Below are 57,671 nucleotides of genomic sequence, written 5' to 3'. Positions count from 1 at the left end.
GCAGCCAGGTAGATGTTGTTCGCGTCATATTTCAGACCACCGGTGTAGGTCTCTGCGCGATCGCCTTCACCGTAGTAGCCCGCAGCGTTCTGGTCAGCAGTACGTTTAGAACTGGTGACTGCCGTACCGATAGCGAAGCCTTCGCCCAGATCATAGGTCAGAGAGCCGCCGTAGCCATCACCGTTCTGACGCAGTGCCTCACGACCGTTGTTGGTCTGGCCTTCGCCGCTTGCGCTGCCGTTTTTACCCTGGTACTGCAACGCGAAGTTCAGACCATCAACCAGACCGAAGAAGTCCTGGTTACGGTAGGTCGCGAAGCCGTTACCACGCTGCTGCATGAAGTTGTCAGAACCGTAGGTATCGCCGCCGAATTCCGGCAGAACGTCGGTCCAGGAAGTTACATCGTAAACAACGCCGTAGTTACGACCATAGTCGAATGAACCCGCATCAGCGAATTTCAGACCTGCGAACGCCACACGCGTCCATGAGTTGTTTTCGTTCTCACCAGAGTTACCCTGGATCTGGTATTCCCACTGGCCGTAACCGGTCAGCTGGTCGTTAACCTGAGTTTCGCCTTTGAAGCCCAGACGCATGTAGGTCTGGTCGCCGTCTGCACTGTCGTCATCAGAGAAATAGTGCAGGCCATCCACTTTACCGTACAGATCTAATTTGTTGCCGTCTTTGTTATAAATTTCAGCCGCATTTGCTGCGCCTGCCACCAGCAGAGCTGGTACCAGGAGGGACAGTACTTTAACTTTCATTTTATTAACCCTCTGTTATATGCCTTATTATTTACCACTGCTTACTGGTCAACCCTCTTAACCAGTCGGCAAGTTCATTCTCCTCAAAAATGCAGAATAATCCAACAGGAATATGATACGAAAACTTTGAAGATGTTTCACTTTGCCATCAAGATGTTTCAATTTGTAAATTTGGAGGAACTTTTACAGAGCATTAATAGTTTAAAAATATAGCACGGATAATCAAAACAAAAATATATCGCATTAAATTCAGCAAATTGCCGTAAAAAACAGTACAGCACTGAATGACAAAAAAATTCCCTTCAACACCACTAAAATAACCCTCGCTATCATCATTAACTTTATTTATTACCGTCATTCAGTTCTGAATGTCTGTTTATCCCTAATTGAACCGGATGCTTCGCATTCGGTTTTTTTTTTACCTTTCTTTACGTCAACCTACATTTAATGTGCTACCGCTGGGTAATGATAACGACTATTAACTAAATCCCGAATACGGCTTGCACTTAATTGTTTTTATGCTATCGAAATTAATTTCTTGTTTATTCGTGCTATTTTTCTGCCGGTGCGACGGCGTATTTATACATTTCACGGGGTTTTGTACACCTTTCACCCGGGGACGTTGAAGCCGGTTACCCGGATAAAAAGTCAAGGTTATACCGATAACGACGCTGGAAATTCAGTTATTACCCTTTATACTGCCCTATCCCATTACCGCGCGGCCATTACGGGTTAAACACATCGATGAGTCAGACTGAAACTACCGCCCCGAGCAAATTCTCCCTTCTACCGGGCAGCATCACCCGTTTCTTTCTTCTGTTGATCGTTGTGCTGTTAGTCACAATGGGAGTGATGATCCAGAGCGCCGTTAACACCTGGCTTAAAGATAAAAGCTATCAAATCGTCGATATCACCCATGCGGTGCATAAGCGCATTGATACGTGGCGCTATGCGACCTGGCAAATCTACGACAATATCGCTGCCGCGCCCGCCACCTCATCAGGCGAAGGGTTGCAGGAAACGCGCCTTAAGCAGGATGTGTATTACCTTGAAAAACCGCAGCGCAAGACGGAAGCCCTGATTTTCGGCTCGCACGACAGCGCAACGCTTGAGATGACGCAGCGGATCTCCTCCTATCTGGACACCCTGTGGGGCGCCGAGACCGTACCGTGGTCAATGTATTACCTGAACGGTCAGGACAACAGCATGATCCTGATCTCAACCCTGCCGCTTAAGGATCTCTCGTCGGGCTTTAAAGAGACCACCGTTGGCAGTATTGTCGATTCCCGTCGGGCAGAAATGCTGCAACAGGCCAACGCGCTGGACGAGCGCGAAAGTTTCTCGTCATTACGCCGTCTTGCCTGGCAGAATGGTCACTACTTTACGCTGCGAACCACCTTTAACCAGCCGGGCCATCTGGCGACCGTGGTTGCCTTCGACCTGCCGATTAACGATCTCATCCCACCGGATATGCCGCTGGACAGCTTCCGTCTGGAGCCAGACAATAGCACCCAAAATATGCGCTCGCCGTCGGATAAAGAAGGCGCGGACAGCGTAGCGATCTCATTTAATGGCTCAAAGATTGAGATTGCCTCATCGCTCAACTCAACCGGTATGCGTCTGGTGTGGCAGGTGCCTTTTGGCACCCTGATGCTTGATACTCTGCAAAACATTCTGCTGCCGCTGCTGCTGAATATCGGCCTGCTGGCGCTGGCGCTGTTTGGTTACAGCACCTTCCGTTTCCAGTCGGGCCGCCAGAGCGACTCGACGTCGGTATCAGCCGGGACCAGCAACGAACTGCGCATTCTTCGTGCCCTGAATGAAGAGATTATTTCCGTGCTGCCGCTTGGGGTGCTCGTTCACGATCAGGAGGCAAACCGCACGGTAATGAGCAATAAAATTGCCGATCACCTTCTGCCGCATCTTAACCTGCAAAATATTACGGCCATGGCGGACCAGCATCAGGGTGTCATCCAGGCCACCATTAATAATGAACTGTATGAGATCCGTCAGTTCCGCAGTCAGGTCGCGTCGCGCACGCAAATCTTCATCATTCGCGATCAGGATCGCGAAGTGCTGGTGAATAAAAAGCTCAAGCAGGCGCAAAGGCTGTACGAGAAAAACCAGCATGGCCGCGCCGCGTTTATGCAAAATATTGGCGATGCCTTTAAACAGCCGTTGAAGTCACTCGCCACGCAGATTGCTGATCTGAGCACGCCAGAAAGCCGACAGCTAAGCAGCCAGGCCGATTCACTGGTTCGTCTGGTGGACGAAATCCAGCTTGCGAACATGCTGGAGAATGACATCTGGAAGGGCACCCCTACGCTCTTCTCCATCCAGGACCTGATTGATGAGGTGGTGCCGGAAGTCCTGCCGGTGATCAAGCGCAAGGGACTCCAGCTGCTGATCAACAACCATTTACCGGCCAACGACGAACGTCATGGCGATCGCGATGCCCTGCGTCGCATCCTGATGATGTTGATTCAGTATGCCGTCACCACGACGCAGATCGGCAAGATCACCCTTGAAGTCAGCACCGATGAGTCCACCGACGATCGTCTGACGTTCCGCATCCTGGATACGGGCGAAGGCGTGACCGTGAGCGAAATTGATAACCTGCACTTCCCGTTCCTGAACGATACCCAGCGCGACCACTACGGTAAGGCGAATGCCCTCACCTTCTGGCTTTGCGATCAGCTGGCGCGTAAGCTGGGCGGTCATCTGAACATTAAGGCGCGCGAATCCCTCGGCACCCGCTACTCTTTACACGTTAAAATGGCGGCGAATCCACAGGAAGAGGATGAAGAGCGTCTGCTGGACGATGTGGTGGTGATGGTGGATGTGACCTCCAGTGAGATCCGAAATATCGTCGTACGTCAGCTGGAAAACTGGGGTGCGTCCTGCATTACCCCGGACGAAAGGCTCGCGAGTCAAGAATTTGATCTATTTTTAACTGATAATCCGTCTAATCTTACTGCCTCAGGCTTGCTTTTAAGCGATGATGAGCCAGGCGTGCGGAAAATCGGCCCTGGGCAGCTGCGCGTCAACTTTAATATGAGCAATGCAATGCAGGAAGCTGTATTACAACTGATTGAAGAGAATCTGGCGCAGGAAGAGATCCTGGAGTCACCGTTAGGCGGCGATGAAAATGCCGAACTCCATGCCAGCGGATATTATTCGCTCTTCGTTGATACAGTACCAGATGATGTTAAGCGGTTGTATACTGAGTCCGCTGCGCAGGATTTTGCAGCGCTGGCACAGACAGCACACCGGCTTAAAGGGGTGTTTGCCATGCTTAATCTGGTTCCCGGCAAGCAGTTATGTGAAACGCTGGAACATCTAATTCGTGAGAAAGATGCCTCTGGCATTGAAAAATACATCAGCGACATTGACGCTTACGTCAAGAGCTTGCTGTAGCAAGGTAGCCTTATACATGAACAATATGAACGTAATTATTGCCGATGACCATCCGATTGTACTGTTCGGTATTCGCAAATCACTTGAACAGATCGAGTGGGTGAATGTAGTCGGTGAATTTGAAGATTCCACAGCCCTCATTAACAACCTGCCTAAACTTGATGCGCACGTGCTCATTACCGATCTCTCCATGCCTGGAGATAAATACGGTGATGGGATCACGCTCATCAAATACATTAAACGCCACTTCCCGGACATTTCGATCATTGTTCTGACCATGAACAATAACCCGGCGATCCTGAGCGCCGTTCTGGATCTCGATATTGAAGGGATTGTGCTGAAACAAGGCGCACCTACCGATCTGCCAAAAGCGCTGGCGGCGCTACAGAAAGGGAAGAAATTCACTCCTGAGAGCGTCTCACGCCTGCTTGAAAAAATCAGCGCGGGTGGTTATGGCGACAAGCGTCTCTCGCCTAAAGAGAGTGAAGTTCTGCGTCTGTTCGCTGAAGGTTTCCTGGTCACTGAAATCGCCAAGAAGCTGAACCGCAGTATTAAAACCATCAGTAGCCAGAAAAAATCCGCGATGATGAAGCTGGGTGTGGATAACGATATCGCCCTGCTGAACTATCTCTCTTCCGTGACGCTGAGCGCAACGGACAAAGACTGATCCTCGCTGTCTATGCCGGGTGGCGCTCGCGCTTACCCGGCCTACAAACCCCGCAGGCCCGCGCAAGCGCAGCGCCGCCGGGCACATAAAAAAGGCCCTTTCGGGCCTTTTTTATTGTCTCGCTTTTCGTACCCGCTCCGCATAGACGGATAGCGTCTGCTTCAGTACATCCAGCGTGACCGGCTTCGACAGGCAGCTGTCCATTCCCGACTCCAGACAGCGCTGCTTCTCCTCCGCCAGCGCGTTGGCTGTCACCCCCACCACCGGCAGCGTCAGCCCCAGCTGCCGGATACGCTGCGTCAGACGGTAGCCGTCCATGTTAGGCATGTTCACATCGCTGAGCACAATATCAATATGGTTCTTACTTAAGACATTCAGGGCATCCACGCCATCATTGGCCGTTTTACACTGATAGCCCAGAGAGCCAAGCTGGTCTGCGAGCAGACGACGGTTAATCGGATGATCGTCGACGACCAGAATCATCATATCGTCATTCACCGACGCCAGCTCATCAGGGGAAGCCAGCACGGTGGCGCCGTCGCTGTCTTCAAGCTGCACGCTGTAAATGCGCGCCAGCAAGCCCAACAGCTCGTGCGGTGTCGCCACGCTGTGCACCCATACCCCAGGCGAACGCTCAAGCGGAATACCGATATGACGGCGGCAGAACATCACCACGCCGCGCCCCGCCCACGCCTGTTCCGGCTCAACGTCGGTGATCAGCATGTCATCCGCGCCCGGCGTCTGGCCTTCGTAGCGCGAAACCCGCACGCCGCTGCTGGTCAGCATTGAGGTCAGGAAATCATGTAAGGAGGCGTTGTGCACCGCCAGCCAGCAGTGCTTATCGCTCAGGCCGTCGACCGTGGTTTTCGCCGGATAATGCGCCGAATAGAGCGGAATACGAATGGTGAACTGGCTGCCCATACCCGGCTCAGTATCGACAGAGATATCCCCGTCCATCATGCTGATAAGCTTCTCGCAAATAGCCAGACCAAGCCCGGTCCCCTGGAAATTACGCTGGACGCCGGTTCCCACCTGGAAGAACGGATCGAACAGGCGAACAACTTCTTTCGCCGGAATCCCCACCCCCGTGTCGCGCACGCGAATGGTCAGGTACTCCCCTGCCCGACAGACGTGCAGCACAATACAGCCGATATCGGTGAATTTGATGGCGTTGCTCAGCAGGTTTGAGATGACCTGTTGCAGACGCATCGGATCGCCATGCAGCGTCAGGGGCACATCCGGCTCGATAAAGCAGTACAGCCCAAGCTGTTTACGCACCACCAGCGGCAGATAGTTAGCGCAGATATGGTTCATCACCTCGCGCGGGGAGAACTCGCGCGGCTCTATTTTCAACTGCTCGGATTCAATTTTAGAGAAGTCGAGAATATCGCTGATGATTTTCAGCAGCAGGCTGGACGAGTTGTTCATGGCCGTCACCAGCCGGTCGACCCCTTTCGGCAGCTCTTTGGTCTGGAGCAGATCGAGGTTACCGATAATACCGTACAGCGGCGTACGCAGCTCATGACTGACGGTCGCGAGGAACATCGATTTCGACTGACTGGCCTGCTCCGCCGCCTGCGCCATATCCTGCAACGACTCTTCCATTTTCACGCGCGCAGAGACGTCCACCAGCACGCAAATCGCCACGTTTTCATTACGGTAGCGCGAATGGACAAAGCTGATTTGCAGGTTGGTGTGGGTGCTGGTCAGCACATCCACAAAGTTAACCTGTTGCCCACAGATGATCTGCGTTAACCGCTGACGGTCTTCATGCGTTAGCATGTTCAGGTAGTTATGGGCAAGCTCGTTACTGAGGATATTTGTCCCGTCCTGAGTACGCAGGATGCAGATCCCCACCGGTGCCGAGGCGACAATTTTACGGTTAAACTGCTCGTGCTCCTCCAGACGCTGAGCATCCGCCTCCGCCGGAATAAAGATCCGCCGCTCATACATTCTCGCCAGCATAAACAGCGCGACACCTACCGCGATGTTCAACAAAATGGCGTTAAGGATCAGGATGCGAATGCGCTCCAGCACCTTATCCACCGGCAGCGAGTAGACAATGCTCAGCGACGATGGCGGTAAACTTTTCTTGAGCACCAGCTCGCGGAACCCGGAGGTATAGCCAAACCATGACCGCTCCTGCATCCAGCTGGGTTCCACCTTCAGGCGGTTTTCAGGCCCGGTAAGGGAGATGAGCGGATGGCCGTTTTCATCCAGAATGGTCACGCCCATCGGCAGACTGCCCGGCGTGAAGAAGTTTTCCATGCGGATGGTTTGTTCAATCCCCAGCAGCGCTTGCAGGCGGTTTCCGAGGTAAACCGGAGTCAGGGCATAGAAATAGCCGACCCCCATGCGCGGCCCCTGGCTTATCCAGAAGATGTTGTTCCCGCGCTCTTCCTGAGGCGCATTGCGGTATTTCACTATGCGCTCATGCAGGCTTTTCAACGCGTCTTCACGTTCGACGGGCATATCCCGCAGGCCGAAATCTGCCATGCAGAGATTTTCGTTGCTAATCAGGTAGACACGGTTCAGATCGTAAGCGGCCGAGAAGTTATCGCGCCAGTAGCGCATAAACCATGACAGGGACTCCAGTGAACCACGCCAGGCTTTGCCCATGGCGGAACAATCGGAATCCGGGAAGAGCGGTTCGAAATCAGGCACTTCGGTTTTTTCATCCCGACCGCGGATGGCAAGAATGCCGTTCTCCGCCGTCAGTCGATTCTCAGCAATATACTTAAGCTCTTTCATCACGTCAGACGTACGCTGGATATAGCGCTGAGCCTGATCCGAGCTCAAATTAAACTCCTGGCGGATCTCCGCTTCTTTCTGGTGTAACGCGTTAACGATGTAAAACACCGAGAGCAGTGCCACCAGCAACCATAGCAGTAGCGCAAGCGCCCGAAACAGATAGCGGGAGACTTTTAACGTGGTACGAAAGGAGACGAGGTATTTCAAAGGGGCGAGGCTCCGCCGTCGGGGTCAAAAAGAATGTGGTTAAGGTAGCGGTAAACGCGGCTTGTCGCAACGTTCACTTGTCTGCTTGCGCAAAACAAAAGGGCCGGAAACCGGCCCTTTAAGCGTCAGGAGACGTTACTCGTCAGCGTCATCCGCTGCTTCATCATCGATGTCCGCTTCCGGGGCGATTTCATCATCCCCTTCCGCGACGCTGCCGTCGATAGAGTCGAGCTCTTCGTCATCCACCGGCTCAGCAACGCGTTGCAGACCGACGACGTTTTCATCTTCCGCAGTGCGGATGAGGATAACGCCCTGGGTGTTACGACCTACCACGCTGATCTCTGACACGCGGGTACGCACCAGCGTACCGGCATCGGTGATCATCATGATCTGGTCCGCGTCGTCCACCTGCACCGCGCCAACAACGGAACCGTTGCGCTCGGTCACTTTGATGGAGATAACGCCCTGCGTGCCGCGAGACTTGGTCGGGTATTCGCTTTCCGCCGTACGTTTACCGTAGCCGTTCTGGGTGACGGTCAGGATTGCGCCTTCGCCACGAGGAACGATCAGGGAAACAACGGAGTCTTCACCCGCCAGCTTGATACCACGCACGCCGGTCGCCGTACGACCCATTGCGCGCACGGCGTTCTCTTTAAAGCGCACCACTTTACCGGCGGCAGAGAAGAGCATCACTTCATCAGAACCGGACGTCAGATCCACGCCGATCAGTTCGTCGCCTTCGTTCAGGTTCACCGCGATAATCCCGGCAGAACGTGGACGGCTGAACTCGGTCAGTGCGGTTTTCTTCACGGTACCGCTCGCGGTCGCCATAAAGACGTTCACGCCCTCTTCGTACTCGCGTACTGGCAGAATGGCGGTGATACGTTCGTTCGCTTCCAGCGGCAGCAGGTTGACGATTGGACGTCCACGCGCGCCACGGCTTGCTTCCGGCAGCTGATAGACTTTCATCCAGTACAGACGGCCCCGGCTGGAGAAGCAGAGGATCGTGTCATGGGTGTTCGCCACCAGCAGACGATCAATGAAGTCTTCTTCTTTAATACGCGCCGCAGATTTGCCTTTACCGCCCCGACGCTGAGCTTCGTAGTCGGTCAACGGCTGATACTTCACGTAGCCCTGGTGAGACAGCGTCACTACCACGTCTTCGCGGTTGATCAGATCTTCAATGTTGATATCAGAGCTGTTGGCCGTGATTTCGGTGCGACGCTCGTCGCCGAACTGATCGCGAACCAGCTCCAGCTCTTCACGGATCACTTCCATCAGGCGCTCTGCGCTACCCAGGATATGCAGCAGCTCGGCAATCTGCTCCAGCAGCTCTTTGTACTCGTCGAGCAGTTTTTCATGCTCAAGGCCGGTCAGTTTCTGCAAACGCAGATCCAGAATCGCCTGGGCCTGCTGTTCAGTCAGGTAGTACTTACCGTCACGCACGCCGAATTCCGGCTCCAGCCACTCAGGACGCGCAGCGTCATCGCCGGCACGTTCCAGCATCGCCGCCACGTTGCCCAGATCCCATGAACGCGCAACCAGCGACGCCTTCGCTTCTGCTGGCGTCGGCGCACGGCGGATCAGCTCGATGATCGGGTCGATGTTCGCCAGCGCAACGGCCAGTGCTTCAAGGATATGGGCACGGTCGCGCGCTTTGCGCAGTTCGAAGATGGTACGGCGAGTCACCACTTCACGGCGGTGACGCACGAACGCGCTCAGGATCTCTTTCAGGTTCATGATCTTCGGCTGGCCATGGTGCAGCGCAACCATGTTGATACCGAAGGAGACCTGAAGCTGAGTCTGGGAGTAAAGGTTGTTCAACACAACTTCACCCACCGCGTCGCGCTTGATTTCAATCACGATGCGCATACCGTCTTTGTCAGACTCGTCACGCAGCGCGCTGATGCCTTCAACGCGTTTTTCTTTTACCAGCTCGGCGATTTTTTCAATCAGTCGCGCTTTGTTCACCTGATACGGGATCTCGTGAACAATAATGGTTTCACGGCCGGTTTTGGCGTCCGCTTCCACTTCGGCGCGGGCACGGATGTAAATCTTGCCGCGACCGGTACGGTACGCTTCTTCAATACCGCGACGGCCATTGATGATTGCCGCCGTCGGGAAGTCCGGGCCCGGGATGTGTTCCATCAGCCCTTCAATGCTGATGTCTTCATCGTCAATGTAGGCCAGGCAGCCGTTGATCACTTCCGTGATATTGTGCGGCGGAATGTTGGTTGCCATACCGACGGCGATACCGGACGAACCGTTCACCAGCAGGTTTGGGATCTTCGTTGGCATGACGTCAGGAATTTTTTCCGTGCCGTCGTAGTTATCAACGAAATCAACCGTCTCTTTTTCCAGGTCAGCCATCAGCTCATGGGCAATCTTCGCCAGACGGATTTCCGTATAACGCATTGCCGCGGCGGAGTCGCCGTCGATAGAACCAAAGTTACCCTGACCATCTACCAGCATGTAACGCAGCGAGAAGGGCTGCGCCATACGGACAATGGTGTCGTACACCGCTAAATCACCATGAGGATGGTATTTACCGATTACGTCACCAACGACACGGGCAGATTTTTTGTAGGCTTTATTCCAGTCATTGCCCAATACGTTCATGGCGTATAGTACGCGACGGTGTACCGGCTTCAGGCCATCGCGGACGTCCGGCAGCGCACGGCCAACAATGACCGACATCGCATAGTCCAGATAGGAGCTTTTCAGCTCTTCCTCGATGTTAACCGGTGTAATTTCTCTCGCAAGGTCGCTCATCTAACCGCTATCCCTCTACTGTATCCCGGATTCAAAGGTCGCAAATTATAACACAGCCGCGGTGATACAGGTAAACCTATACGCTTTATTCACAGGGATTGCCTGATATACTCATTTGTCTTGCTAAATAAGGAGTAAAAGCGCCCATGAATGCCGAAAAATCCCCGGTGGCTCACAACGTTGACCACGAAGAGATTGCCAAATTTGAAGCGGTGGCGTCCCGCTGGTGGGATCTCGAAGGTGAGTTCAAACCTCTGCATCGCATTAACCCGCTGCGTCTGGGCTATATCGCGGAGCGTTCCGGCGGTCTGTTCGGTAAGAAAGTGCTCGACGTCGGCTGCGGCGGCGGCATCCTGGCGGAAAGTATGGCGCGTGAAGGGGCCACCGTCACCGGTCTGGACATGGGCTTCGAACCTCTACAGGTTGCGCGTCTTCATGCGCTGGAGTCCGGCATACAGGTAGAATACGTTCAGGAAACCGTGGAAGAGCACGCGGCAAAACATGCGCACCAGTATGACGTGGTGACCTGCATGGAGATGCTGGAGCACGTTCCCGATCCGCAGTCGGTCGTCAGCGCCTGTGCAAACCTGGTGAAACCGGGTGGACAGGTCTTCTTCTCGACCATCAACCGCAACGGCAAAGCCTGGCTGATGGCCGTGGTAGGCGCGGAATATGTGCTGCGCATGGTGCCGAAAGGGACGCACGACGTGAAGAAGTTCATCAAGCCTGCCGAACTGCTGGGCTGGGTTGACCAGACATGGCTTAAGGAGCAGCACATGACGGGCCTGCACTACAACCCGTTGACCGATAAATTCAAACTTGCCCCAGGTGTGGATGTTAACTATATGTTGCACACAACCGCCAAAAACGACTAACGTCATTCGTTATTCTTATAAAGATTGCGCGACATCATGTTGCGCAATTCTGACCTCCCGTTGAAGAAATCAGCACTCGATCAAATTTTGAATTTTTTTTCTTAATTATTGACATCTCTTCCAGGCCTTACGGCACGAGGACTTAGCCTTTTTTACCCTTTCACAACCTCAATTTAACGTCAAAATCAACCCTTGTACTGAAAAGAATCCTTACTAGAATACTCACCATATAGCGTTCTTCTTATCGCAAAACCCCTATATGTAGTATTTATCCACAGAGTTAGTCACAAGACGGGTCTGTGGATAAGCGGGGGATATTTTTTATTTCACGGACAGGTAAAAACCCACATGAATCAGAGTCTGCTGGTGACAAAGCGCGACGGTACCACCGAGCGTATCAATCTGGACAAAATCCATCGAGTTCTCGACTGGGCAGCAGAAGGACTGAACAACGTATCTATCTCCCAGGTTGAACTGCGTTCTCACATTCAGTTCTACGACGGCATCAAAACGTCTGATATCCACGAAACCATTATCAAAGCAGCGGCAGATCTGATCTCCCGCGACGCACCGGATTATCAGTACCTCGCTGCGCGTCTGGCGATTTTCCACCTGCGTAAAAAAGCCTACGGTCAGTTCGAGCCGCCGAAGCTTTACGATCACGTAGTGAAAATGGTTGAGCTGGGCAAATACGACACGCATCTGCTGGAAGACTATACGGAAGAAGAGTTCGAGCAGATGAACGGGTTTATCGATCACTGGCGCGACATGAACTTCTCCTACGCGGCGGTGAAGCAGCTCGAAGGCAAATACCTGGTTCAGAACCGTGTAACCGGTGAGATCTACGAAAGCGCCCAGTTCCTCTATATTCTGGTGGCCGCCTGCCTGTTCTCTAATTATCCACGCGAAACCCGTCTGGACTACGTGAAGCGTTTCTACGATGCGGTCTCTACGTTCAAGATTTCTCTGCCTACGCCAATCATGTCTGGCGTGCGCACCCCTACCCGTCAGTTCAGCTCCTGCGTTCTGATCGAGTGCGGTGACAGCCTGGATTCCATCAACGCGACTTCCAGCGCCATCGTGAAATACGTTTCCCAGCGTGCCGGTATCGGCATCAACGCCGGTCGTATCCGTGCGCTTGGCAGCCCGATCCGCGGCGGTGAAGCGTTCCACACCGGCTGTATCCCGTTCTACAAGCACTTCCAGACGGCAGTAAAATCCTGCTCTCAGGGCGGCGTGCGCGGTGGCGCTGCGACCCTGTTCTACCCGATGTGGCACCTGGAAGTGGAAAGCCTGCTGGTTCTGAAGAACAACCGCGGCGTGGAAGGCAACCGCGTGCGTCACATGGACTACGGCGTGCAGATCAACAAGCTGATGTACACCCGCCTGCTGAAAGGGGAAGACATCACCCTGTTCAGCCCGTCCGACGTCCCGGGCCTGTATGACGCGTTCTTCGCCGATCAGGATGAGTTCGAGCGTCTGTACACCAAATATGAAAAAGACGACAGCATCCGTAAGCAGCGCGTGAAGGCGGTCGATCTGTTCTCCCTGATGATGCAGGAACGTGCTTCTACCGGCCGTATCTACATCCAGAACGTTGACCACTGCAACACCCACAGCCCGTTCGATCCGGTGGTTGCGCCAGTGCGCCAGTCCAACCTGTGCCTGGAGATCGCCCTGCCGACCAAACCGCTGGACGATGTGAACGACGAAAACGGCGAAATCGCGCTGTGTACGCTCTCTGCGTTCAACCTGGGTGCGATTAAGAGCCTGGACGAGCTGGAAGAGCTGGCGGTGCTGGCTGTTCGTGCCCTCGACGCCCTGCTGGACTACCAGGATTACCCAATCCCGGCGGCAAAACGCGGCGCAATGGGTCGTCGCACTTTAGGTATCGGCGTAATCAACTTCGCCTACTGGCTGGCGAAAAACGGCAAGCGTTACTCTGACGGCAGCGCCAACAATCTGACGCACCAGACGTTCGAAGCGATCCAGTACTACCTGATGAAAGCCTCTAACGAGCTGGCGAAAGAGCAAGGCGCGTGCCCGTGGTTCAACGAAACCACTTACGCGAAAGGCATTCTGCCGATCGACACCTATAAAAAAGACCTGGATGCGATCGTCAGCGAGCCGCTGCACCTCGACTGGGAAGGCCTGCGCGAGTCCATTAAAACTCACGGCCTGCGTAACTCCACGCTCTCTGCCCTGATGCCGTCCGAGACCTCTTCGCAGATCTCCAACGCCACTAACGGTATTGAGCCACCGCGCGGGCACGTCAGCATTAAAGCGTCGAAAGACGGCGTGCTGCGTCAGGTGGTACCGGATTACGAAACGCTGGGTGACAACTACGAGCTGCTGTGGGAAATGCCAAACAACGACGGCTACCTCCAACTGGTGGGTATCATGCAGAAGTTTATCGACCAGTCGATCTCTGCCAATACCAACTACGACCCGACGCGCTTCCCGTCCGGCAAGGTACCGATGCAGCAGCTGTTGAAGGACCTGCTGACAGCCTACAAATTTGGCGTGAAAACGCTGTACTATCACAACACCCGTGATGGTGCGGAAGACGCCCAGGACGACCTGGCGCCGTCAATTCAGGACGATGGCTGCGAAAGCGGCGCATGTAAGATCTAATAAATTCCCTCACCCTAACCCTCTCCCACAGGGAGAGGGAACTCTTTCCCCCTCTCCCTGTGGGAGAGGGCCGGGGTGAGGGGAAATAACACCACAGGACTCACCGCAATGGCATATACCACCTTTTCACATACGAAAAACGACCAGCTCAAAGAGCCGATGTTCTTCGGCCAGCCGGTCAACGTGGCACGCTACGATCAGCAAAAATATGACATCTTCGAAAAGCTGATTGAAAAGCAACTCTCCTTCTTCTGGCGTCCGGAAGAAGTTGACGTTTCCCGCGACCGTATCGATTTCCAGGCGCTGCCGGAACACGAAAAGCACATCTTCCTCAGCAACCTGAAGTACCAGACGCTGCTGGACTCCATTCAGGGACGTAGTCCGAACGTGGCGCTGCTGCCGCTAATCTCGATTCCTGAGCTGGAAACCTGGGTAGAAACCTGGGCGTTCTCCGAGACGATCCACTCCCGCTCTTACACCCACATCATCCGCAACATTGTGAACGATCCGGCGGTGGTGTTTGACGATATCGTCACCAACGAACAGATCCAGAAGCGCGCCGAAGGCATTGCGCACTACTACGACGAGCTGATCGAGATGACCAGCTACTGGCATCTGCTGGGCGAAGGCACGCATAACGTGAACGGCAAAACCGTTACCGTAAACCTGCGGGCCCTGAAAAAGCAGCTCTATCTGTGCCTGATGAGCGTCAACGCGCTGGAAGCAATCCGCTTCTACGTGAGCTTCGCCTGCTCCTTCGCGTTTGCCGAGCGCAAGCTGATGGAAGGTAACGCCAAAATTATCCGTCTGATCGCCCGTGACGAAGCCCTGCACCTGACCGGCACCCAGCATATGCTAAACCTGCTGCGCAGCGGTGCGGACGACCCGGAGATGGCGGAAATCGCCGAAGAGTGCAAACAGGAGTGCTACGACCTGTTCTTGCAGGCCGCCCAGCAGGAGAAAGAGTGGGCAGACTACCTGTTCCGCGACGGCTCCATGATTGGCCTGAACAAAGACATTCTGTGCCAGTACGTGGAGTACATCACTAACATCCGCATGCAGGCTGTGGGTCTCGATCTGCCATTCCAGACGCGCTCTAACCCAATTCCGTGGATCAATACCTGGCTGGTGTCCGATAACGTGCAGGTTGCGCCGCAGGAAGTGGAAGTGAGTTCTTATCTGGTCGGTCAGATTGACTCTGAAGTCAACACCGACGACCTGAGCGACTTCCAGCTCTGATGAGCCGCGTAACGCTGAGCCTTTCTGGTACAGAGGTGTTGTGCCAGGAAGAGCATCCTTCTCTGCTGGTGGCGCTTGAAGCGCATCAGGTTGAGGTAGAGTACCAGTGTCGTGAAGGCTATTGCGGTTCCTGCCGCTGCCGTCTGGTCGCAGGCCAGGTGGACTGGCTGACCGAACCGCTGGCCTTTATCAGTGAAGGGGAAATTTTGCCCTGCTGCTGCCGGGCAAAAGGCGATATAGAGATCGAGATGTGATTATGTCGGGTGGCGCTTCGCTTACCCGACCTACAAAACCGCAGTTCGTAGGCCGGGTAAGGCGCAGCCGCCACCCGGCAATTTCAGCGTTTATCCTTCAAAAAGCTCACCGCTTTATCCGGGAAATCCGTAAACAACCCGTCCACATCCGCCTGGTTATACAGCACGTCGTAAAGCTGATTCACGTCCGTCGCATACTCCGGCAGCTGGTCTGCGCGTACGGTATACGGATGCACCTGCATCTTGCTCGCATGCGCCTCTTTCACCATCGCCGTCAGCTTCACGTGACCCGGCGTTGAGCCTTCCGCCACCAGCATGTGGTAATCCGGCCCGATGCCGTCGGCGTACTGCGCAATCTGCTTCATCGCGCCCGGCTTAAACATCCAGTCGTAGCTGTAGTTCACCCACTTCCCGTCCGGCTGTTTTTCCTGAGTTTCATTCCAGTCGGTATAGGCAATCAGCTGCACCAGATTGAGATCCATCCCCATCTTCGGCTCCAGCTCAGTTTTGATGCGCTTCAGTTCCGCGGCATCGAAACATTGCAGGAAAACCTTATCCTGCTTGCTGGTGTAGCCGTACTTTTTCAGTACCTCCAGCGTCTTCGCGGCAATGTCCTTCCCTTCCTGATGGTGGAACCACGGCGCTTTGATTTCCGGGTAGATACCGATATTTTTTCCTGTCGAGTGGTTCACCCCCTGAACAAACTCGATCTCCTCTTCGAAGGTGTGAATACGGAAGTCAGACTTGCCCATCGGGAAACGTCCTGGATAGACCTGTACCTTCTTACCGTTTTCAATCTCGAAGCCCTCGGTAAACTTCAGCGAGCGGATCTCCGCCAGCGTGAAGTCGATAGCGTAGTAGCGACCATCTTTACGGGCGCGATCCGGGAAACGCTCTGCCACGTCCGTGACGCGGTCAAGATAGTGGTCATGCAGAACGACCAGCTGGTCGTCCTTCGTCATCACCAGATCCTGCTCCAGATAATCCGCGCCCTGGGCATAGGCCATCGCTTTTGCCGGCAGCGTATGCTCCGGCAGATAACCGCTGGCGCCACGGTGGGCGATCACGATCTTATCTGCCGCCAGCGCGGAGCCTGTCATCAGGCCCGCCAGCAGCAGGCCGGTTGCTAACTGAGTTAATTTCATCGCAATGCTCCTTATTGACGACGCGCCAGTACTTCGGCGTGGTGACGTTTTTCACCAATCATCACAACAACCAGCAGCAGTACCGCCAGCACGCTTCCGCCGATCATCACCATAAAGCCGCCGTCCCAGCCGAAGAAGTCAACGGTATAGCCCACAATGGCGCTCGCCGCGACCGAACCGCCGAGATAGCCGAACAGACCGGTAAAGCCCGCAGCCGTGCCTGCCGCTTTCTTCGGTGCCAGCTCCAGCGCGTGCAGGCCGATCAGCATAACCGGACCATAAATCAGGAAGCCGATGACGATCATACAGGCCATATCCACACCCGGATTACCCGGCGGGTTAAGCCAGTAAACGACCGTCGCGATGGTCACCAGCGTCATAAAGAACACGCCCGTTGCCCCACGGTTGCCCTTAAACACTTTGTCCGACATCCAGCCGCAGATCAGCGTGCCGGGAATGCCCGCGTATTCATACAGGAAATAGGCCCAGGAAGATTTATCCAGCGCGAAATGCTTCACCTCTTTCAGGTAAGTCGGGGACCAGTCGAGGATGCCGTAACGCAGCAGGTAGACAAACACGTTCGCCACCGCGATGTACCACAGCAGCTTGTTCGGCAGCACGTACTTCATGAAGATCTGCTTTGCCGTCAGCTCTTCTTCGTGCTTCTCGCTGTAATCATCCGGGTAGTCGTTTTTATACTCTTCGATCGGCGGCAGGCCGCAGGACTGTGGGGTGTCGCGCATCAGAGCGAAGGCGATAATCGCCACCAGAATGGCGCCAAAGGCTGGCATATAGAGCGCGGCATGCCAGTCGTTGAACCAGGCCATCCCCAGCAGGAACAGCAGCGGCGGAAGCCCGCCCCCGACGTTATGCGCACAGTTCCAGACCGATACAATTCCACCACGCTCTTTCTGTGACCACCAGTGAACCATGGTGCGTCCGCATGGCGGCCATCCCATCCCCTGGAACCAGCCGCAGAGGAACAGCAGCACGAACATGATGGCAATGCTTGAGGTCGCCCACGGCACAAAGCCCATGAACAGCATCACCGCTGCCGCGAGGATCAGACCGGCGGGCAGGAACACGCGCGGATTCGAACGATCCGACACCGACCCCATAATGAACTTTGAAAAACCGTACGCGATGGAGATCCCCGACAGCGCAAATCCCAGATCGCCGCGAGAGAAGCCCTGCTCCACCAGGTACGGCATGGCGAGCGCAAAGTTTTTACGTACCAGATAGTACGCCGCATACCCGAAGAAGATCCCGAGGAAAATTTGCCAACGCAGACGGCGGTAGAGAGGATCAATCTCTGCCTCTGGCAGTCGCGCCCGATGTGGCGCAGGTTTAAAGATACTGAGCATAACAGCCTCCGTGGCCTTTCAAAAATGACCGGGCATCTCGCGCCCGGCTACAGAGGCGGCGATGTTAAGAAATCACGGTGAATGTTACTGTGAATCAACGCACAGATTGTTACAGAAATATGACAGAATGCGCAAAAAAGCGCATGAAATCACGTTTCACTTTCGAATTTCGCGCGTTTGTGTTCGAAATCAAACAAACCACACGATCAATGTGGCTAAATGCAAAAAAACGAACATAGAGGAAAGGCAATGACAATTCACGATCCACGCTTCAGCGATGTGATTATCATTGGCGGTGGCGCGACGGGTGCCGGCATCGCACGCGACTGCGCCCTGCGGGGATTGAGCGTCACGCTTCTGGAACGCCACGATATCGCCACCGGCGCGACGGGACGTAACCACGGTCTGTTGCACAGCGGCGCCCGCTATGCGGTCACTGACGCTGAGTCAGCGCGCGAGTGTATCGCTGAAAACCAGATCCTCAGGCGCATCGCCCGCCACTGCGTTGAACCGACCAACGGTCTTTTTATCACCCTTCCAGAAGACGACCTCGGCTTTCAGCAAACCTTTATCACCGCCTGCACGGCGGCAGGCATTCAGGCCGAGGCGATCGATCCTGCGCAGGCGCGCCGTCTTGAACCCTCGGTAAACCCGGCGTTACTGGGCGCGGTAAAAGTACCGGACGGAACCGTTGATCCTTTCCGCCTGACCGCCGCCAATATGCTCGACGCGCGGGAACATGGCGCCCAGATCCTGACCGGGCATCACGTCACCGGGCTTATTCGCGAAGGGAATACCGTGCGCGGAGTGCGCGTGTTTGATGCGCAGTACAACGAACACCGCGAGCTGTATGCCGCCGTCGTGGTCAACGCGGCGGGGATCTGGGGCCAGCGCATCGCGGAATACGCGGACCTGTCGGTGCGCATGTTCCCGGCGAAAGGCTCGCTGCTGATCCTCGACCACCGCATCAATAACCATGTCATCAACCGCTGCCGTAAACCGTCTGACGCCGATATCCTCGTGCCGGGGGACACCATTTCGTTAATCGGCACGACCTCAATGCATGTGGACTACAGCGAAATTGATTACAACCGCGTCACCGCTGAAGAGGTGGATATCCTGCTGCGCGAAGGGGAAAAGCTGGCCCCGGTGATGGCGCAGACGCGTATTCTGCGTGCCTACGCGGGCGTGCGTCCCCTCGTCGCCAGCGATAACGATCCGAGCGGGCGTAACGTCAGCCGCGGCATCGTGCTGCTCGATCACGCCGAACGCGACGGCATGGACGGGTTTATCACCATTACCGGCGGCAAGCTGATGACCTACCGGCTGATGGCCCAATGGGCCACCGATGCCGTCTGCCGTAAGCTCGGCAACACCGCGCCGTGCGTGACGGCGGAACAGGCCCTGCCCGGCTCGCAGCAATCGACAGAAAAAACGCTGCACAAAATCATTTCACTCCCTGCCCCGCTTCGCGGTTCGGCTATTTACCGCCACGGCGACCGCACCCCGACCTGGCTCGGTGAAGGGCGACTCAGCCGCAGCCTGGTGTGCGAATGCGAAGCCGTGACCGCAGGCGAGGTGCAGTATGCCGTGGAAAACCTGACGGTGAACAACCTGCTCGATTTACGCCGCCGCACGCGCGTCGGGATGGGCACCTGTCAGGGCGAGCTGTGCGCCTGCCGTGCCGCCGGGCTGCTGCAACGTTTTCACGCCACCACGTCAACCCAGTCGCTTGCCCAACTCAGCGATTTTTTAAACGAGCGCTGGAAAGGCATTCAGCCCGTCGCCTGGGGCGATGCCCTGCGCGAAAGCGAATTTACCCGCTGGGTCTATCAGGGGCTTTGCGGTCTGGAGAAGGAGCACAACCATGAAATTTGATACCGTGATTGTGGGTGGGGGGCTGGCGGGCCTGCTGTGCGGCCTCAAACTGACGCAGCGGGGTCTGCGCTGCGCCATTGTCACTCGCGGTCAGAGTGCTCTGCACTTCTCCTCCGGCTCGCTGGATTTACTGGGCGCGCTATCGTTCGCCGATCTGCCGCCTGAACATCCCTACCGCCTGACGGGCGCAGAGAATATGGCCCGCTTTGCCTGCGAAACCGAACACCTGCTCACCACCTGCGGTGCACGCATGCAGGGTGACGCCGAGCAAAACCATCAGCGCGTCACGCCACTCGGCACCCTGCGCGCCGCCTGGCTTAGCCCGGAAGAGGTGCCTGTCGCTCCCATCGCTGCCGAGCGCGTGCGGGTGGTGGGGATCAGCGGCTTCCTCGATTTCCAGCCACATCTGGCCGCCGCGTCTCTCAGACAGCAGGGTGTTCAGGTGGATACGGCGGAGATTGTTCTCCCCGAACTCGACGTGCTGCGCGAAAACCCCAGCGAGTTTCGTGCGGTGAACATTGCCCGCCTGCTGGATAATGAAAGTTACTGGCCGCAGCTGTACGCGGCGCTTCAACCGCTCGGCGAGACCTGCGACGCCCTGTTTATGCCCGCCTGTTTTGGCTTAACGGACAACCGGCTCTGGCGCTGGCTCTCGGCGCGCCTGCCCTGTACGCTCGGTTTACTGCCGACGCTCCCCCCTTCCGTGCCCGGCATTCGTCTGCACACCCAGCTTCAGCGTCAGTTTGTTGCCCAGGGTGGCGTCTGGATGGCAGGCGACGAGGTGAAAAAAATCACCCTGGCTGAGGGCGCGGTAAGCGAAATCTGGACCCGCAACCACGGCGACATCCCGCTTCGCGCACGCTTTACGGTGCTGGCAAGCGGCAGTTTCTTCAGTAACGGTCTGCTGAGCAGCCGGGATGGCGTGCGTGAGGCAATACTCGGGCTGGATGTCCGGCAAAGCGCTTCCCGCGCGGACTGGTATCAAAGCGATTTCTTCACCCCGCAGCCCTGGCAGCAGTTCGGCGTGATCGTCGACAGCCAACTGCGCCCGCGGCTGGGCGGGGAACCGGTTGAAAATCTTTACGCCATCGGCTCGGTTCTGGGCGGGTACGATCCCGTGGCGCAGGGCTGCGGTGGCGGCGTCTGCGCCGTCACCGCGCTGCATGTCGCGGAGCAGATTATCCAGCGCAGGGAGAGAGCACAATGAACGACACCCGATTTGAAAGCTGTATCAAATGCACGGTCTGCACCACGGTTTGCCCGGTCAGCGGCGTCGATCCGCGCTATCCCGGCCCGAAACAGGCCGGTCCCGACGGGGAGCGTCTGCGCCTGAAGGATGGCGCGCTCTACGACGAGGCGCTGAAATACTGCATCAACTGCAAACGCTGCGAAGTTGCCTGCCCGTCGGACGTGAAAATAGGCGATATCATCCAGCGCGCCCGCGCCCGCTACAGTACGAAAAAACCGACGCTGCGTGACGCGATACTGAGCCACACCGATCTAATGGGCAGCCTCTCGACGCCTTTCGCACCGGTCGTCAATGCCGCCACCGCCCTGAAGCCGGTGCGCAGGCTGCTGGATGCGACGCTCAAAATCGACCATCACCGCAGTCTGCCGAAATATTCTCACGGCACCTTCCGCCGCTGGTATAAATCCGTGGCGGCAGAACAGGCGCAGTTCGCTGAGCAGGTCGCCTTCTTCCACGGCTGCTACGTGAACTACAACCATCCGCAGCTGGGAAAAGACCTGCTGAAAGTGCTGAACGCCATGGGGACGGGCGTTCAGCTGCTGAGCAAAGAAAAGTGCTGCGGCGTTCCGCTGATTGCCAACGGTTTCATCGACAAAGCGCGCAAGCAGGCGAGCAGCAACGTCACCTCTTTACGTGAGGCGATCGTCGACAAAGGGATACCGGTACTGGCGACGTCATCAACCTGTACCTTCACGCTGCGCGATGAATATCCGCATCTGCTGGATGTGGATAACACCGGCCTGCGCGAGCACATTGAGCTGGCGACCCGTTTTCTCTGGCGCAAGCTGGACAGCGGGCAGACGTTACCGCTGGGCAAATTGCCGCTGAAGGTGGTGTATCACACGCCATGTCATATGGAGAAGATGGGCTGGTCGATCTATACGCTTGAGCTGCTGCGGCTGATCCCGGGGCTGGAGCTGACGGTGCTGGACTCACGCTGCTGCGGCATCGCTGGCACCTACGGATTCAAGCGTGAAAACTACCCAACGTCACAGGCCATTGGCGCGCCGCTGTTCCGGCAGATTGAAGAGAGCGGCGCAGATATCGTGGTGACGGACTGTGAAACCTGCAAGTGGCAGATCGAGATGTCCACCAGCAAACGCTGTGAACATCCCATTACCTTGCTGGCAAAAGCGCTGGCGTAACCGTTGCCGGGGACACTGCCCCGGCACACTCTCACTCTACGAACAGCGATTCCACGACGTTGATCCAGCCGTGCTCACTGGCGACCTCTTTCCCGTTCAGCCAGCGGCGCAGCATGTTCAGCGCCATCATCGCGCACACCTCCTGACGTACGGCCAGGCTGTGGCGGGTAATGCTCATCCTGACGCGCAGGGCGTGCGTTCCTTCCGGCGTTGCCAGGGCAAAGTTGAGGTGCTCCTCATCCAGCCCGCCCACAAACAGCGCCAGTCCGGCGAAATGCTTCACTCTGCGCTCGGATGTCCAGCGCGCCGTCTGCGCCAGCGTCTCCTGCTGGAACGGCACCACTTCACTGGCCAGCAGCGGCGCACCCGCCCGGGTAAGCTGAAGCGCCAGAAGCCCACCGGTAAACTGCTCGCTTAACGTCACGCTCAGCTGGCGGGACTGCAAATGCGCTGCGATCTGCGCCGGTAGCCCTTCCGTGCCTTCGAAAATCAGGCTTTCCCCGGCGACGCGCCGCACTTCCGGCCACAGTGCCAGCATAGCGGCTTTCTCTGACGCCGGTCCGGTCAGCTTCAGTTCAATAATCGGCATGGAGGAGCGATAGCCCATCGACACGCCGGGAGGCAGTTGCAGGTGATCGAGGCTCTGAGCAAGATCGCTTTCCGAGCGACCAAAGGTGGTCAGACGCAGGCACAGCGGCGGTTCAGGCAGCGTAAAGCGCGCGCGCAGGCGCGGCAGGATCTGCTGCTCGACCATCACTTTAAATTCCGACGGCACGCCCGGAGTGAAGAACATCAGGCAGCGGTTCAACTGAACGGCAAACCCGCAGGCGGTGCCGACCGGGTTATCAATCAGTTCCGCGCTGGCGGGAATTTCAGCCTGCTTGCGGTTGCTGGGGGCCATCACGCGGCCACGCCCGGAGAAAAAGCGCTCCATCTGCGCCAGCCACGCCTCGTGCAGGACCAGGCCTTCGCCTTTGGCCGTGGCGGCGGCCAGCGCGCTGAGATCGTCGCTGGTGGGTCCCAGCCCGCCGTTCACAATCAGCACGTCGCAGCGTTCGCTGCGCTCGCGCAGAACGTTGACCAGCGACTCAAGGTTGTCACCTACGGTGTTGCGGCGCGTTAACGGTAATCCTTGCTCAAAGAAGAGATCGGCGAGCCAGGCGGCATTGGTATCAATGATTTGCCCATGAAGCACTTCGTCGCCAGTGGATAACATTTCCACGTTTATCATTGTGTTCTCCCATTTCAATGGTCAAAACACTATAGCGCAATCAAAGACTGGGGGAAGAGAGAAACTGGCGCGACTGAACGCCGCGCCGAGAGGATTAGAAACCGGCGCTAACGCCAACGTACGGGCCGTCTGCCAGGGCGTTGTCGCGGTTGCCGTCTTTACCGGCCAGGTTCAGATAGCGATAACCCGCTTCGATGGTGATTGGACGCATGATGGTCCAGCGCGCGCCGGCGTTAGCTTCCTGATAGCTGTCGATGCCGCTGGAGAGGGAATCAGGAGAGTAGTAGTACTCACCGAACAGGCCAAAGCTGTCGCCAATTTTCCACTGCAAGCCGCCGCCCACTGCCGCCGCGTAGCCTTCGTCGCCGTCGTTCGGGTTGGTGTAAATGCCTTTACCGCCGACGGTCGCCAGGAAGGGACCCAACGGCACGTTGAAGCCGAGGCCCAGGCTTGCCGCATCGCCGTCGTCGTCGTTATGCGTCCAGCCGCCGGTCATTGCCAGGCCTGCGCTGTCCGTGCCAAGACCGAAGCCCAGATGGGTATAATCTTGTCCCGCCGAGCCGTTGAAGGAAATTGCGTTTGCCGCTGCTGAAACAAACATCAGGCCGCTTAAGCCCATTAATGCCACTTTTTTCATTGTCGTGATCCCGCACAATTTATTCAGAGATGTCCAAAAACCGCGAGATTTTAACCTGCCTGCCTGTGTGATCAATGGACTCCGCGTGCGGCAGGCAATTAGTTTGTAACGATTTGATAATATCGGCATTTATATCAGCATCAGAAAGCGCATTTTCACGCTCAGCCCACCCAGATTTTCACTGGGCATCAGCTGAAGATGGCTGCGGTGCAGGCGGGCAATATCGTTAGCCAGCGCCAGGCCAATGCCGGACCCGGCGGCATCACCCACGTTTTCCAGACGATGAAACGGCAGCATGGCCTGGGAGATCTGGTCTTCAGCAATACCCGGTCCGCTGTCCTCCACGCTCAGCTCAACGGCATCGTTAGCCGTGCGCAGGTACACCGTCACGATGCCCTGCTCCGGCGTGTATTTGATCGCGTTCTCCAGCAGGTTGGCGCAGAGTTCACCCAGCAGCACGTCATCACCCTCAATCATTACCGGCTGCTGTACGCCGTCATAACCGAGATCGATACCCTTGCTGCGCGCCTGCGTCAGCCGGGAAAAGCAGCAGTTTTGCACCACCTGCACCAGATCGACAGGGGCAAACTGTCGCTCCCCCTGCTCTTTTCGCTTCACCGCTGAAAGCTGCAACAGCCTTTCCGTCAGCACGATGGTGTTATCCAGCGTGACGTTCATCGCCCGTAAGCTCTCCTGCCACAGGGCCGGATCGTTACGCGTCAGGGCAACCGATACCTGGGTTTTCAGCACCGCCAGCGGCGTTTTGAGCTGGTGTGAGGCGTCAGCATTAAAGCGCGCCTGTCGCGAAAGCACGCCGCGTAACCTGTCGATATAGCGGTTAAATGCCACAATCAGCAGCCGCGTTTCCGACCAGGGCAGCAGCTCCGGCAGCGGGGCCAGTAGCCCGGGCTCACGGCGCACCATCAGCGAAGAGAGCTGCCGCATCGGGCGCAGCACGCGACGCAGCAGCCACGCGGTCAGGACCAGCGTCAGCAGCACCAGCAGCCCCTGCGACACGAGCGAGGAAAACAGCAGCTGAGTGGCCAGATAGCGCCGCGACTGCAACGTTTCGGCGACGTAGATTTCCGCCATGCCGAACACACTCTCCTCGTTAACCGGCTGGAGCAGCTTCGCCACGCGGATCGCCTGCCCGCGATACTCGGTATGATAAAACCACGCCAGCGCCGGATAGTGGGAGGTCCGCGACGTGGAGGGGGGCATATTCGGCAGATCGTCATAGCCGGAGATCGTCCGCCCGTCAGGGTCCACGACCTTGTAGTAGAGGCGATCGTTCATGTTCAGCTCGAAGCTGTCGAGCACGACCCACGGCACGTTCACCTGGAGCTTGCCGTTGTGCACCACCAGCCGCTCTGACACCGTGCGCGCCGAGGATAACAGCGTGCGGTCATAGGCCTGCGTCGCCGCCTGTAGCGCGCTAACGTAGCTGTTAAAGGCTGACAGCCCCCATAACAGCAGCAGCGGCAAACCCAGAAAAAGCAAAAGTTGCAGGTAAAGCGACTGCGGCTTAACCCACTTCATCGCCGCACTCCAGCACGTAGCCCAGCCCCCGGAGGGTGGTGATCCGCACGCCGCTGCCGGTCAGCTTCTTACGCAGGCGGTGAATATAGAGATCGATGCTCTCGGGGCTGACGTCGTCGTTCAGGCTGAATACCTGGTCGAAAAGCTGTTGCCGGGAGACGGGACGGGTCCGGCGGTGCATCAGCACCTTCAGCAAAGAGAGTTCGCGCGGCGTGAGGGAAAGGGGTTCATCGCGCAGCAGAAAAAAGCCTTCATCATCGTACTCCAGCTCTCCCAGCCGCTGGCGCTCCTGGGTTCGCCCTTCACTGCGGCGCAGCAGCGCACGCAGGCGGGCATCAAGCTCCTCCAGCTCGAACGGTTTCGGCAGGTAGTCATCCGCCCCGGCATTCAGCCCCTTAACCCTGTCTGCCACGTTGCTGCGGGCGGTAAGAAACAGCACGGGCAACGTCTGCCCGCGCTTTCTCAGCCGATGCACCAGCTCCAGCCCGTCGAAACCGGGCATGCCGATATCAAGGATCGCGACGGCATAGTTTTCTCCCTGCAAAAGATGATCGGCCGCCCGTCCATCGTTGACGCAATCCACGGCAAATCCGTTTTGTACCAGCGCTTTTTCCAGCCAGTGAGCCAGCTCACGATTATCTTCCGCGAGTAAGAGACGCATATCACATCCTGTAAAGTTGGTGTCGCAGTGAAAGGGAAATGAAAGGTTATTGTTTTAACAATCACGCAACGGAACCGCTACAAGGTGGTTCACATAATCAGAAAAAAGACACCCGTACCCGTACTCCCGGTTCTCCGGCGTGAGGATAAACGATGAAAAAACAATTACTTTCTACCCTTGCTGCAAGCGTATTGCTGTTGAGTGCCTCTGTCGTCCAGGCGCAGGACGCGCCATCCCGTACCGAATGTATCGCCCCGGCCAAACCCGGCGGCGGCTTCGACCTGACCTGTAAGCTGATTCAGGTCAGCCTGCTAGAGACGAAGGCCATTGAGAAACCGATGCGCGTTACCTACATGCCCGGCGGCGTGGGCGCGGTAGCCTATAACGCCATCGTCGCCCAGCGCCCTGCCGAAGCGGGCACAGTGGTGGCCTTCTCCGGCGGTTCGCTGCTGAATCTGTCACAGGGGAAATTTGGCCGTTATGACGTGGACGACGTGCGCTGGCTCGCCACCGTAGGCACCGATTACGGCATGATCGCCGTGCGCGCGGACTCTCCGTGGAAATCCCTGAAAGATCTGCTGACCGCCATGGAAAAAGATCCGAACAGCGTGGTCATTGGCGCAGGCGCCTCTATCGGCAGCCAGGACTGGATGAAAGCCGCGCTGCTGGCGCAGCAGGCCAAAGTGGATCCGCACAAGATGCGTTACGTGGCCTTTGAAGGCGGCGGCGAGCCGGTGACGGCGCTGATGGGCAATCACGTCCAGGCGGTATCGGGCGATCTCAGCGAAATGGTGCCCTACCTGAGCGGGGATAAGATCCGTGTGCTGGCGGTCTTCTCAGAAAACCGTCTGCCGGGCCAGCTGGCAGACGTCCCAACCGCCAAAGAGCAGGGTTATAACCTGGTCTGGCCGATCATCCGCGGCTTCTTCGTCGGGCCAAAAGTGACCGACGCCGAATACCAGTGGTGGGTGGATACCTTCGCAAAACTTCAGCAAACCGAGGAGTTCAAAAAACAGCGCGATCTGCGCGGGCTGTTTGAGTTCAACCTGAACGGCAAGCAGCTGGACGAGTATGTCAAAAAACAGGTGAATGACTACCGCGAACAGGCGAAAGCCTTTGGCCTGGCGAAATAACCGGAGGCGCTATGAGCGATCGCATTTTTGCCGGGATATGGCTGCTGCTCTGCATTGGCGGCATGTTCGTCGCCTGGCAGATCCACAGCGAATACAGCTATGAACCCGTGGGGCCACGCCCCTTTCCCGTCGGCATTGTCGGCCTGATGCTGCTCTGCTCGGTAGCGCTGCTGCTGCGCCATCCGGATACCGTGGAGTGGCCGCCACGCCGAACGCTGCAACGTCTGCTGGTAATGGTGATTGTCCTGCTGATGTACGCGTGGGGCTTTGAATGGCTCGGCTTCCCGATTGCCACCGCCCTGCTGACGATGGTGATTGGCATACTATTTAACGCCTCGCTGCCTGCGGCGGGGATCTCCGGGGTCGTACTGGGCATTTTACTCTGGTACGCCTTCGACCGCCTGCTGGACGTGACCCTGCCGCTTGGCGCATGGTTTAACTAACGGAGCACGCTATGGATACCTGGATCTATCTCTCTCAGGGGTTCGCGGTAGCGATGACCCCGGAAAACCTGGTGATCGCCCTGATCGGCTGTTTCGTCGGGACCATCGTCGGCCTGCTGCCGGGCCTTGGACCTATCAACGGCGTGGCGATTTTACTGCCGCTGGCCTTTGCGCTGCACCTGCCTGCGGAATCGGCGCTGATCCTGCTGGCGACGGTTTATATCGGCTGCGAATACGGGGGGCGTATTTCCTCGATTCTGCTTAACGTGCCCGGCGATGCCGCCGCCATTATGACCGCGCTGGATGGCTATCCAATGGCGCAGCAGGGACGCGGCGGCGTGGCGCTCTCTATTTCCGCCGTCAGCTCGTTCTTTGGCTCCCTGATCGCCATTGGCGGCATCATCCTCTTCGCCCCGGCGCTGGCCCAGTGGTCGCTGGCGTTTGGTCCGGCCGAGTATTTTGCCCTGATGGTGTTCGCTATCGCCTGTCTCGGCAGCATGATGGCGCAGAATCCGCTGAAGTCGTTTTTGTCTGCGTTGATTGGCCTCAGTCTGGCCACCGTCGGCGTGGATGCCAACACCGGGGTTTATCGTTTTACCTTCGACAGTGTTCATCTCTCCGACGGCGTGCAGTTTATCGTCGTGGTGATTGGTCTGTTCTCTGTCTCAGAAATCTTACTGATGCTGGAACATACCAGCAGCGGGCAGACGCTGGTGCGTAAAACCGGACGTATGCTCTTTAATGCCAAAGAGGGGGCGCAGTGTGTGGGTGCCACCCTGCGTTCGTCGGTGATCGGTTTCTTCGTCGGCATTCTGCCCGGCGCGGGGGCGACTATCGCCAGCGCCATCACCTACATGACCGAGAAAAAGCTGAGCGGCAACAGCGACAGCTTCGGCAAAGGCGATATCCGCGGCGTGGCGGCGCCGGAGGCGGCGAATAACGCCTCGGCCTGCGGCTCGTTTATCCCGATGCTGACCCTCGGCGTGCCGGGCTCCGGCACCACGGCGGTAATGATGGGCGCGCTGACGCTCTATAACATCACCCCGGGTCCGGCGATGTTTACCGAGCAGCCCGATATCGTCTGGGGTTTGATTGCCGCCCTGCTGATCGCCAACGTGATGCTGCTGGTAATGAACATCCCGCTGATCGGCCTGTTCACCCGCATGCTGACCATTCCCCTGTGGTTCCTGGTCCCGGCCATCGCCGCCGTCTCTGCGGTTGGGGTGTACGCGGTGCACAGCACCACCTTCGACCTGGTGTTGATGGTGCTGCTCGGCGTGCTGGGCTACATTCTGCGCAAGATGCACTTCCCGATGTCGCCGCTGATTTTAGGGTTTGTGCTGGGGGAAATGCTGGAGCAGAACCTGCGCCGCGCCCTCTCCATCAGCAACGGCAACATGGGGATCCTGTGGGAGAGCAGCGTGACGAAGATCCTGCTGGCAATGGCGATTATGGTGATTGTCGTGCCGCCGGTGCTGCGCTGGATCCGCCGACGCCAGCACAAACCGCAGCCGGATATCGGCTGATTAGCCCCTCAACAGGGCATTGACCCACTGCTTTAACGCCTGGCGGGAGATTTTAATCCCGCCATTTTTCAGTTCTGACGGCAGCGCCAGCCAGTGTACCGGCTGCTCAAAGCGCGCCAGCCTGCCCTGAACCCACTCCGGCAGCAGCGTGATATCCGTGCCCGGCTCGCATTCCACTACCGCCACCGGACGTTGCCCGTACTCAGCATCATCCAGCGGAACGACAAACGCCTGGCTTACCTGCGGATGCGTGGCGATAACGCGCTCCAGCGCTTCCGGCTGGATCCCTTCTCCGCCGCTGAAAAAGAGATTGTCCATTCGGCCCAGAATGGTCAGGCGTCCGTCATGCCACTCGCCGCGATCGCGGGTGGCGAACCAGCCCTGCGCATTGACCAGCGGCAATAATGCGCCGTCTCGCCAGTAGCCTGCCGCCATGCTTTCCGCCCGGATCCAGACTTCACCGTTTACCACCTGAACGTCTCTGCCCGGCAGCGCGCTGCCCACGTCCGGCGCGCCGTCGGCCTCTTTGGCGCAGACGGTGGAGGCGAACTCGGTCAGACCGTAGCCGCAGAATGTACGGATCCCCTGCTCGCGCGCCTGTTCGGTCAGCGCAACGGGGATTTCCGCCCCGCCGAGCAACACGGCTTTCAGCGCGACGGGATGGTGTGAATTAAGCAGTCGCCACAGCTGCGTTGGCACCAGCGAGGCATGGGTACAGCCCTGTAGCGCCTGCTCAAGCGGCTGTTTTACGCGTACGGTGAGACGGCCTCCGCCCTGTAACCAGCGCCACAAAATCCCCTGACCGGAGACGTGAAACAGCGGCAGAGAGAGCAGCCAGTCGTCGCTTTCGCCGTAAGGCATCAGCGCCAGCACCCCTTTTGCGCTGGCAAGGTGGGCGGCACAGGTGTGCACCGCCGCTTTTGGCAAACCGGTGGAGCCGGAGGTGAGCGTCATTGAGGCCAGTCGTTCTGCCCGCCACGTCACGCCCCCCTGCCCCTCGCCCTCTCTTAATGCCAGCGCGGGCAGACCGTCATACTCACCGTTAAGCACCAGCGCAAAACGCAGGGTCATCTGCGGCAGGAGGACGTCCAGCAGCGGACGGGGAAGCTGAGGGTTCACCGGCAAAATGCGGGCGCCGCACTGAAGCAGCGCCAGCCAGGCCAGCAGGGTCTGCGGGTGGTTGTGGGCGAGCAGCATGACGCCGTCACCGTCAGCAACGCCCTGAGACTGAAAACCGGCTGCCAGGCGATCGATACGCTCGCCCATCTGAGACCAACTGAGCGTTACATCGTCTAAACGCAGCGCGGGTTTATCGGCACGCCGGGTGCGCCAGTGCCGCCACGGCCAGTCGGTAAAACTCATCGCAATGGCTCCAGCGCCCCGACGTCGAGGCACGGCAAGGTGCTGCCAGGCCACTGGCGAATCAGCTGGGCCTGCATCAGGTTTAGCGTATCGAGACCGGGAACGGTGTCCGGCGTTAACCATGCAGCGATGCGCGCCAGCTGCGTCAGGCCGAGGCTGGATTCGATGGATGAACTGATCACCGCCGTCAGCCCTGCGGCATGGGCCGCCGCAACCTGCTCGCGCACCTTGTCGAGGCTGCCGGTCAGCGTTGGCTTAATCACCACGGCCCTGACGCCCGGCTCGGCGGCAAACGCGAAATCGGCTTCGCGCAGGCTCTCATCCCAGGCGATGGCGATGCCGGTTTCCCGGGCGAAGGCGCGAGAGTCGTCGCGCGTTTTGCACGGCTCTTCGAGAAACGCGATGCGGCTGCGGTACGCCGGGTTGACGTACTTCGCAAACTGCTGCGCCCTGAGCGGTGTCCAGGCGCGGTTGGCGTCCAGGCGCAGGTGCAGATCGGGAATGGCTTCCAGTAACAGATTAACCACCATCCCGTCGCGCACCGCTTCGTACAGGCCGACCTTTATTTTCGCCACCTTCTCGCCAGGCATCGCGGAAAGGAGCGCGAAAAGTTCATCCGGATCGCCAGTACAGAGCGGCGCGGCGCGATAGTTCGCCGCCTCCGGCAAACTGCCGTCCAGCTCTGCCAGCGCGCAGCTGATGCCGAACGCGGCGGAAGGAACGTCCGGCAGCGCCGGATCTGCTCCCTCACGCCATTCGTACGTCCAGGCCATCAGCGCAGCCTGCGCCTCGTCCAGCGTTTCCAGGCTAAAGCCCGGAAGCGGGGCGATTTCGCCCCACCCTTCCCGCTCGCTCTGCCGGAGATGCACGCAAAAGCCGTCACGGGTTTTTAACCGCCGTTCACGCAGCACCACGCCCGCGTCCATCGGTATCTGCCAGCGGTAAACCTGCGCGCAATGCATTACGGGTTCCGTTTGTATTTGCTGAAGTCCGGCTGGCGTTTTTCGTTGAACGCGTTGCGCCCTTCCTGACCCTCTTCGGTCATATAGAACAGCATGGTGGCGTTACCTGCCAGCTCCTGAAGGCCCGCCTGACCGTCACAGTCGGCGTTGAGGGCCGCTTTCAGGCAGCGCAGCGCCATTGGGCTGTTTTGCAGCATTTCGCGACACCATCGCACGGTCTCTTTTTCCAGATCGGCGATCGGCACCACGGTGTTAACCAGCCCCATATCCAGCGCTTCCTGGGCGTTGTACTGACGGCACAGGAACCAGATTTCGCGGGCTTTTTTCTGACCGACAATGCGCGCCATATAGGACGCGCCCCAGCCGCCGTCGAAAGAGCCGACTTTCGGGCCAGTCTGACCGAAAATGGCATTTTCCGCCGCGATCGTCAGGTCACACATCATGTGCAGCACGTGACCGCCGCCGATGGAATACCCTGCCACCATCGCGACCACCGGTTTTGGACAGGTGCGGATCTGGCGCTGGAAATCCAGCACGTTCAGGTGGTGCGTGCCCGCATCATCCTGGTATCCGCCGTAGTCACCGCGGACTTTCTGATCGCCGCCGGAGCAGAAGGCTTTCTCCCCTTCCCCGGTGAGGATGATGACGCCGATAGTGTCATCGTAGCGGGCATCCGCCAGCGCCTGGATCATCTCTTTTACGGTCAGCGGACGAAATGCGTTGCGCACCTGTGGACGGTTGATAGTGATTTTGGCGATACCATCGGCGGATTTGTGGTAACGAATGTCGGTGTAGCCTTCGGAGCAGTCCTGCCATTCAACCGGCGCGTAAAGCATGTGTTCATCAGGATAGATCATAGCGTGTCCTTTTTTCGATAACGCAGTATCTGAGCCAGACTCGCGGCAACAGCTTCCGGGTTGTCCCGGTGGGCGTTGTGTCCGGCGTGAGGGATAGCATGACGCGTGGCGTTAAGTTCAGCGGCGATAGCTGCAAACTTCCCGTCACGTTCGCCATAGAGATAGTCAAAAGAAAAATCACGCGCGATGAGCGCGGGACGTAAATCAGGCTGAACGGCAAGCGAGGTGGCCTCCAGCATCTCTGCCAGCCTCGGGCCGTTGTTCCGGCTGCGCAGCGCGATCAGCGCCCTGCGCTGATCATCCGTAAGTGAGGCAAAGACCGGCTGTTGATACCAGTCGGCAAAGACGGCCTCCAGCGGCTCACTGCGAAACCGTGACGCCCAGCGGCGGTCAGAGATCAGCCGGGCCTGGCGCGCATCGGCGTCTTGCAGGCCCGGGTGTCCACCTTCCACAATCACCCCGTCTAACCCCGCAGGATGCTGGCAGGCATGGAACATCGCAATGCGGCCGCCGAGGGAGTACCCCACGAGCCAGTATCTTAGTATGTTGTAACTAACAAGGGTATGCGAGAGCAATTCACTTACCTCTGCAAACCCCGTCACGCCCGTATCCGCTGAACCACCGTGCCCGGGCAGGTCAATGTAGAGCCGGGGGTAGTCATGCAGCGACGCCCCGACAGCCTGCCACTCGCGACAGTCGCCGGAAAAACCGTGTAGGAAAACCAGCCAGGGGTAGCCTGGTTTTCCTGGCTGGGAGACGCCTGCGAGGATCACAGGTGACTCACCTGCGCAAGCAGATGTTGCAGCTTCTGCGCGCCGTCAGCATCGTTTACCACCAGCTCAATGAGCGTCGCGCCAGGCTGCCGCCAGGCGGTGTTCAGCGCCGTCTCCAGCGCGTCCCAGTTTTCCGGGCGATGGTACTTCAGGCTGAACATGGCGGCGGCGTGTTCGAACTGCACGTTTTGCGGCATCAGATAGAAGCGCTCACGCTCGCTTTGCGGCGTCGGCAGCAACGAGAAAATCTGCCCGCCGTTATTGTTCACAACAATCAGCACGAACGGGGCCGACGCCTGACGCAGGAGCGCCAGCGCGTTGAGATCGTAGAGGGCTGAGAGATCCCCCACAATCGCCAGCGTGGATTTCGCGCTGGCCCTCTGTACGCCAGCGGCGGTGGAGATCAGGCCGTCAATGCCGCTCGCGCCCCGGTTGCTGTACACCGGATAACCCGCCGGCAGCTGCGAAAAGGCGTCAATCAGGCGCACCACCAGGCTGTTACCGACAAAAAGTTGTCCCTGCTCGGGAAGATATTTGCGGATACGGTGCGCCAGCCCGGCTTCACTGAACGCCTCGCACTGCGCTTTGGTGAGTTCCCACGCCTGACGTGACAGCGCCGGGATCTCCACCGCCCAGGGTTTGCGTTTTTCCGCCGGATGCAATTCCAGCCAGCTGTTAATATCGCTCACCAGGCGGCGGCCACGATGGTGTGCCGGGTCAAGGCGTCCTTCGAGCGGGTCCACCAGCCAGTACTCTTCAGGCGTACAGGTGGCCTGCCACTGGAGCAGACGCTTCCCCGTCAGGCTCGATCCCAGCTGGACGACAATCTGCGCCTGCGCCAGCTCGGTGACCGCTTTCGCGTTCCCCAGCCAGAGGTCGGCGCAGGGCAGCGGCTGGCCCGTCTGGGAAAGCACGTCACCAATCAGCGGCCAGCCAAGCGTTTGTGCCCACTCCGCCGCAAGCTTACCTTCCGCCGCACTCATCCGCCCGGCTATCACCACGCCGCGCTTCTGACGCCAGAAGAACCAGTCGCGCTGTTTAGCGCTTTCCAGATGCGTCTGCTCGCGCAGCCAGGGTTTTTCGCTCTCCCACCAGTCTCCCAGCTGCTGTTGCCAGACGAGGCCAGTATCGTTCATTTCACCGTACAGCGGCTCGGCAAACGGGCAGTTAATGTGTAGCCCGCCGCTGCGCAGTGCGTTCATGGCGTGGTCGAGGGTTGAGACCAGCCAGCTGGCGGGAATGTCCTGGGTGGGGCGCGGCAACGAGACCGTCTGTGAAGGATGCGAGGCAAAAATGCCAGGCTGACGAATCGCCTGGTTAGCGCCGCAGTCGATAAATTCCGGGGGACGGTCGGCGGTGAGTAAAATCAGCTTTTCGCCGGTTAATCCCGCTTCTATCAGCGCCGGATAGAGGTTCGCCACCGCCGTGCCGGAGGTGACGATCACCGCCACGGGCGCTTTACTGACTTTCGCCAGCCCGAGCGCCAGATGGCCCAGACCACGCTCATCAAAATGGGTGTGGTGAATAAAAGCCCGGTTTTCCGCGGCAGCAAGGGTGAGCGGCGTGGAGCGAGAGCCCGGGGCAATACACACATGCCTGACACCATGACGGGTCAGGGCTTCAAGGATCACCGCCGCCCAGCGTCGGTTAAAAGAACTTACTGACATGAGATTGTCCAGTATCAAGAATGCGACACAGTATAAATAATAGAAAAAGTCAGAATTTTGATATGAATCGGGATTGCACGAATCAGTATTAATCCCTTAGGAGAAGGGAACGCAGCCCGGCGGCCTTGTTTTCGATCTCCTGCCACTCCTGCTCAGGATCGGAGCCGCTGACGATGCCCGCCCCCGCATAAAGACGCAGCGCAGCGTTGTGAACGCGGGCGGAGCGTAATGCCACACAGAATTCGCTCTGATCGCGCGATAAATAGCCCGCCGAACCGGCGTACCACTCCCGGTCAAACGGCTCGACTTTCGCAATAAATTCTCGGGCCGCCTGTCGCGGCAGCCCGGCCACCGCCGCCGTCGGTTGCAAAATATGCAGACACTGTTCGTCGTCAGGCTGTTTAAGTTCGGTCCAGATACAGCGGCGTAAATGCTGCACCTTGCGCAGACGCAGCACCTGCGCAGGCAGGATCTCCAGCGTCCGGGTATGGTGCTGAAGACGCTGGCAGATATCTTCCACCACCAGCATATTTTCCCGCTGATTTTTATCGTCGTTCATCAGCCAGTCGCCCAGACGCTGGGCCTGCTTATCGTCAGAATGGCTGGCGACGGTGCCTGCCAACGCTTCAGTGCGCAGCAGCGTGCCGCGTCGCCGCCACAGGCGCTCGGGCGTCGAGCCGAGGAAGGCATTGCTGGCGTCAAAGACCATACAAAAATGATAGCAGTTGAGGTTTAGGGCGCGGCTGGCAGCCATCAGCGCGATGGCGTTCACGGGCTGCTGGCACTGAACGTCTGTAGCACGTGCGAGCACCACTTTCTCAAAATCGCCGCGAGCAAGGGTATCCGTCGCCTGACGAATCAACGCCAGCCAGTCCGGTTTTTCCGGATGATGGGTTTCCTGCACAATCTGCACGGACAACGGGCGGATTGGCGCGGCGTCGCGCAGGTTATCGACAAAATTCAGCGCCTCACGGGCATCTTCCCGCAGCGACGTTTCGCTCCATAGTTGCAGACGCAGCGTGGCGACCCCGCCAGACCGTCGCCAGAGAAGGCGCGGTAAAAACAGCTTGCCCTGCGCCGGGTTGAAGGCGTTCAGGCCGCAGATACGGGTGTCATTGGCTACGTCATGGGCGTGCAAAAACCGCGAGGCCGAAGCCAGAGAATCAAACTGGGCGAGGCTTCCGAGCGCGGCAAGTTCTTCATCGCCGCTGCGCTGTTGCCAGTAAAACTGAGGATAGCATCGCTGCACACCCAGCCAGGCCAGCGGATCGAAGGCGTCGTTTAACGGGAAAGAGACATCGAAATGGCGTAAACCGGGTATAGCAGGCAATGCTTGCGCAAGCTGAGTGCGCAGGCTTTGCAGCGCGAGGAAAATCGAGTGCACGCGAACCTCTCCCTGTTAAAGCCTTATATTATACGGGGTACTGACGATAAATAGCAGTACCCACGTGTAGGGAGTGGTTTACCGGCTTAACGACGGGCTAACAGCAGACCCAGCACCAGCCCTACGGCCGCACCGACCCCAATGCCCTGCCACGGTTTTTCATGCACATAATCGTCGGCACGATAAACCGCCTGTTTGGCGCGGTAGTAGTAATTGTCGGAGGCGTTACTGACGCGGTTTTTCACGTCATGCAGCGCCTGCTCGGCGCGGGCTTTGAGCTCAATGTACTTCTGATCGGCAGGATCGCCTGAAGAGCGCAGCACTTCTTCCAGCGTTTCGCTTAGCAGCGTCAGGTCGTCGTCGACTCGGGTATCCCAGGATTGAAATGACATTTTTTTCTCCATGTTAGTACACCAGTCCGGTAACTATAGACAACGTCTTGCTATTGCGCCTGTTTCGCTTCGAGCGCCATGCCGATGTGTGGGATGCCATCTTCGTCGTAAATGTCCGTGACCGGGGTAAAACCAAAATGGCCATAGAATGATTGCAAATGCGCCTGCGCGCCCAGGTATAACGCCTTGTCCGGCCACTGTTTCTGGCATGCGTCCAGCGTTTTTTCCATCAGCTGATAGCCCAGCTTTTCACCGCGCGCGCGGCCGCTGATAATGACGCGCCCAATGACGACAGGGTCAAATTCCTCTTCGCTTTTCAGAATCCTCGCATACGCCACCAGCTCGTTATCGCGCCAGCCGAGGATGTGCCGGTTCTCGCCGACCAGGTCATCGCCGTCGATATCCTGATACGGGCAGGTTTGTTCAACCACGAAGACTTCACAGCGCAGCTTGAGCAGGGCGTAGAGTGACTGCACGGTCAGTTCGCTGTGGTGTAGATCTTGCCACTGGATCATGTGTTTCTCCTTACTGGGGTTCATCACGTTATACTAAACCCCTTCCCATTCGGCAAAGGGCTGATTGCGTTATGGAACTGATTTTTCTGGGTACGTCCGCCGGGGTGCCAACCCGCTCACGAAACGTGACGGCGATTCTGCTGGATCTTAAGCATCCTACCCGCGGTGGGCTGTGGCTGTTTGACTGCGGCGAGGGTACGCAGCATCAGCTGCTGCATACCTCATACCACCCGGGGAAAGTGGATAAAATATTTATCACCCATCTACACGGCGACCATCTGTTTGGCCTGCCGGGCCTGCTGTGTAGCCGTTCGATGGCCGGTAACGCTAACCCGCTGACCATTTATGGCCCTGCGGGTATTCAGGAATTTGTTGAAACCACGCTGCGCCTGAGCGGCTCGTGGACCGATTATCCGCTGGAGGTGGTGGAGATCGGCGAAGGTCTGGTGTTCGACGACGGAGATTATCAGGTGCGCGCTTACCCGCTTAACCATCCGGTGGAATGTTACGGCTATCGCGTTGAGGAGCATGACAAGCCCGGTGCGCTGAACGCCGCCGCGTTGCAGGCCGATGGGGTGAAACCTGGCCCGCTGTTCCAGCGTCTGAAGCACGGCGAGACCGTCACGCTGGAAGACGGGCGCGTCATCAACGGTCAGGATTACCTCGCGCCGCCGCAGCCAGGCAAAAAACTGGCTATTTTTGGGGATACCGCCCCCTGCCCTTCGGCGCTCAGGCTTGCCGGGGGTGTGGATGTGATGGTGCATGAGGCGACGCTGGAAGCGGCGATGGAAGAAAAAGCCAACAGCCGGGGGCACAGCTCAACGCGTCAGGCGGCGCAGCTGGCGCGTGAGGCTGGCGTCCGGAAACTGATTGTTACTCACGTCAGCTCACGCTATGACGTCCGCGGCGCTGAAAGCCTGCTGGCAGAGTGTCGGGAAGTATTTCCGGCATGCGAGCTGGCGGAAGATTTTGCTCAGGTCAGCGTTTAGTCCTTCATTTTTCCCTCAGCGTGCCGATAACGATTAAAAGGCCAGCATTTCTCTTGAGGGTAGAATGGATAATTTCCAGAAAGATATTGATGACAGGGCGAACCTGACCCTGTCCAACCGTTTTGAACTGTTGCTGTTCCGTCTTGGCACCTCTCTGAACGAAAATAAATCCGAGCTGTTCGGCATCAACGTGTTCAAATTGCGCGAAATTGTGCCGATGCCGACCTTCACCAAACCGGCGGGAATGAAGTCTCCACTGATGGGGATGGTGAACATTCGCGACCAGGTGATCCCGGTGATCGATCTGGCCGCCGTCGCCGGCTGCAAGCCAGCCACCGGGCTGAACATCCTGCTGATCACCGAATATGCCCGCAGCGTGCAGGCGTTTGCTGTGGAATCGGTGGAAAACATCATGCGTCTGGACTGGAAGCAGGTGCATGCTGCGGAAACTGCCGTCAGCGGTCGCTACATTACCAGCATTGCCTGCCTGGACGAGAAGACGGATACCAACGATCTGGCGATGGTGCTGGACGTGGAGCAGATCCTGTACGACATCACCCCGGCGAACCACGATCTGCACGCCACCCATCTGGAAACCACCAAATTTAACATCAAGCCTGGCTCTGTCGCGATTGTTGCAGAAGATTCGAAAGTGGCGCGCTCAATGCTGGAGAAGGGATTGCAGGCGATGGAGATCCCGGCCCAGCTGCATATCACCGGCAAAGACGCGTGGGAGAAAATCACTCAGTTGGCCGCGCAGGCTCAGGCTGAGGGCGTCCCCGTTACCGATAAGATTGCCCTGGTATTGACCGACCTCGAAATGCCGGAGATGGACGGCTTTACGCTGACGCGCAAAATCAAAACCGACCCGGTACTGAAAGATATTCCGGTGGTGATCCACTCGTCTCTTTCCGGCAACGCGAACGAAGATCATATTCGCAAAGTGAAGGCGGACGGCTATGTGGCGAAGTTTGAGCTAAATGAGCTATCGTCGGTGATTGAAGAGGTGCTGGACCGCTCGATGAAGAAGATTGAAGGGCCGCTTATAAGCAGGAAGCAGTTAGCTTAGTCGGGTGACGCTTCGCTTACCCGACCTACAAGACCCGTATGCCCTGCAAGCGTAGCGCCCTGGGCATGTTTTACTCTGTGCGGGCTGGTGCCCTCACCCCGGCCCTCTCCCACGGGGAGAGGGAGAAAACAATAAAAAACCCGCCGATGCGGGTTTTTTGTTTTTACATCAGCGGCATCGCTCGCTGCACGATATCAATCAGCGGCTGCGGATAGATACCGAAGATCAGCACCAGCAGCGCGGAGATTAGCACCACGATACCGCCGGCGCTGTACTGCCAGTTGGACGGCGCATCGCGGTTGAGCTGCTGAGGCGCGCTCAGGTACAGGCTCACGGCAACGCGCAGGTAGTAGTAGAGACCAATCGCGGAGCCGATAACGACACCCGCCGTCAGCCACCACAGACCCGCCTGCACACCGACGGCCAGCACGTAGAACTTACCGATAAAGCCCAGCGTCATTGGGATACCCGCCAGAGAGAGCATCATCACGGTCATTACCGCAGACAGAATCGGACGGTGCCAGAACAGTCCACGGTAGGAGAACAGGGAATCTGCATCCGGGCCACGGTACGGGCTGGACATCAGGCTCACCACGCCGAACGCGCCGAGGCTGCTGAACAGGTAACCGGCCAGATACACACCCACGGTTTCCATCGACATCTCACCGCTTTGCAGCGCAATCAGCGCCACCAGCAGGTAACCCAGATGGGAGATAGAGGAGTAGCCCAGCAGACGCTTGATGTTGGTCTGGCTCAGCGCCATCAGGTTACCGAAGATGATAGAAACGAACGCGATAATGCCCAGCACCACGCGAACCGCTTCGCTATCACCCACCGGGGCGTACAGGAACAGACGCATAACCACGCCGAAGATAGCGATTTTACTCGCCGTCGCCAGGAAGGTAGAGACCGGTGCAGGCGCACCCTGGTAGACGTCTGGCGTCCACAGGTGGAACGGAACCAGAGAGAGTTTAAAGCCAAGGCCAACAATCATCATGCCCAGACCCGCCAGCAGCAGCGGCTCATGCATCATGCCGTCGCCGAGGCTCTTACCGATGGCCAGGAAGGAGAGGTTACCCGTCTGTGCATACAGCAGCGCGATACCGAACAGCAGGAACGACGACGCGGCAGCAGACAGAATGGTGTACTTGATAGCCGCTTCCAGAGAGCGCTTCTGACGGAAGGCGTAACCAATCAGGCCGAACAGCGGCAGTGAGATCAACTCAATACCAAGGAACAGCGCGGCCATGTGGTTCGCGTTCGCCAGCAGAATGCCGCCCAGTGCAGCAATCAGTACCAGCAGGTAAAACTCTTCTTTGTTGTCGTTGTATCCTTCGAGCCACGGGTACGCAAAGGTACAGGTTGCCAGGCTCGCCAGCAGCACCAGACCGGTGTAGAGCATGGCGTAGCCGTCAACGCGCATCAGCGGCGTGACGTCCATCGCTCCCGCCTGGCCAACAAACCAGAGGGAGACTAACGCAGCGTTCAGACCCAGAACGGACAGGGTCGCATTCAGGAAGTGATTGCGTCGCCACGCAATGGAGAGCATCACAACCACCACCGTCAATCCGACGATCAGCAGCGGTAGCAGCGCGATCAGTTGTTGTGGAGTTATTGTCATGGCGAATTACGGCCTTGTAGTAGAAGCAGAATTAACAAACCACTGCTGGATGTTACCCATCGCGGAGTGCGAGGTATCCAGAATCGGCTGCGGATAGAAGCCCAACAGCACCAGCAGTACGACCAGCAGCAGGATGATGAACAGCTCTCGCAGCGACATCCCCGGCAATTCTTGTGCAGCAATTTCACTCTTCGCTTTACCGAAGTAAGCGCGGTGCAGCATCGCCAGCGAGTACACGGAGGCAAACACCAGACCAAAGGTGGAGATGACGGTGATCGTCGGTACCACGTTGAAGCTGCCGAACAGGATCATAAACTCGCCGACGAAGTTACCGGTACCCGGCATACCCAGAGTCGCCACCGCGAAGAACATGGAGAGCGCCGGCAGCCATTTCATTTTGCCCCACAGACCGCCCATCATACGCATGTCGCGGGTATGGAGACGTTCGTACAGCTGACCACACAGGATGAAGAGACCGGCAGCGGACAGGCCGTGCGCAATCATCTGGATAACCGCGCCCTGGTACGCCAGCTGGCTGCCGGTGTAGATGGCAATCAGCACGAAGCCCATGTGGGAAACGGAGGTGTAAGCAATCAGACGTTTGATGTCGTACTGCGTGAAGGCCATCCATGCACCGTAGAAGATACCGATCACGCCCAGCCACATGGCAATCGGCGCGAACTCTGCGGAGGCGTTCGGGAACAGCGGCAGGGAGAAACGCAGCAGACCGTAAGCCGCGGTTTTCAGCAAGATGCCCGCCAGGTCAACGGAACCTGCCGTTGGCGCCTGAGAGTGCGCGTCTGGCAGCCAGCCATGCAGCGGAACCACCGGCATTTTAACCGCGAAGGCGATAAAGAAGCCCAGCATCAGCAGGTATTCCACGCCGTGGGACATCGGGGTCTTCAGCAGGTCTTCGTAGTTGAAGGTCCAGACACCGGTCGCGTTGTAATGCACAAACACCAGCGCCAGGATGGCAATCAGCATCACCAGACCACTCGCCTGGGTATAGATGAAGAACTTGGTGGCCGCCGTGATACGCGTTTTACCGTCGGATGCCTTGTGACCCCACAGCGCGATCAGGAAGTACATCGGCACCAGCATCATCTCCCAGAAGAAGAAGAACAGGAACATGTCGATGGCCAGGAACACGCCGATCACGCCGCCCAGGATCCACATCAGGTTCAGGTGGAAGAAGCCCTGGTATTTTTCGATTTCTCGCCAGGAGCAAAGTACCGCCAGAACGCCGAGCAGACCGGTCAGCACCACCATCAGCAGCGACAGACCGTCAATCGCGAGGTGGATCGTGATACCGAAACGTGGGATCCACGGCAGGATAAACTCAGACTGCCACTGCGGAAGGCCCGCAGACTGGGTCAGTGAGTAGCCACCCTGCAACCACAGTTGCAGGCCAAGCGCGAGCGTCAATCCCATGGTGATCAGCGCGATCCAGCGCGGCATCTTCACGCCAAAGCGTTCGGTCTGCCAGCACAGGAAGCCGCCGATGAAGGGAATTAATATTAGCCAGGGTAGTAACATGGCGATTTACATTCCTTTTTAAGGCCCCCAGCAGGGGCCTGATTTTCAACGAATCGAATAAAATTCACTTTACGATCAACGCAATACCATCAGCAGCGCCAGCACGACAACCGCACCGATGCTCATGGACGCCACATACCAGCGCAGATAACCGTTCTCGCTAAACAGCAGGCCTTTACCTGCAAAGCGAGAGAGGATCGCCGGGATATTCATCAGGCTGTTCAGTGGATCGCGCTTCAGCAGCCACGCAATGCCCAGGAACGGCTTCACGAAGATCATGTCGTACAGCCAGTCGAAGCCCCACGCGTTGTACCACCAGGTGCCCAGCAGACGGCCCGGCGCGCTGTTGGCAACGGCAGTCACCAGCGTGCGTTTGCCCAGCCACAGCCATGCGGCAATCAGGATGCCCGCTATAGCCACTACGCCGGAGGTGATTTCAAGCGTCAGAACGCGACCGTGCTCAAGCTCGGTTGTTGCCGGCAGTACACCCTGCAACGGTGGCACAATCATCGCGCCAACGAAGGTGGACAGGACCAGCAGCACAATCAGCGGCAGGTGGTTGGTAATCCCCTTCCCTGCGTGAGCGTGAATTTGTTCTTTACCGTGGAAGACGATGAAAATCATACGGAAGGTGTACAGGGAGGTCATGAACGCACCGACCAGACCCGCAACCATCAGATTGATATGACCATTCGCCATGGCGCCCGCAAGGATTTCGTCCTTACTGAAGAAGCCCGCGGTAATCAGCGGCAGTGCCGCCAGCGCCGCGCCGCCCACCAGGAAGCAGACATAGACCAGCGGGATGGACTTACGCAGTCCGCCCATTTTGAAGATGTTCTGCTCGTGGTGGCAGGCCAGGATCACCGAACCGGATGAGAGGAACAGCAGCGCTTTAAAGAACGCGTGCGTCATCAGGTGGAAAATGGCTGCGTCCCACGCCTGAACGCCCAGCGCCAGGAACATGTAACCAATCTGGCTCATGGTGGAGTACGCGAGAACGCGTTTGATGTCGGTCTGCACCAGCGCGGCAAAGCCTGCCAGCACCAGCGTAACCGCACCGACAATACCCACCAGATGCAGAATTTCCGGGGTCATCAGGAACAGGCCATGGGTACGCGCAATCAGGTAGACACCGGCGGTAACCATGGTCGCGGCGTGGATCAGCGCGGAGACAGGGGTTGGACCCGCCATCGCGTCGGCCAGCCATGTCTGCAACGGCAGCTGCGCGGATTTACCCACGGCGCCACCCAGCAGCATCAGCGTTGCCCACCACAGCATGTTGTTGCCTGCTTCGAAGTGCGCCGGCGCCAGTTCCACCATTTCGCGGAAGTTCAGCGTGCCCAGTTCGTTGTAGAGAATGAACAGCGCGAAAGCGAGGAAGACGTCACCCACGCGGGTCACGACGAACGCTTTCATGGCCGCTGCGCCATTCTTCGGATCGGTGTAGTAGAAACCGATCAGCAGGTAAGAGCACAGACCCACGCCTTCCCAGCCCAGATACATCAGCAGCAGGTTATCGGCCAGCACCAGAACCACCATGCTGGCGATAAACAGGTTGGTGTAGGCGAAGAAGCGGGAGTATCCCTCTTCACCGCGCATGTACCAGGAGGCGAACATGTGGATCAGGAAGCCGACGCCGGTGACCACGGAGAGCATGGTCAGAGACAGACCATCCAGCACCAGGTTGAAACCGATGTTGAAGTTACCGACCGACATCCAGTTCCACAGCGGTACGCTGTAGGCCTGACGTCCATTGTTAAAGAAGTCGATACCCGCATACGCTGTGACCAGCGCAGCCAGGCCGATAGAGCCAATGCCCACGGTGGCAGACAGATTCTCAGACCAGCGGCCGCGAGAAAACGCCAGCAGCACGAAGCCAATCAGCGGAAAAATAATGGTTAAGGCAAGCATGTTCATCCACGCAACTCACTTACTGAATCGATGTTCAGGTTCTGGCGGCGACGATGGAGCTGTAGCAACAGCGCCAAGCCAATACTCGCTTCAGCAGCCGCGAGGCTGATGGCGAGAATGTACATCACCTGACCATCGGCCTGGCCCCAGTAGCTGCCGGCGACCACAAAGGCCAGCGCGGAAGCGTTGATCATGATTTCCAGACCGATCAGCATAAACAGCAGATTGCGGCGGATAACCAGACCGGTTAAGCCCAGAACGAATAAAATCGCAGCGAGGATCAGTCCATGTGTTAAGGGGATCATGCGCGTTCCTCCGTTTTTCTTTTCGCGCGGTCGTCAGTGCGGTTGCTCAGCACCTCGCCGACACGCTCTTCGCGGCCAACGTGGAAGGCCACAACCAGACCCGCCAGCAGCAGCATCGAGGCCAGCTCAACCGCCAGAACGTACGGACCAAACAGGGTGATACCCACGGCTTTCGCGCTGATTGGCGTCCCGTCGATACCCTGGTCGTTGACGCCCAGAATGGCGTAAACAATCACCGCCAGCATGATGGCCGACAGAATCGCCGGGCCAATCCACACCTGCGGTTTTAACCACTGACGTTCCTGCTCAATTTCAGAGCCGCCCAGGTTGAGCATCATCACCACGAACACGAACAGCACCATGATGGCCCCGGCGTAGACGATGATTTCCAGCGCACCGGCGAAGTGCGCGCCCAGCGCAAAGAACACCCCGGAAATAGCCAGCAGCGAGATGATTAAATACAGCAGCGCATGCACCGGATTGGTGTGCGTGATCACTCGCAGCGTAGCCAGGATGGCGATAAGGCCACAGATATAAAAAGCGAATTCCATTGCCCTCTCCTTACGGTAACAGGCTCTTGACGTCGATAGGCTTAGCTTCGTTCTCAGCTTCGCCTTTATCTTTGCCGTCGATTGCCATACCCGCCATCCGGTAGAAGTTATATTCCGGGTATTTGCCCGGACCGGAAATCAGCAGATCCTCTTTCTCGTACACCAGATCCTGACGCTTGTACTCACCCAGCTCAAAGTCTGGAGTCAGCTGAATCGCCGTGGTTGGGCACGCTTCTTCACACAGACCGCAGAAAATGCAGCGTGAGAAGTTGATGCGGAAGAACTCAGGATACCAGCGGCCGTCTACCGTCTCTGCTTTTTGCAGAGAGATACAGCCCACCGGACACGCTACCGCACACAGGTTACAGGCAACGCAACGCTCGGAACCGTCCGGGTCGCGCGTCAGCACGATACGTCCACGGTAGCGCGGCGGCAGATATACCGGCTCTTCCGGGTACATCCGGGTTTCGCGTTTGGCAAACGCATGCAGGCCGATCATCCAGATACTGCGTACCTGGGTGCCGAAACCTACCAATAATTCTTTTAAGGTCATGATCTCAAAGCCCCTTATGGCTGCTGCCAGAGAATGACAGCCGCCGTTACCAACAAGTTGACGAGCGTCAGCGGCAGGCACACTTTCCAGCCGAAGGACATTACCTGGTCATAACGCGGACGCGGTAACGCTGCGCGAATCAAAATGAACATCATCATGAAGAACGCGGTTTTCAGCGCGAACCAGATGAACGGCGGTAAGAACGGGCCATGCCAGCCACCAAAGAACAGCGTTACCATCAACGCCGAAATGGTGACGATACCGATGTACTCGCCCACGAAGAACAGACCGAACTTCATACCGGAATATTCAATGTGGTAACCGTCGGCCAGTTCCTGTTCGGCTTCTGGCTGGTCAAACGGGTGACGGTGACACACCGCCACGCCCGCGATGGCAAAGGTAATAAACCCAAAGAACTGCGGGATAACGTTCCAGATGTCGGCCTGGTTGTTGACGATGTCGGTCATGTTAAATGAACCGGCCTGCGCCACCACGCCCATCAGGGAGAGACCCAGGAACACTTCGTAGCTCAGCGTCTGCGCGGAAGCACGCATCGCACCCAGCAGCGAGTATTTGTTGTTACTGGACCAGCCTGCGAACAGCACCGCGTAGACCGCGAGGCCTGCCATCATCAGGAAGAACAGAATGCCGATGTTCAGGTCAGCGACCACCCAGGTCGGGCTGACCGGAACGATAGCAAACGCCAGCAGCAGCGAGGTGAAGGCGATCATCGGCGCCAGCGTAAAGATCACGCGGTCCGAGAAGCGCGGAACCCAGTCCTCTTTAAAGAACATCTTGATCATGTCCGCGACCAGCTGGAGTGAACCACCCCAGCCCACGCGGTTCGGTCCGTAACGGTTCTGGAACAGACCGAGCAGACGACGTTCACCAAAGCTCATGAACGCGCCGCAGGTGACGACCACCAGCAGAATCACAACCGCTTTCAGAATGCTCAGCAGTATGTCGATAAGATCCGGCGTTAACCAACTCATGCTTTTGCCTCCTGAAGGTTATCAAGATGCGCACCCGCCAGGACCGGCGCGATGCCAGGCATACCCATCGGCAGACCCACCTGCCCTGCTGACAGGCGTTCAGAAATAATCAGCGGCAGGCTGATTGTCTGGCCGTCGTAGCTAAAGGCAATGTTCGCACCCGCGTTAACGCCAAGCTTCGCGGCATCCGCCGGGTTGAGCTTGATGTACGGCTGCGGCATACGCTGCTGGAATACCGGAGAACGCTGGGACATTTCGTCGCTACCGAACAGATGGTAGTACGGTGCAATACGCCAGTGACCTTCCTGCGCCTGGAAGCTCGCCGGAACGGTGGTGAAGAAGTCCAGACCGGTTTCGGAGGCTTCAATCAGACGCACGCCCGGATCGCCGTGGCGCAGGTGACCGCCCACTTCAGCCTGGAATTTGTTCCATGCCTGCGGGGAGTTCCAGCCCGGTGCCCATGCAAACGGGATTTGCGAACGCGGCGCAGACGGCTGGTTGTTCCCTTCCATCGAGAAGGCGAACATGGTGTCTTTATCCTGCGGCTGACGCGGTTCGTGCACGCTGATGTTGGCGCGCATCGCGGTACGACCGCTGTAGCGGTGCGGCTCACGCGCCAGTTTCTGGCCGCGAATGCGGAAGCTTGCATCCGGCGCGGCATCTTTAATACCCGCCAGCTGAGGCAGTTTCTCAACAACCGCGTCGATAACGTGGTCGAGCTGCGTCCAGTCAACTTCACGGCTCTGCACGGTGCTGTGCAGAGAGTGCAGCCAGCGCCAGCTTTCCAGCATCACGGTGTTGCTGTCGTAGTAGGCCGGGTCATAAACCTGGAAGAAACGCTGGGCGCGACCTTCGTTGTTGATCACCGTCCCGTCGCTTTCTGCGAAGCTTGCCGCAGAGAGAACGAGATGCGCTTTGTCCATGATCGCGGTGCGCTGATGGTCGATAACCATCACCAGCGGCGCTCTGGAGAGCGCGGCGTCAACGCGAGCGGCAGAAGCATGGCGATGCAGGTCATTTTCCAGCACCACAACGGCGTCAGCGGCACCGGATTCCAGTTCGCTTAACGCGTCTTCCAGCGAGCCGCCGCCAATCATACCCAGACCGATGCTGTTCACCGCACGGGCAATCATGGTCACACCAACGTCAGCGCCGCGTCCCTTCAGGGCTTTGGCAACGTTCGCTGCGGCCTGAATGATTTCAGCGCTACCGGCGTTGGTACCGGAAATAATCAGCGGTTTCTTCGCCCCCGCCAGCGCCTGAACAATCACGTCGACCTTGTTTTGCAGGTCGCGATCCAGTTCAACGGCCGGCGAGTTGCTGTCCAGCGCGTGGGCAATGGCAAATCCGAGGCGCGCCTGATCTTCAACCGGCGCGCAGTAGGTCCACGCCGCGATATCGTCCAGACGGGTGTTGTCGACGTTAGTCACAAACAGAGGATGCTTCGCGCGCTGACCGATGTTGAGGATGGCCGCAATCTGCCAGTCAGCCACTTTCTGCGCCGCTGCCATTTCACGTGCTTTGCCTTTCACCGCCTGACGAACCGCCAGGGCCGCGCGTGCGCCAGTCTGCGTCAGATCTTCACCCAGCACCAGAACCGCATCATAAGATTCGATTTCGCGCAGCGCAGGCGTGTGAATGCCGCCTTCACGCAGCACTTTCAGCACCAGCTGGAGACGTTCCTGCTCGCCCTGGGCGATACCGGTGTAGAAGTTTTCCGCCCCAACCAGCTCGCGCAGCGCGAAGTTGCTTTCGATGCTGGCGCGCGGGGAACCAATGCCGATCACTTTCTTCGACTGACGCAGAATATCTGCCGCGCCCTGCATCGCCTGCTCAGCGTTGAGGGTAATGACGTCATCGCCACGGCGCTGAACCGGCTGACGCGGACGGTCTTTCAGGTTCACATAGCCATAGCCGAAACGACCGCGGTCGCAGAGGAAGTAGTGGTTAACGGTACCGTTGTAACGGTTTTCGATACGACGCAGTTCGCCGTAACGTTCACCCGGGCTGGTGTTACAGCCGAGGGAGCACTGCTGGCAGATGCTTGGCGCAAACTGCATGTCCCATTTACGGTTGTAACGTTCAGAGTGGGTTTTATCCGTGAATACGCCGGTCGGACAGATTTCTACCAGGTTACCGGAGAATTCACTTTCAAGCGTACCGTCTTCCGGACGACCGAAGTAAACGTTGTCATGCGCGCCATACACGCCCAGATCCTGACCGTCTGCATAATCTTTGTAGTAACGCACACAGCGGTAGCAGGCGATGCAGCGGTTCATTTCGTGAGAGATGAACGGCCCCAGATCCTGGTTACGGTGGGTACGCTTGGTAAAGCGATAGCGACGGAAGCTGTGACCGGTCATGACGGTCATATCCTGAAGGTGGCAGTTACCGCCCTCCTCACACACCGGACAGTCGTGCGGGTGGTTGGTCATCAACCACTCCACCACGCTTTCACGGAACTGTTTGGCTTCTTCGTCATCAATCGAAATAAAGGTGCCTTCGGCGGCTGGCGTCATACAGGACATCACCAGGCGACCACGCGTGTCTTCCGCGTTTTGATATTGCTTCACCGCACACTGGCGGCAAGCACCGACGCTGCCCAGCGCCGGATGCCAGCAAAAGTACGGAATATCGAGGCCAAGAGACAGACAAGCTTCCAGCAGGTTGTCCGCCCCGTTGACTTCGTATTCTTTGCCGTCTACATGAATCGTAGCCATTAGCATGCTTCCAGTTGGCTCGGCCGAAACCGAGCGTTAATCAAAATTCTGTTTTTACCAGCGCGCTTTCAGCAGGTTCGGCTGAATACCATTGATCGAATGGGTATTGCTGAACGGCTGCTTGATGCCTGCTTCGAATTCGTCGCGGAAATATTTAATCGCGCTTTGCAGCGGCTCGACGGCGCCCGGTGCGTGGGCACAGAAGGTTTTACCCGGTCCTAAGAATCGACACAGTTGCTCAAGTGTCTCGATATCGCCAGGCTGGCCTTCGCCACGTTCGATAGCACGCAGGATCTTCACGCTCCACGGCAGACCATCACGGCACGGTGTGCACCAGCCGCAGGACTCGCGGGCGAAGAACTCTTCCAGGTTACGCACCAGGGATACCATGCCGATCTCGTGGTCGACGGCCATCGCCAGCGCGGTACCCAGACGGCTACCTGCTTTACCAATGCTTTCGAACTCCATTGGCAGGTCAAGGTGGGCTTCGGTCAGGAAGTCCGTCCCTGCCCCACCCGGCTGCCAGGCTTTGAATTTCAGGCCATCGCGCATGCCGCCGGCGTAGTCTTCAAGAATTTCGCGTGCGGTGGTGCCGAACGGCAGCTCCCAGACGCCAGGGTTCTTCACGCGACCGGAGAAGCCCATCAGCTTGGTACCGGCATCTTTGCTTGAGGAGATGCCCTGATACCACTCCACGCCGTTCGCAAGGATCGCCGGGACGTTACACAGGGTTTCGACGTTGTTGACGCAGGTCGGTTTACCCCACACGCCGGAGCTTGCCGGGAACGGTGGCTTGGAGCGCGGGTTCGCGCGGCGGCCTTCCAGGGAGTTAATCAGCGCGGTTTCTTCACCGCAGATATAACGCCCGGCACCGGTGTGCACGAACAGCTCGAAGTCAAACCCGGTGCCCAGGATGTTTTTACCCAGCAGTCCCGCTTCGGTGGCTTCGGCAATCGCACGACGCAGGTTTTCCGCCGCTTCGATGTATTCGCCGCGCAGGAAGATGTAGCCACGGTACGCTTTCAGCGCGAACGCGGAGATCAGCATGCCTTCCACCAGCAGGTGCGGCAGCTGTTCCATCAGCAGACGGTCTTTATAGGTACCCGGCTCCATTTCATCGGCGTTACACAGCAGGTAACGGATGTTCATGGATTCATCTTTCGGCATCAGGCTCCACTTCAGACCGGTGGAGAAGCCCGCACCACCGCGGCCTTTCAGGCCAGACTCTTTCACCGCGTTAACGATGTCGTCCGGCGCCATGCCGCCAAGGGCTTTACGCGCACCGGCATAGCCGTTTTTGCTCTGATATTCGTCGAGCCATACCGGCTGTTTGTCATCACGCAGACGCCAGGTCAGCGGATGCGTCTCAGCAGTACGAATTACAGTTTTCATTTGTACTGCTCCAGCAGGTCAGGAATCGCTTCCGGCGTCAGATGGCTGTGAGTGTCCTCATCAATCATCATGGTCGGCCCCTTGTCGCAGTTACCCAGGCAGCAGGTTGGCAGCAGAGTAAAACGTCCGTCGAAGGTGGTCTGGCCCGGCTTAATATTGAGTTTCTTCTCAATCGCAGCCTGAATGCCCTGATAACCGGTGATGTGGCAGACCACGCTGTCACAGTAGCGGATCACATGGCGGCCTACCGGCTGACGGAAGATCTGGCTGTAGAACGTGGCTACGCCTTCTACGTCACTTGCCGGAATGCCCAGCACTTCTGCGATCGCATAGATCGCCCCATCCGGCACCCAACCACGCTGTTTCTGTACGATTTTCAGCGCTTCAATGGACGCCGCACGCGGGTCTTCGTAGTGGTGCATCTCGTGCTCAATGGCGGCACGCTCTGCTTCACTCAGCTCAAAAGCCTCGGTTTGTGGTTGTTGATTCTCGTGCATAATTAGCGGTCCACATCTGACATAACAAAATCGATACTACCCAGATACACAATCAGGTCGGAGACCAGACTGCCGCGAATGGCGGCCGGGATCTGCTGCAAGTGCGCGAAGCTTGGCGTACGCACGCGGGTGCGGTAGCTCATGGTGCTGCCGTCGCTGGTGAGGTAGTAGCTGTTGATACCCTTGGTCGCTTCAATCATCTGGAAGGATTCCTGTGCCGGCATGACCGGGCCCCAGGAAACTTGCAGGAAGTGGGTGATCAGGGTCTCGATATGTTGCAGCGTGCGCTCTTTCGGTGGCGGCGTCGTCAGCGGGTGATCCGCCTTGAACGGGCCTTCCGGCATGTTGTTGAGGCACTGCTCAAGGATGCGCAGGCTCTGGCGCAGCTCTTCCACTTTCAACATCACGCGGGTGTAGCAGTCGGAAACACCGCCGCCAACCGGGACTTCAAAGTCGAAGTTCTCGTAACCAGAGTAAGGACGCGCTTTACGCACGTCGAAATCAATCCCGGTCGCACGCAGGCCAGCACCGGTAGTCCCCCACTCCAGCGCTTCTTTCGCGCCGTAGGCAGCAACGCCCTGGGAACGGCCTTTCAGGATGGAGTTACGCAGCGCGGCTTTCTCGTAAGACGCCAGACGTTTCGGCATCCAGTCGAGGAATTCACGCAGCAGACGGTCCCAACCGCGCGGCAGATCGTGCGCCACACCACCGATACGGAACCAGGCTGGGTGCATACGGAAACCGGTAATCGCTTCCACCAGATCGTAGATTTTCTGACGGTCGGTAAAGGCGAAGAAGACCGGCGTCATCGCGCCGACGTCCTGAATGAACGTGGAGATGTACAGCAGGTGGCTGTTAATACGGAACAGTTCAGACAGCATTACGCGAATCACGTTAACGCGATCCGGGACGGTGATGCCTGCCAGTTTCTCAACGGCCAGCACGTATGGCATTTCGTTCACGCAGCCGCCGAGGTATTCGATACGGTCAGTATACGGAATGTAGCTGTGCCAGGACTGACGTTCGCCCATCTTCTCGGCACCACGGTGGTGGTAGCCGATGTCAGGGACGCAGTCGACAATCTCTTCGCCGTCAAGCTGAAGGATAATACGGAAAGCACCGTGCGCAGACGGGTGGTTTGGACCCAGGTTGAGGAACATGAAGTCCTCGTTTTCGGTGCCGCGCTTCATGCCCCAGTCTTCCGGCTTGAAGGTCAGCGCTTCCATCTCCAGATCCTGCTTGGCTTTGGTCAGCTCAAACGGGTCGAATTCGGTGGCGCGTGCCGGGTAGTCTTTACGCAGCGGGTGGCCGGTCCAGGTCTGCGGCATCATGATGCGCGTCAGATGCGGGTGGCCGTCGAAGGTCATGCCGAACATTTCCCAGGTTTCACGCTCGTACCAGTTGGCGTTCGGGAAAAGTTTGGTGATCGTCGGCAGATGCATGTCGTTTTCAGACAATGCCACCTTGAGCATGATATCCGTGTTGCGGTCTATTGAGATCAGGTGGTAGAAAACGGAAAAATCCGCGGCAGGGAGACCCTGGCGGTGCGTTCTCAGACGTTCGTCCATGCCGTGTAAGTCAAACAGCATGACGTAAGGTTTTGGCAATTTCTTGAGGAAATCGACAACTTCCAGTAATTGCTCACGCTTCACCCAAACAACGGGTACCCCGGTGCGGGTGGCCTGAACAGTAAAGGCATCCGGCCCAAAACGGTTGCGCAGTTCGCCAATGACCGGGTCATCGAGATGATCCCGAGTCTGCCAGGCGGCTTCTTGCGCGGTTAAGTCGGTCATATTGTTCACCATTGCAAATGGTCCGTGGTGACTGTTAAGCCTGGCTTCGCGCTATTTGAGTAGTGATATGCGAAGGTGTTCTCCAGGCCCACAGGCGCAAATTAAATTTCGTCAGGCGTACGCAGGTTGGTGACGGCAATACGTTCACCACGTTTACGCTCGCGCTCAGACTGCATGTTCGCGCGATAGACACCCTGATCGCCAACAACCCATGAAAGCGGGCGGCGTTCTTTACCAATTGACTCCTGGAGCAGCATCAGCGCCTGCATATAGGCCTCTGGACGCGGCGGGCAACCCGGGATGTACACATCCACCGGAATGAACTTATCAACGCCCTGCACAACGGAATAAATGTCGTACATACCGCCGGAGTTTGCACATGCGCCCATGGAGATAACCCATTTTGGCTCCAGCATCTGGTCATAAAGACGCTGAATAACCGGTGCCATCTTGGTAAAGCAGGTCCCTGCCACCACCATCAGGTCAGCCTGACGCGGAGAAGCACGCAGTACCTCGGCCCCAAAACGCGCAACGTCATGCACCGCAGTGAATGACGTCACCATTTCAACGTAGCAGCAAGAAAGGCCAAAGTTGTATGGCCAGATGGAGTTCTTACGACCCCAGTTGACCATGTCGTGCATGGCATGTTCGAGCTTGCCCATGTACACGCTTTTGTTGACTTCTTGCTCCAGGGGGTCGGTTACGATCTCCTGTTTTTGCAGGGGGTAACGGTCATTCTCACCGTTAGGATCTATGCGGGTGAGCGTATAATCCATCTTATTGCCTCGCTGTTACTGCTGACGATTAGAGATACTGTTTTCCGGGTTGATGTGTTCACGGCGTGAACGCACAGGTGTCCAGTCCAGCGCGCCAATACGCACCAGATAAACCAGACCGGCCAGTAACACTAAAATGAAAATTGCGGCCTCGACAAAGCCCACCCAACCACTTTCGCGAATGGAGGTAGACCACGCGAAGAGGTAAAGCGCTTCCACGTCAAAAATGACGAAGAACATGGCTACCAGGTAAAACTTGGCAGACAGGCGTAAGCGAGCGGTACCTACTGAATCAATACCTGATTCGAAAGGTGTGTTTTTGTGCCTTGCGCGGGCGCGACCGCCCAGGAACCAGCCGCCGACTAACATCAGGCAGCACAGGCCAATGGCTACAATAAGAAAGATTGCGAATGCCCAGTGATGAGCGATGACTTCTGTGGATGTTGACATACTCATTGCTTACTCATCAAAAGTGATACCGACGACACTGCTCTTGCTGGCAGATGGGCATCACATCGATTCATGGGGAGGAACAAAATAACCTTACACTAACTGTCAGAAATGAGACATAGACAGCAAAATGATGGGGTTTTTTACTCCTTTCTATAACCTTTTGTCAACTTTAACAAAGGTTTCTTCACATTAAATTACAACGTGCGATTCTCATTAACATTTGGTGCCCTTTAACCCTGGTGGGTACATGACTTTCCGTCAAATGCATCTTGTTGAATCGTGTCCGTTTTGGAAGTAAAAAAAATAACCCTCCTATTTTGACAGGATTTGCCAACGATTCCTCCCCCCAAATGGGAGTATTTTCTTGATCTGAGACACGCTTTTGTTAATTCAATCAAAAAAACAGCAACATATTTCCTGTTTTTTTAACATCGGTGGGGTATGAGGTAAGTTAGTACAGGTCTTGTTTACAACTTAATCAAAAGCATTTTCTGCATTGATAAATAAGCGGTATTTGCTTTATCCCTGCTCCGCCCGCGGTTATGAATAGCAAAAAAAACCACTCGCAGGAAAAAATCATGCGAGTGGCTCTTTTTTGCACTTACATTTTGTTACGAGAATTTTGAGGGAATGATCACTCAAAATCCCCTTCCACGATCAGGGAGTCATCCCCTCCTTCGGGAGTAACAGCCGCGTACTGCCATGGATTGTGGTAGTTTTCCATTGCCTCGAATACCACTTTTGCCAGCTCGTTGTTGCTGGCGGCGTTATGGCACAGCAGGTACTCCGTATCCGGCAACGACGGGAGTCCCTCGGATTGACCCAGCACACGCAGATCGGGGCTCATCATTTCCACCGGACGGGCCGTTACGCCAAGCCCAGCCTTCACCGCCGCTCGCACTGCGGGCAAGGTTGACGCCACGTACGCCAGGCGCCATGGAATACTGGCTTCATTGAGTGCTGCCAGCACCATATCGCGGAACGGACTGGGATCATCCAGCAGGACCAGGGGTATCGGCTCACCTTTCTGCAATACATACTCCGCGGCACAGTACCAGTGCGTTGGAGAAGTACGCAGCGTCAGGCTGTCAAACTGGCCAGGTCGATGCGTGGTGACCACCAGGTCAACCTCGTTTTCTGTCAGCATCTCAACCATGAAGGCATTGCGTTTAACGCTAACGTCCAGGGCAAGCTTCGGATAAACCGAGCTAATTCGGTTGAGAAGGAAGGGTAAAATGGTATCTGCTGATTCATCTGACGCCCCTAATGTTAACACTCCCTGAAGGTTGCTAAACATTAATGACATACAGGCTTCATCATTAAAGCGCAGTATCTTTCTGGCATAACCCAGAAGCTGAATACCATGTTCTGTTAAAAGCTTATTACGCCCATGACGCGCAAAAAGCTCTTTACCAACCAGTTGTTCCAGCCGCTGCATTTGCTGACTCACGGCGGACTGGGTACGGCAAACGGCGGCAGCAGCTGCTGCAAAAGTGTTGAGATCGGCGACCGCAACAAACGTTCTCAGCAGATCGAGGTCGAGATTCATTATCGGACGATTTGCATTTATCATATCTTTTCACTTTCAGGTTGCTCGTGCGGAGCTGCCCGGGTTGAAGCTGTGTGTAACAGTTAAGCAATTCCTTCTGAAGAGTTTCCCTCGCATCCCGGCCCGGCAGACTGCCTGACAGATAGTTATTGTACTGCGGTATATCACCAGTCAGAAATCACGTTTCATGACGTTATTTTTATTCTCTTGCGTCCAGGATATTTCGTTGTTTGCAGGTCGATGTAAATACCATAAAGAGTAAGACATGTTTTCTGCCATCTATATCGCAGCGTTGCCAGCGTCGCAAGATGTGACTTACCCAATCAGCCAGAGATAACTTTAACAATAACAATCGATTAATACAGAAAAGCAGAAGCCGATATACGTAACAGGCCTATCGCTATGCTGCATTCCCGAAACACATCTTAACCCAAATCCACTATATTTATAAGTCTTATTGCAATATTAAGGAGTTACCGCCAATGATAAGCAACTACACTCTTTTTATTAAAATTAACGAAAGTTGCATTTTCGTCGTTAATAATAAATAAAGTTTAATTTAGATTCAGGCCATTCATTAATAACCCTTAACATTAATTTCACATGAGTAACTTTTAGCCTGGCTTTGCTAATATGGCAATCGGTATCTCAGCATTCAGGTTTTACGAATGATCACTCAGGGGGACTAATGCATCAGCCCGAATCGTCTTTTTATTTACACCAGAATAAAATTCATAGTTACATGCAAATTTTAGCATAAAAAACCCATTAATAACCTTTATTACGATAAATTCAGGCACAAAATCACTACCTCGTTAGAGTAAGCGATCACAGCGACATTCCCCGGTGGAACGAAATCTTCTTCTGTGCGCCCTTCAAAACGAAGCGCGGGGGGAGTACATTGTTCCGTGCACACTTCCACGGCAGGAAGTTGCAATAATAGCGAAAAGGTTAAAGGTTCATGTCCCCTATCGAAAAATCCAGCAAGCTCGACAACGTCTGTTACGACATCCGTGGCCCGGTACTCAAAGAGGCAAAACGCCTTGAAGAGGAAGGCAATAAGGTTCTGAAACTCAACATCGGCAACCCCGCGCCATTTGGTTTTGAAGCGCCGGATGAGATCCTGGTGGATGTGATCCGTAACCTGCCCACTGCACAAGGCTACTGCGATTCAAAAGGGCTTTACTCCGCCCGTAAAGCCATCATGCAGCACTATCAGGCTCGCGGTATGCGCGACGTCACCGTTGAAGATATCTACATTGGCAACGGTGTCTCGGAACTGATCGTTCAGGCGATGCAGGCGCTCCTGAACAGCGGCGATGAAATGCTGGTTCCTGCCCCAGATTATCCGCTGTGGACGGCTGCGGTGTCCCTGTCCAGCGGTAAAGCGGTGCACTACCTGTGCGACGAATCCTCTGACTGGTTCCCGGATCTGGATGATATTCGCGCCAAAATTACCCCGCGCACCCGGGGTATCGTGATCATTAACCCGAATAACCCGACGGGCGCGGTCTATTCAAAAGA

46 protein-coding genes (2 of these 46 cut by a window edge) are annotated in these 57,671 nt (G+C 57.0%); 15 read left to right on the top strand and 31 right to left on the bottom strand.

What is annotated here, in order from left to right:
• A protein-coding gene (locus CU081_RS11560; protein WP_003859401.1) for a porin OmpC crosses the window boundary here: on the bottom strand, nucleotides 1–761 show its 5' portion. 334 nt of this gene lie to the left of the window's left edge; only the first 761 of its 1,095 coding nucleotides appear in the window; its start codon is at nucleotides 759–761; its stop codon lies beyond the left edge, outside the window.
• A 744-nt stretch (nucleotides 762–1,505) separates the two neighbouring features.
• On the opposite strand from CU081_RS11560, the gene rcsD reads away from it, so the two are divergent.
• Together rcsD and rcsB are read left to right on the top strand one after the other, a co-directional pair.
• Nucleotides 1,506–4,178 (top strand): phosphotransferase RcsD, encoded by a 2,673-nt coding sequence (gene rcsD / locus CU081_RS11555; protein ID WP_003859403.1) that lies wholly within the window; start codon nucleotides 1,506–1,508, stop codon nucleotides 4,176–4,178.
• A 16-nt stretch (nucleotides 4,179–4,194) separates the two neighbouring features.
• Nucleotides 4,195–4,845, top strand: a complete 651-nt coding sequence (gene rcsB / locus CU081_RS11550; protein ID WP_003859405.1) for a response regulator transcription factor RcsB — start codon at nucleotides 4,195–4,197, stop codon at nucleotides 4,843–4,845.
• Nucleotides 4,846–4,956: 111 nt separating this feature from the next.
• Here rcsB and rcsC read toward each other — a convergent pair whose 3' ends face one another.
• Nucleotides 4,957–7,803 carry a two-component system sensor histidine kinase RcsC gene (gene rcsC / locus CU081_RS11545; protein WP_022651523.1) on the bottom strand — a complete coding sequence of 949 codons (2,847 nt, stop codon included), beginning with the start codon at nucleotides 7,801–7,803 and terminating at the stop codon, nucleotides 4,957–4,959.
• A gap of 135 nt (nucleotides 7,804–7,938) precedes the next feature.
• Nucleotides 7,939–10,575 (bottom strand): DNA topoisomerase (ATP-hydrolyzing) subunit A, encoded by a 2,637-nt coding sequence (gyrA, locus tag CU081_RS11535; RefSeq protein WP_058647509.1) that lies wholly within the window; start codon nucleotides 10,573–10,575, stop codon nucleotides 7,939–7,941.
• 146 nt (nucleotides 10,576–10,721) lie between these two features.
• On the opposite strand from gyrA, the gene ubiG reads away from it, so the two are divergent.
• From ubiG to yfaE, 4 genes are all read left to right on the top strand, one after another.
• Nucleotides 10,722–11,450 (top strand): bifunctional 2-polyprenyl-6-hydroxyphenol methylase/3-demethylubiquinol 3-O-methyltransferase UbiG, encoded by a 729-nt coding sequence (ubiG, locus tag CU081_RS11530; protein ID WP_003859413.1) that lies wholly within the window; start codon nucleotides 10,722–10,724, stop codon nucleotides 11,448–11,450.
• A gap of 348 nt (nucleotides 11,451–11,798) precedes the next feature.
• On the top strand, nucleotides 11,799–14,084 hold the full coding sequence (nrdA, locus tag CU081_RS11525) for a class 1a ribonucleoside-diphosphate reductase subunit alpha (protein WP_003859415.1): 2,286 nt from the start codon (nucleotides 11,799–11,801) through the stop codon (nucleotides 14,082–14,084).
• 108 nt (nucleotides 14,085–14,192) lie between these two features.
• Complete coding sequence (gene nrdB / locus CU081_RS11520) at nucleotides 14,193–15,323, top strand: class Ia ribonucleoside-diphosphate reductase subunit beta (protein WP_003859417.1); 1,131 nt, start codon at nucleotides 14,193–14,195, stop codon at nucleotides 15,321–15,323.
• A complete protein-coding gene (gene yfaE / locus CU081_RS11515) occupies nucleotides 15,323–15,577 on the top strand; it encodes a class I ribonucleotide reductase maintenance protein YfaE (RefSeq protein WP_003859419.1) in 255 nt (84 codons plus the stop codon). The genes nrdB and yfaE overlap by 1 nt, the downstream gene beginning before the upstream one ends.
• Before the next feature lie 83 nt (nucleotides 15,578–15,660).
• Here yfaE and glpQ read toward each other — a convergent pair whose 3' ends face one another.
• Together glpQ and glpT are read right to left on the bottom strand one after the other, a co-directional pair.
• The gene (glpQ, locus tag CU081_RS11510; RefSeq protein WP_003859421.1) at nucleotides 15,661–16,722 is read right to left on the bottom strand and encodes a glycerophosphodiester phosphodiesterase; all 1,062 of its coding nucleotides are present in this window, start codon (nucleotides 16,720–16,722) and stop codon (nucleotides 15,661–15,663) included.
• Between the two features lie 11 nt (nucleotides 16,723–16,733).
• A complete protein-coding gene (gene glpT / locus CU081_RS11505; protein WP_003859423.1) occupies nucleotides 16,734–18,086 on the bottom strand; it encodes a glycerol-3-phosphate transporter in 1,353 nt (450 codons plus the stop codon).
• Nucleotides 18,087–18,335: 249 nt separating this feature from the next.
• Here glpT and glpA point away from each other — a divergent pair, with 249 nt between their 5' ends.
• The 3 genes from glpA to glpC are packed head-to-tail and all read left to right on the top strand — an operon-like array spanning nucleotide 18,336 to nucleotide 22,358.
• Nucleotides 18,336–19,964, top strand: coding sequence for an anaerobic glycerol-3-phosphate dehydrogenase subunit A (glpA, locus tag CU081_RS11495; protein WP_015572285.1), 1,629 nt, complete (start codon nucleotides 18,336–18,338; stop codon nucleotides 19,962–19,964).
• Complete coding sequence (glpB, locus tag CU081_RS11490; protein ID WP_022651526.1) at nucleotides 19,954–21,171, top strand: glycerol-3-phosphate dehydrogenase subunit GlpB; 1,218 nt, start codon at nucleotides 19,954–19,956, stop codon at nucleotides 21,169–21,171. The genes glpA and glpB overlap by 11 nt, the downstream gene beginning before the upstream one ends.
• Nucleotides 21,168–22,358, top strand: a complete 1,191-nt coding sequence (glpC, locus tag CU081_RS11485) for an anaerobic glycerol-3-phosphate dehydrogenase subunit GlpC (RefSeq protein ID WP_003859431.1) — start codon at nucleotides 21,168–21,170, stop codon at nucleotides 22,356–22,358. The genes glpB and glpC overlap by 4 nt, the downstream gene beginning before the upstream one ends.
• 31 nt (nucleotides 22,359–22,389) lie before the next feature.
• Here glpC and CU081_RS11480 read toward each other — a convergent pair whose 3' ends face one another.
• From CU081_RS11480 to tctD, 4 genes are all read right to left on the bottom strand, one after another.
• A complete protein-coding gene (locus CU081_RS11480; RefSeq protein ID WP_022651527.1) occupies nucleotides 22,390–23,589 on the bottom strand; it encodes a nicotinamide mononucleotide deamidase-related protein YfaY in 1,200 nt (399 codons plus the stop codon).
• 94 nt (nucleotides 23,590–23,683) lie between these two features.
• Nucleotides 23,684–24,226, bottom strand: coding sequence for a YfaZ family outer membrane protein (locus CU081_RS11475; RefSeq protein WP_003859436.1), 543 nt, complete (start codon nucleotides 24,224–24,226; stop codon nucleotides 23,684–23,686).
• Between the two features lie 129 nt (nucleotides 24,227–24,355).
• Entirely contained in the window at nucleotides 24,356–25,765 is a 1,410-nt protein-coding gene (locus tag CU081_RS11470) for a sensor histidine kinase (RefSeq protein ID WP_039268979.1), read from the bottom strand.
• Nucleotides 25,752–26,426, bottom strand: coding sequence for a transcriptional regulator TctD (gene tctD / locus CU081_RS11465; protein ID WP_058647510.1), 675 nt, complete (start codon nucleotides 26,424–26,426; stop codon nucleotides 25,752–25,754). Before tctD ends, CU081_RS11470 begins: the two co-directional genes overlap by 14 nt.
• A gap of 152 nt (nucleotides 26,427–26,578) precedes the next feature.
• On the opposite strand from tctD, the gene CU081_RS11460 reads away from it, so the two are divergent.
• Genes CU081_RS11460 through CU081_RS11450 form a run of 3 tightly spaced genes read left to right on the top strand, consistent with a single transcriptional unit; the run spans nucleotide 26,579 to nucleotide 29,528 of the window.
• The gene (locus CU081_RS11460; RefSeq protein ID WP_003859441.1) at nucleotides 26,579–27,559 is read left to right on the top strand and encodes a Bug family tripartite tricarboxylate transporter substrate binding protein; all 981 of its coding nucleotides are present in this window, start codon (nucleotides 26,579–26,581) and stop codon (nucleotides 27,557–27,559) included.
• Nucleotides 27,560–27,570: 11 nt separating this feature from the next.
• Nucleotides 27,571–28,002, top strand: coding sequence for a tripartite tricarboxylate transporter TctB family protein (locus CU081_RS11455; protein WP_003859443.1), 432 nt, complete (start codon nucleotides 27,571–27,573; stop codon nucleotides 28,000–28,002).
• Nucleotides 28,003–28,013: 11 nt separating this feature from the next.
• Complete coding sequence (locus tag CU081_RS11450; protein ID WP_003859445.1) at nucleotides 28,014–29,528, top strand: tripartite tricarboxylate transporter permease; 1,515 nt, start codon at nucleotides 28,014–28,016, stop codon at nucleotides 29,526–29,528.
• Here the strand turns inward: CU081_RS11450 and menE are convergent, their stop codons facing one another.
• From menE to CU081_RS11410, 8 genes are all read right to left on the bottom strand, one after another.
• On the bottom strand, nucleotides 29,529–30,890 hold the full coding sequence (gene menE, locus CU081_RS11445; RefSeq protein ID WP_003859447.1) for an o-succinylbenzoate--CoA ligase: 1,362 nt from the start codon (nucleotides 30,888–30,890) through the stop codon (nucleotides 29,529–29,531). It lies immediately after the preceding gene.
• Nucleotides 30,887–31,852, bottom strand: a complete 966-nt coding sequence (gene menC, locus CU081_RS11440; RefSeq protein WP_003859449.1) for an o-succinylbenzoate synthase — start codon at nucleotides 31,850–31,852, stop codon at nucleotides 30,887–30,889. Before menC ends, menE begins: the two co-directional genes overlap by 4 nt.
• Nucleotides 31,852–32,709 (bottom strand): 1,4-dihydroxy-2-naphthoyl-CoA synthase, encoded by an 858-nt coding sequence (gene menB, locus CU081_RS11435; protein WP_003859452.1) that lies wholly within the window; start codon nucleotides 32,707–32,709, stop codon nucleotides 31,852–31,854. The genes menC and menB overlap by 1 nt, the downstream gene beginning before the upstream one ends.
• Nucleotides 32,706–33,482 (bottom strand): 2-succinyl-6-hydroxy-2,4-cyclohexadiene-1-carboxylate synthase, encoded by a 777-nt coding sequence (menH, locus tag CU081_RS11430; protein WP_100185464.1) that lies wholly within the window; start codon nucleotides 33,480–33,482, stop codon nucleotides 32,706–32,708. The genes menB and menH overlap by 4 nt, the downstream gene beginning before the upstream one ends.
• Nucleotides 33,479–35,149 carry a 2-succinyl-5-enolpyruvyl-6-hydroxy-3-cyclohexene-1-carboxylic-acid synthase gene (gene menD, locus CU081_RS11425; protein ID WP_022651533.1) on the bottom strand — a complete coding sequence of 557 codons (1,671 nt, stop codon included), beginning with the start codon at nucleotides 35,147–35,149 and terminating at the stop codon, nucleotides 33,479–33,481. Before menD ends, menH begins: the two co-directional genes overlap by 4 nt.
• 88 nt (nucleotides 35,150–35,237) lie before the next feature.
• Complete coding sequence (menF, locus tag CU081_RS11420) at nucleotides 35,238–36,533, bottom strand: isochorismate synthase MenF (RefSeq protein WP_003859458.1); 1,296 nt, start codon at nucleotides 36,531–36,533, stop codon at nucleotides 35,238–35,240.
• Nucleotides 36,534–36,619: 86 nt separating this feature from the next.
• Nucleotides 36,620–36,925 (bottom strand): stress response protein ElaB, encoded by a 306-nt coding sequence (gene elaB, locus CU081_RS11415; RefSeq protein ID WP_017693006.1) that lies wholly within the window; start codon nucleotides 36,923–36,925, stop codon nucleotides 36,620–36,622.
• Between the two features lie 50 nt (nucleotides 36,926–36,975).
• Nucleotides 36,976–37,440, bottom strand: coding sequence for a GNAT family N-acetyltransferase (locus tag CU081_RS11410; RefSeq protein WP_003859462.1), 465 nt, complete (start codon nucleotides 37,438–37,440; stop codon nucleotides 36,976–36,978).
• A 71-nt stretch (nucleotides 37,441–37,511) separates the two neighbouring features.
• Between CU081_RS11410 and rbn the strand changes: the two genes are divergently transcribed.
• Together rbn and CU081_RS11400 are read left to right on the top strand one after the other, a co-directional pair.
• Entirely contained in the window at nucleotides 37,512–38,429 is a 918-nt protein-coding gene (gene rbn / locus CU081_RS11405; protein ID WP_003859463.1) for a ribonuclease BN, read from the top strand.
• Between the two features lie 64 nt (nucleotides 38,430–38,493).
• A complete protein-coding gene (locus CU081_RS11400; RefSeq protein WP_003859465.1) occupies nucleotides 38,494–39,498 on the top strand; it encodes a chemotaxis protein in 1,005 nt (334 codons plus the stop codon).
• Nucleotides 39,499–39,661: 163 nt separating this feature from the next.
• Here CU081_RS11400 and nuoN read toward each other — a convergent pair whose 3' ends face one another.
• The 14 genes from nuoN to lrhA form a co-directional block, all read right to left on the bottom strand.
• Nucleotides 39,662–41,119, bottom strand: a complete 1,458-nt coding sequence (nuoN, locus tag CU081_RS11395; protein ID WP_003861500.1) for an NADH-quinone oxidoreductase subunit NuoN — start codon at nucleotides 41,117–41,119, stop codon at nucleotides 39,662–39,664.
• Between the two features lie 6 nt (nucleotides 41,120–41,125).
• Nucleotides 41,126–42,655, bottom strand: coding sequence for an NADH-quinone oxidoreductase subunit M (nuoM, locus tag CU081_RS11390; protein ID WP_003861498.1), 1,530 nt, complete (start codon nucleotides 42,653–42,655; stop codon nucleotides 41,126–41,128).
• 75 nt (nucleotides 42,656–42,730) lie between these two features.
• Nucleotides 42,731–44,572, bottom strand: a complete 1,842-nt coding sequence (nuoL, locus tag CU081_RS11385; RefSeq protein ID WP_100185463.1) for an NADH-quinone oxidoreductase subunit L — start codon at nucleotides 44,570–44,572, stop codon at nucleotides 42,731–42,733.
• Nucleotides 44,569–44,871 (bottom strand): NADH-quinone oxidoreductase subunit NuoK, encoded by a 303-nt coding sequence (gene nuoK, locus CU081_RS11380; RefSeq protein ID WP_006176506.1) that lies wholly within the window; start codon nucleotides 44,869–44,871, stop codon nucleotides 44,569–44,571. Before nuoK ends, nuoL begins: the two co-directional genes overlap by 4 nt.
• A complete protein-coding gene (nuoJ, locus tag CU081_RS11375; RefSeq protein WP_003861493.1) occupies nucleotides 44,868–45,422 on the bottom strand; it encodes an NADH-quinone oxidoreductase subunit J in 555 nt (184 codons plus the stop codon). The genes nuoK and nuoJ overlap by 4 nt, the downstream gene beginning before the upstream one ends.
• A gap of 10 nt (nucleotides 45,423–45,432) precedes the next feature.
• Nucleotides 45,433–45,975 carry an NADH-quinone oxidoreductase subunit NuoI gene (gene nuoI / locus CU081_RS11370; protein WP_003861491.1) on the bottom strand — a complete coding sequence of 181 codons (543 nt, stop codon included), beginning with the start codon at nucleotides 45,973–45,975 and terminating at the stop codon, nucleotides 45,433–45,435.
• Between the two features lie 14 nt (nucleotides 45,976–45,989).
• Nucleotides 45,990–46,967 carry an NADH-quinone oxidoreductase subunit NuoH gene (nuoH, locus tag CU081_RS11365; protein WP_003861490.1) on the bottom strand — a complete coding sequence of 326 codons (978 nt, stop codon included), beginning with the start codon at nucleotides 46,965–46,967 and terminating at the stop codon, nucleotides 45,990–45,992.
• Nucleotides 46,964–49,687 (bottom strand): NADH-quinone oxidoreductase subunit NuoG, encoded by a 2,724-nt coding sequence (nuoG, locus tag CU081_RS11360; RefSeq protein ID WP_003861488.1) that lies wholly within the window; start codon nucleotides 49,685–49,687, stop codon nucleotides 46,964–46,966. The genes nuoH and nuoG overlap by 4 nt, the downstream gene beginning before the upstream one ends.
• Before the next feature lie 54 nt (nucleotides 49,688–49,741).
• Nucleotides 49,742–51,079 carry an NADH-quinone oxidoreductase subunit NuoF gene (nuoF, locus tag CU081_RS11355; protein WP_003861487.1) on the bottom strand — a complete coding sequence of 446 codons (1,338 nt, stop codon included), beginning with the start codon at nucleotides 51,077–51,079 and terminating at the stop codon, nucleotides 49,742–49,744.
• Nucleotides 51,076–51,576: an NADH-quinone oxidoreductase subunit NuoE gene (gene nuoE, locus CU081_RS11350; RefSeq protein ID WP_003861486.1), complete on the bottom strand. Its 501-nt coding sequence runs from the start codon at nucleotides 51,574–51,576 to the stop codon at nucleotides 51,076–51,078. The genes nuoF and nuoE overlap by 4 nt, the downstream gene beginning before the upstream one ends.
• 2 nt (nucleotides 51,577–51,578) lie before the next feature.
• On the bottom strand, nucleotides 51,579–53,381 hold the full coding sequence (gene nuoC, locus CU081_RS11345; protein WP_003861484.1) for an NADH-quinone oxidoreductase subunit C/D: 1,803 nt from the start codon (nucleotides 53,379–53,381) through the stop codon (nucleotides 51,579–51,581).
• A gap of 89 nt (nucleotides 53,382–53,470) precedes the next feature.
• Entirely contained in the window at nucleotides 53,471–54,145 is a 675-nt protein-coding gene (nuoB, locus tag CU081_RS11340; RefSeq protein WP_003861482.1) for an NADH-quinone oxidoreductase subunit NuoB, read from the bottom strand.
• Nucleotides 54,146–54,160: 15 nt separating this feature from the next.
• Entirely contained in the window at nucleotides 54,161–54,601 is a 441-nt protein-coding gene (gene nuoA, locus CU081_RS11335; RefSeq protein ID WP_003861475.1) for an NADH-quinone oxidoreductase subunit NuoA, read from the bottom strand.
• 631 nt (nucleotides 54,602–55,232) lie between these two features.
• Complete coding sequence (gene lrhA / locus CU081_RS11325) at nucleotides 55,233–56,171, bottom strand: transcriptional regulator LrhA (RefSeq protein ID WP_003861473.1); 939 nt, start codon at nucleotides 56,169–56,171, stop codon at nucleotides 55,233–55,235.
• Between the two features lie 937 nt (nucleotides 56,172–57,108).
• On the opposite strand from lrhA, the gene alaA reads away from it, so the two are divergent.
• Nucleotides 57,109–57,671, top strand: partial view of an alanine transaminase AlaA gene (gene alaA / locus CU081_RS11320; protein WP_003861471.1) — the beginning only. Its footprint extends 652 nt past the window's final position; only the first 563 of its 1,215 coding nucleotides appear in the window; its start codon is at nucleotides 57,109–57,111; its stop codon lies off the right edge, out of view.

This window comes from Enterobacter sp. CRENT-193 (assembly GCF_002787395.1).
GTDB lineage: Bacteria > Pseudomonadota > Gammaproteobacteria > Enterobacterales > Enterobacteriaceae > Enterobacter > Enterobacter hormaechei_C.
The sequence above is the reverse complement of the archived record's forward strand: the minus strand, read 5'-3'. Positions and strand labels throughout refer to the sequence as shown.

What these genes read in the sequence shown, in the direction of transcription:
- rcsD (WP_003859403.1), top strand. Translation starts at nt 1,506, where the DNA reads ATGAGTCAGACTGAAACTACCGCCCCGAGCAAATTCTCCCTTCTACCG.
- rcsB (WP_003859405.1), top strand. Translation starts at nt 4,195, where the DNA reads ATGAACAATATGAACGTAATTATTGCCGATGACCATCCGATTGTACTG.
- gyrA (WP_058647509.1), bottom strand. Translation starts at nt 10,575, where the DNA reads ATGAGCGACCTTGCGAGAGAAATTACACCGGTTAACATCGAGGAAGAG.
- ubiG (WP_003859413.1), top strand. Translation starts at nt 10,722, where the DNA reads ATGAATGCCGAAAAATCCCCGGTGGCTCACAACGTTGACCACGAAGAG.
- nrdA (WP_003859415.1), top strand. Translation starts at nt 11,799, where the DNA reads ATGAATCAGAGTCTGCTGGTGACAAAGCGCGACGGTACCACCGAGCGT.
- nrdB (WP_003859417.1), top strand. Translation starts at nt 14,193, where the DNA reads ATGGCATATACCACCTTTTCACATACGAAAAACGACCAGCTCAAAGAG.
- yfaE (WP_003859419.1), top strand. Translation starts at nt 15,323, where the DNA reads ATGAGCCGCGTAACGCTGAGCCTTTCTGGTACAGAGGTGTTGTGCCAG.
- glpQ (WP_003859421.1), bottom strand. Translation starts at nt 16,722, where the DNA reads ATGAAATTAACTCAGTTAGCAACCGGCCTGCTGCTGGCGGGCCTGATG.
- glpT (WP_003859423.1), bottom strand. Translation starts at nt 18,086, where the DNA reads ATGCTCAGTATCTTTAAACCTGCGCCACATCGGGCGCGACTGCCAGAG.
- glpA (WP_015572285.1), top strand. Translation starts at nt 18,336, where the DNA reads ATGACAATTCACGATCCACGCTTCAGCGATGTGATTATCATTGGCGGT.
- glpB (WP_022651526.1), top strand. Translation starts at nt 19,954, where the DNA reads ATGAAATTTGATACCGTGATTGTGGGTGGGGGGCTGGCGGGCCTGCTG.
- glpC (WP_003859431.1), top strand. Translation starts at nt 21,168, where the DNA reads ATGAACGACACCCGATTTGAAAGCTGTATCAAATGCACGGTCTGCACC.
- CU081_RS11480 (WP_022651527.1), bottom strand. Translation starts at nt 23,589, where the DNA reads ATGATAAACGTGGAAATGTTATCCACTGGCGACGAAGTGCTTCATGGG.
- CU081_RS11475 (WP_003859436.1), bottom strand. Translation starts at nt 24,226, where the DNA reads ATGAAAAAAGTGGCATTAATGGGCTTAAGCGGCCTGATGTTTGTTTCA.
- CU081_RS11470 (WP_039268979.1), bottom strand. Translation starts at nt 25,765, where the DNA reads ATGAAGTGGGTTAAGCCGCAGTCGCTTTACCTGCAACTTTTGCTTTTT.
- tctD (WP_058647510.1), bottom strand. Translation starts at nt 26,426, where the DNA reads ATGCGTCTCTTACTCGCGGAAGATAATCGTGAGCTGGCTCACTGGCTG.
- CU081_RS11460 (WP_003859441.1), top strand. Translation starts at nt 26,579, where the DNA reads ATGAAAAAACAATTACTTTCTACCCTTGCTGCAAGCGTATTGCTGTTG.
- CU081_RS11455 (WP_003859443.1), top strand. Translation starts at nt 27,571, where the DNA reads ATGAGCGATCGCATTTTTGCCGGGATATGGCTGCTGCTCTGCATTGGC.
- CU081_RS11450 (WP_003859445.1), top strand. Translation starts at nt 28,014, where the DNA reads ATGGATACCTGGATCTATCTCTCTCAGGGGTTCGCGGTAGCGATGACC.
- menE (WP_003859447.1), bottom strand. Translation starts at nt 30,890, where the DNA reads ATGAGTTTTACCGACTGGCCGTGGCGGCACTGGCGCACCCGGCGTGCC.
- menC (WP_003859449.1), bottom strand. Translation starts at nt 31,852, where the DNA reads ATGCATTGCGCGCAGGTTTACCGCTGGCAGATACCGATGGACGCGGGC.
- menB (WP_003859452.1), bottom strand. Translation starts at nt 32,709, where the DNA reads ATGATCTATCCTGATGAACACATGCTTTACGCGCCGGTTGAATGGCAG.
- menD (WP_022651533.1), bottom strand. Translation starts at nt 35,149, where the DNA reads ATGTCAGTAAGTTCTTTTAACCGACGCTGGGCGGCGGTGATCCTTGAA.
- elaB (WP_017693006.1), bottom strand. Translation starts at nt 36,925, where the DNA reads ATGTCATTTCAATCCTGGGATACCCGAGTCGACGACGACCTGACGCTG.
- CU081_RS11410 (WP_003859462.1), bottom strand. Translation starts at nt 37,440, where the DNA reads ATGATCCAGTGGCAAGATCTACACCACAGCGAACTGACCGTGCAGTCA.
- rbn (WP_003859463.1), top strand. Translation starts at nt 37,512, where the DNA reads ATGGAACTGATTTTTCTGGGTACGTCCGCCGGGGTGCCAACCCGCTCA.
- CU081_RS11400 (WP_003859465.1), top strand. Translation starts at nt 38,494, where the DNA reads ATGGATAATTTCCAGAAAGATATTGATGACAGGGCGAACCTGACCCTG.
- nuoN (WP_003861500.1), bottom strand. Translation starts at nt 41,119, where the DNA reads ATGACAATAACTCCACAACAACTGATCGCGCTGCTACCGCTGCTGATC.
- nuoM (WP_003861498.1), bottom strand. Translation starts at nt 42,655, where the DNA reads ATGTTACTACCCTGGCTAATATTAATTCCCTTCATCGGCGGCTTCCTG.
- nuoL (WP_100185463.1), bottom strand. Translation starts at nt 44,572, where the DNA reads ATGAACATGCTTGCCTTAACCATTATTTTTCCGCTGATTGGCTTCGTG.
- nuoK (WP_006176506.1), bottom strand. Translation starts at nt 44,871, where the DNA reads ATGATCCCCTTAACACATGGACTGATCCTCGCTGCGATTTTATTCGTT.
- nuoJ (WP_003861493.1), bottom strand. Translation starts at nt 45,422, where the DNA reads ATGGAATTCGCTTTTTATATCTGTGGCCTTATCGCCATCCTGGCTACG.
- nuoI (WP_003861491.1), bottom strand. Translation starts at nt 45,975, where the DNA reads ATGACCTTAAAAGAATTATTGGTAGGTTTCGGCACCCAGGTACGCAGT.
- nuoH (WP_003861490.1), bottom strand. Translation starts at nt 46,967, where the DNA reads ATGAGTTGGTTAACGCCGGATCTTATCGACATACTGCTGAGCATTCTG.
- nuoG (WP_003861488.1), bottom strand. Translation starts at nt 49,687, where the DNA reads ATGGCTACGATTCATGTAGACGGCAAAGAATACGAAGTCAACGGGGCG.
- nuoF (WP_003861487.1), bottom strand. Translation starts at nt 51,079, where the DNA reads ATGAAAACTGTAATTCGTACTGCTGAGACGCATCCGCTGACCTGGCGT.
- nuoE (WP_003861486.1), bottom strand. Translation starts at nt 51,576, where the DNA reads ATGCACGAGAATCAACAACCACAAACCGAGGCTTTTGAGCTGAGTGAA.
- nuoC (WP_003861484.1), bottom strand. Translation starts at nt 53,381, where the DNA reads ATGGTGAACAATATGACCGACTTAACCGCGCAAGAAGCCGCCTGGCAG.
- nuoB (WP_003861482.1), bottom strand. Translation starts at nt 54,145, where the DNA reads ATGGATTATACGCTCACCCGCATAGATCCTAACGGTGAGAATGACCGT.
- nuoA (WP_003861475.1), bottom strand. Translation starts at nt 54,601, where the DNA reads ATGAGTATGTCAACATCCACAGAAGTCATCGCTCATCACTGGGCATTC.
- lrhA (WP_003861473.1), bottom strand. Translation starts at nt 56,171, where the DNA reads ATGATAAATGCAAATCGTCCGATAATGAATCTCGACCTCGATCTGCTG.